General features: G+C 66.7%; 55 protein-coding genes, 2 tRNA genes and 1 pseudogene (1 of these 58 cut by a window edge). 26 read left to right on the forward strand and 32 right to left on the reverse strand.

Features of this window, described 5'->3' with window-relative positions:
- Positions 1-662: 662 nt before the first annotated feature.
- Positions 663-1,259 (forward strand): hypothetical protein, encoded by a 597-nt coding sequence (locus EV656_RS14180; protein WP_132605254.1) that lies wholly within the window; start codon positions 663-665, stop codon positions 1,257-1,259.
- A gap of 74 nt (positions 1,260-1,333) precedes the next feature.
- Here EV656_RS14180 and EV656_RS14185 read toward each other — a convergent pair whose 3' ends face one another.
- The 3 genes from EV656_RS14185 to EV656_RS14195 form a co-directional block, all read right to left on the reverse strand.
- Entirely contained in the window at positions 1,334-2,725 is a 1,392-nt protein-coding gene (locus EV656_RS14185) for a tyrosine-type recombinase/integrase (RefSeq protein ID WP_132605256.1), read from the reverse strand.
- An 86-nt stretch (positions 2,726-2,811) separates the two neighbouring features.
- Positions 2,812-2,886 (reverse strand) — tRNA-Asn (locus EV656_RS14190).
- 71 nt (positions 2,887-2,957) lie between these two features.
- The gene (locus EV656_RS14195; protein WP_132605258.1) at positions 2,958-3,848 is read right to left on the reverse strand and encodes an MBL fold metallo-hydrolase; all 891 of its coding nucleotides are present in this window, start codon (positions 3,846-3,848) and stop codon (positions 2,958-2,960) included.
- A gap of 67 nt (positions 3,849-3,915) precedes the next feature.
- Between EV656_RS14195 and EV656_RS14200 the strand changes: the two genes are divergently transcribed.
- Positions 3,916-5,214 (forward strand): ATP-binding protein, encoded by a 1,299-nt coding sequence (locus tag EV656_RS14200; RefSeq protein ID WP_242469058.1) that lies wholly within the window; start codon positions 3,916-3,918, stop codon positions 5,212-5,214.
- 3 nt (positions 5,215-5,217) lie between these two features.
- On the opposite strand, the gene rpoN is transcribed toward EV656_RS14200, so the two are convergent.
- The 11 genes from rpoN to nifE all read right to left on the reverse strand — a co-directional run bounded on the left by rpoN (position 5,218) and on the right by nifE (position 13,798).
- Complete coding sequence (rpoN, locus tag EV656_RS14205) at positions 5,218-6,519, reverse strand: RNA polymerase factor sigma-54 (RefSeq protein WP_132605262.1); 1,302 nt, start codon at positions 6,517-6,519, stop codon at positions 5,218-5,220.
- Between the two features lie 77 nt (positions 6,520-6,596).
- Complete coding sequence (gene nifW / locus EV656_RS14210; RefSeq protein ID WP_132605264.1) at positions 6,597-6,941, reverse strand: nitrogenase-stabilizing/protective protein NifW; 345 nt, start codon at positions 6,939-6,941, stop codon at positions 6,597-6,599.
- Positions 6,938-8,134, reverse strand: a complete 1,197-nt coding sequence (gene nifV / locus EV656_RS14215; RefSeq protein WP_132605266.1) for a homocitrate synthase — start codon at positions 8,132-8,134, stop codon at positions 6,938-6,940. The genes nifW and nifV overlap by 4 nt, the downstream gene beginning before the upstream one ends.
- A 10-nt stretch (positions 8,135-8,144) precedes the next feature.
- Entirely contained in the window at positions 8,145-8,846 is a 702-nt protein-coding gene (locus tag EV656_RS14220) for a NifU family protein (RefSeq protein WP_132605268.1), read from the reverse strand.
- Between the two features lie 10 nt (positions 8,847-8,856).
- A complete protein-coding gene (locus tag EV656_RS14225) occupies positions 8,857-9,177 on the reverse strand; it encodes a HesB/IscA family protein (protein WP_132605270.1) in 321 nt (106 codons plus the stop codon).
- A gap of 263 nt (positions 9,178-9,440) precedes the next feature.
- Positions 9,441-9,743, reverse strand: a complete 303-nt coding sequence (gene fdxB / locus EV656_RS14230) for a ferredoxin III, nif-specific (protein ID WP_132605272.1) — start codon at positions 9,741-9,743, stop codon at positions 9,441-9,443.
- Between the two features lie 3 nt (positions 9,744-9,746).
- Positions 9,747-9,956, reverse strand: coding sequence for a CCE_0567 family metalloprotein (locus tag EV656_RS14235; RefSeq protein WP_132605274.1), 210 nt, complete (start codon positions 9,954-9,956; stop codon positions 9,747-9,749).
- Positions 9,957-9,998: 42 nt separating this feature from the next.
- On the reverse strand, positions 9,999-10,472 hold the full coding sequence (locus EV656_RS14240) for a NifX-associated nitrogen fixation protein (RefSeq protein ID WP_132605276.1): 474 nt from the start codon (positions 10,470-10,472) through the stop codon (positions 9,999-10,001).
- Positions 10,469-10,951 (reverse strand): nitrogen fixation protein NifX, encoded by a 483-nt coding sequence (gene nifX, locus EV656_RS14245; RefSeq protein WP_132605278.1) that lies wholly within the window; start codon positions 10,949-10,951, stop codon positions 10,469-10,471. Before nifX ends, EV656_RS14240 begins: the two co-directional genes overlap by 4 nt.
- Positions 10,923-12,317 (reverse strand): nitrogenase iron-molybdenum cofactor biosynthesis protein NifN, encoded by a 1,395-nt coding sequence (nifN, locus tag EV656_RS14250; protein ID WP_132605280.1) that lies wholly within the window; start codon positions 12,315-12,317, stop codon positions 10,923-10,925. The genes nifX and nifN overlap by 29 nt, the downstream gene beginning before the upstream one ends.
- A gap of 5 nt (positions 12,318-12,322) precedes the next feature.
- Entirely contained in the window at positions 12,323-13,798 is a 1,476-nt protein-coding gene (gene nifE, locus EV656_RS14255) for a nitrogenase iron-molybdenum cofactor biosynthesis protein NifE (protein ID WP_132605282.1), read from the reverse strand.
- Between the two features lie 308 nt (positions 13,799-14,106).
- Here nifE and EV656_RS14260 point away from each other — a divergent pair, with 308 nt between their 5' ends.
- The 3 genes from EV656_RS14260 (at position 14,107) to EV656_RS14270 (ending at position 15,341) form a co-directional block, all read left to right on the forward strand.
- Positions 14,107-14,541: a DsrE family protein gene (locus EV656_RS14260; protein ID WP_132605284.1), complete on the forward strand. Its 435-nt coding sequence runs from the start codon at positions 14,107-14,109 to the stop codon at positions 14,539-14,541.
- An 82-nt stretch (positions 14,542-14,623) separates the two neighbouring features.
- Positions 14,624-14,800: a CTP synthetase gene (locus EV656_RS14265; RefSeq protein WP_132605286.1), complete on the forward strand. Its 177-nt coding sequence runs from the start codon at positions 14,624-14,626 to the stop codon at positions 14,798-14,800.
- A 52-nt stretch (positions 14,801-14,852) separates the two neighbouring features.
- On the forward strand, positions 14,853-15,341 hold the full coding sequence (locus EV656_RS14270; protein ID WP_165919019.1) for a cytochrome b: 489 nt from the start codon (positions 14,853-14,855) through the stop codon (positions 15,339-15,341).
- Here EV656_RS14270 and EV656_RS14275 read toward each other — a convergent pair.
- The gene (locus tag EV656_RS14275; protein WP_132605290.1) at positions 15,338-16,105 is read right to left on the reverse strand and encodes an alpha/beta fold hydrolase; all 768 of its coding nucleotides are present in this window, start codon (positions 16,103-16,105) and stop codon (positions 15,338-15,340) included. The two genes, EV656_RS14270 and EV656_RS14275, sit on opposite strands and share 4 nt — an antisense overlap.
- Positions 16,106-16,220: 115 nt before the next feature.
- On the opposite strand from EV656_RS14275, the gene EV656_RS14280 reads away from it, so the two are divergent.
- Complete coding sequence (locus EV656_RS14280) at positions 16,221-17,237, forward strand: hypothetical protein (RefSeq protein WP_132605292.1); 1,017 nt, start codon at positions 16,221-16,223, stop codon at positions 17,235-17,237.
- Between the two features lie 116 nt (positions 17,238-17,353).
- On the opposite strand, the gene glyA is transcribed toward EV656_RS14280, so the two are convergent.
- Entirely contained in the window at positions 17,354-18,646 is a 1,293-nt protein-coding gene (gene glyA, locus EV656_RS14285; RefSeq protein WP_132605294.1) for a serine hydroxymethyltransferase, read from the reverse strand.
- 163 nt (positions 18,647-18,809) lie between these two features.
- On the opposite strand from glyA, the gene EV656_RS14290 reads away from it, so the two are divergent.
- Positions 18,810-19,577 carry an NAD kinase gene (locus tag EV656_RS14290; RefSeq protein WP_132605296.1) on the forward strand — a complete coding sequence of 256 codons (768 nt, stop codon included), beginning with the start codon at positions 18,810-18,812 and terminating at the stop codon, positions 19,575-19,577.
- A 154-nt stretch (positions 19,578-19,731) separates the two neighbouring features.
- Here the strand turns inward: EV656_RS14290 and EV656_RS14295 are convergent.
- Positions 19,732-20,694 (reverse strand): annotated as a pseudogene (locus EV656_RS14295) (sigma-54 interaction domain-containing protein); the annotation flags it as partial.
- 240 nt (positions 20,695-20,934) lie between these two features.
- A complete protein-coding gene (gene prpE / locus EV656_RS14300) occupies positions 20,935-22,830 on the reverse strand; it encodes a propionate-CoA ligase PrpE (RefSeq protein ID WP_132605300.1) in 1,896 nt (631 codons plus the stop codon).
- A 175-nt stretch (positions 22,831-23,005) separates the two neighbouring features.
- Here prpE and EV656_RS14305 point away from each other — a divergent pair, with 175 nt between their 5' ends.
- The 5 genes from EV656_RS14305 (at position 23,006) to EV656_RS14325 (ending at position 27,490) form a co-directional block, all read left to right on the forward strand.
- The gene (locus EV656_RS14305; RefSeq protein ID WP_132605302.1) at positions 23,006-23,398 is read left to right on the forward strand and encodes a cytidine deaminase; all 393 of its coding nucleotides are present in this window, start codon (positions 23,006-23,008) and stop codon (positions 23,396-23,398) included.
- A 1-nt stretch (position 23,399) separates the two neighbouring features.
- On the forward strand, positions 23,400-24,710 hold the full coding sequence (locus EV656_RS14310) for a thymidine phosphorylase (RefSeq protein ID WP_132605304.1): 1,311 nt from the start codon (positions 23,400-23,402) through the stop codon (positions 24,708-24,710).
- Complete coding sequence (locus tag EV656_RS14315; protein ID WP_132605306.1) at positions 24,707-25,918, forward strand: phosphopentomutase; 1,212 nt, start codon at positions 24,707-24,709, stop codon at positions 25,916-25,918. The genes EV656_RS14310 and EV656_RS14315 overlap by 4 nt, the downstream gene beginning before the upstream one ends.
- Before the next feature lie 36 nt (positions 25,919-25,954).
- A complete protein-coding gene (upp, locus tag EV656_RS14320; RefSeq protein ID WP_132605308.1) occupies positions 25,955-26,587 on the forward strand; it encodes a uracil phosphoribosyltransferase in 633 nt (210 codons plus the stop codon).
- A gap of 66 nt (positions 26,588-26,653) precedes the next feature.
- Positions 26,654-27,490 carry a hypothetical protein gene (locus EV656_RS14325; RefSeq protein ID WP_132605310.1) on the forward strand — a complete coding sequence of 279 codons (837 nt, stop codon included), beginning with the start codon at positions 26,654-26,656 and terminating at the stop codon, positions 27,488-27,490.
- A gap of 111 nt (positions 27,491-27,601) precedes the next feature.
- Here the strand turns inward: EV656_RS14325 and EV656_RS14330 are convergent, their stop codons facing one another.
- Positions 27,602-28,621, reverse strand: coding sequence for a hypothetical protein (locus EV656_RS14330; protein ID WP_132605312.1), 1,020 nt, complete (start codon positions 28,619-28,621; stop codon positions 27,602-27,604).
- Positions 28,622-28,694: 73 nt separating this feature from the next.
- Positions 28,695-30,320: a long-chain-fatty-acid--CoA ligase gene (locus EV656_RS14335; RefSeq protein ID WP_132605314.1), complete on the reverse strand. Its 1,626-nt coding sequence runs from the start codon at positions 30,318-30,320 to the stop codon at positions 28,695-28,697.
- Positions 30,321-30,726: 406 nt separating this feature from the next.
- Between EV656_RS14335 and EV656_RS14340 the strand changes: the two genes are divergently transcribed.
- A complete protein-coding gene (locus EV656_RS14340) occupies positions 30,727-31,398 on the forward strand; it encodes a Hint domain-containing protein (RefSeq protein ID WP_132605316.1) in 672 nt (223 codons plus the stop codon).
- On the opposite strand, the gene EV656_RS14345 is transcribed toward EV656_RS14340, so the two are convergent.
- The 8 genes from EV656_RS14345 to EV656_RS14380 all read right to left on the reverse strand — a co-directional run bounded on the left by EV656_RS14345 (position 31,395) and on the right by EV656_RS14380 (position 38,986).
- Positions 31,395-33,584 carry a 3-hydroxyacyl-CoA dehydrogenase NAD-binding domain-containing protein gene (locus EV656_RS14345; RefSeq protein WP_132605318.1) on the reverse strand — a complete coding sequence of 730 codons (2,190 nt, stop codon included), beginning with the start codon at positions 33,582-33,584 and terminating at the stop codon, positions 31,395-31,397. The genes EV656_RS14340 and EV656_RS14345 overlap by 4 nt on opposite strands.
- Complete coding sequence (locus EV656_RS14350; RefSeq protein WP_132605320.1) at positions 33,577-33,849, reverse strand: hypothetical protein; 273 nt, start codon at positions 33,847-33,849, stop codon at positions 33,577-33,579. The genes EV656_RS14345 and EV656_RS14350 overlap by 8 nt, the downstream gene beginning before the upstream one ends.
- A 2-nt stretch (positions 33,850-33,851) precedes the next feature.
- Positions 33,852-35,063, reverse strand: coding sequence for an acetyl-CoA C-acetyltransferase (locus EV656_RS14355; RefSeq protein ID WP_132605322.1), 1,212 nt, complete (start codon positions 35,061-35,063; stop codon positions 33,852-33,854).
- Positions 35,064-35,084: 21 nt separating this feature from the next.
- Positions 35,085-35,720, reverse strand: coding sequence for a glutathione S-transferase family protein (locus EV656_RS14360; protein ID WP_132605324.1), 636 nt, complete (start codon positions 35,718-35,720; stop codon positions 35,085-35,087).
- Between the two features lie 310 nt (positions 35,721-36,030).
- Positions 36,031-36,243 carry a hypothetical protein gene (locus EV656_RS14365; RefSeq protein WP_132605326.1) on the reverse strand — a complete coding sequence of 71 codons (213 nt, stop codon included), beginning with the start codon at positions 36,241-36,243 and terminating at the stop codon, positions 36,031-36,033.
- A 21-nt stretch (positions 36,244-36,264) separates the two neighbouring features.
- Complete coding sequence (locus EV656_RS14370; protein ID WP_132605328.1) at positions 36,265-38,043, reverse strand: acyl-CoA dehydrogenase C-terminal domain-containing protein; 1,779 nt, start codon at positions 38,041-38,043, stop codon at positions 36,265-36,267.
- 48 nt (positions 38,044-38,091) lie between these two features.
- Entirely contained in the window at positions 38,092-38,490 is a 399-nt protein-coding gene (locus EV656_RS14375; RefSeq protein WP_132605330.1) for a MerR family transcriptional regulator, read from the reverse strand.
- Positions 38,491-38,617: 127 nt separating this feature from the next.
- Entirely contained in the window at positions 38,618-38,986 is a 369-nt protein-coding gene (locus EV656_RS14380; protein WP_132605367.1) for a MerR family transcriptional regulator, read from the reverse strand.
- Positions 38,987-39,157: 171 nt separating this feature from the next.
- On the opposite strand from EV656_RS14380, the gene EV656_RS14385 reads away from it, so the two are divergent.
- The 3 genes from EV656_RS14385 to EV656_RS14395 are packed head-to-tail and all read left to right on the forward strand — an operon-like array spanning position 39,158 to position 41,428.
- Positions 39,158-39,595 carry a PaaI family thioesterase gene (locus EV656_RS14385; RefSeq protein WP_132605332.1) on the forward strand — a complete coding sequence of 146 codons (438 nt, stop codon included), beginning with the start codon at positions 39,158-39,160 and terminating at the stop codon, positions 39,593-39,595.
- Positions 39,592-40,101: a PaaI family thioesterase gene (locus EV656_RS14390; RefSeq protein WP_132605334.1), complete on the forward strand. Its 510-nt coding sequence runs from the start codon at positions 39,592-39,594 to the stop codon at positions 40,099-40,101. Before EV656_RS14385 ends, EV656_RS14390 begins: the two co-directional genes overlap by 4 nt.
- Complete coding sequence (locus EV656_RS14395; RefSeq protein ID WP_132605336.1) at positions 40,094-41,428, forward strand: MATE family efflux transporter; 1,335 nt, start codon at positions 40,094-40,096, stop codon at positions 41,426-41,428. The genes EV656_RS14390 and EV656_RS14395 overlap by 8 nt, the downstream gene beginning before the upstream one ends.
- On the opposite strand, the gene arsC is transcribed toward EV656_RS14395, so the two are convergent.
- The 3 genes from arsC to EV656_RS14410 are packed head-to-tail and all read right to left on the reverse strand — an operon-like array spanning position 41,425 to position 43,162.
- Positions 41,425-41,772 (reverse strand): arsenate reductase (glutaredoxin), encoded by a 348-nt coding sequence (gene arsC, locus EV656_RS14400; RefSeq protein WP_132605338.1) that lies wholly within the window; start codon positions 41,770-41,772, stop codon positions 41,425-41,427. The two genes, EV656_RS14395 and arsC, sit on opposite strands and share 4 nt — an antisense overlap.
- Positions 41,769-42,827, reverse strand: a complete 1,059-nt coding sequence (locus tag EV656_RS14405; protein WP_132605340.1) for a quinone-dependent dihydroorotate dehydrogenase — start codon at positions 42,825-42,827, stop codon at positions 41,769-41,771. The genes arsC and EV656_RS14405 overlap by 4 nt, the downstream gene beginning before the upstream one ends.
- Positions 42,824-43,162 carry a DUF952 domain-containing protein gene (locus EV656_RS14410; RefSeq protein WP_132605369.1) on the reverse strand — a complete coding sequence of 113 codons (339 nt, stop codon included), beginning with the start codon at positions 43,160-43,162 and terminating at the stop codon, positions 42,824-42,826. Before EV656_RS14410 ends, EV656_RS14405 begins: the two co-directional genes overlap by 4 nt.
- A 116-nt stretch (positions 43,163-43,278) precedes the next feature.
- Between EV656_RS14410 and EV656_RS14415 the strand changes: the two genes are divergently transcribed.
- The 7 genes from EV656_RS14415 (at position 43,279) to EV656_RS14445 (ending at position 50,158) form a co-directional block, all read left to right on the forward strand.
- Positions 43,279-44,322 (forward strand): succinylglutamate desuccinylase/aspartoacylase family protein, encoded by a 1,044-nt coding sequence (locus EV656_RS14415; protein ID WP_132605371.1) that lies wholly within the window; start codon positions 43,279-43,281, stop codon positions 44,320-44,322.
- 32 nt (positions 44,323-44,354) lie between these two features.
- The gene (locus EV656_RS14420; protein ID WP_132605342.1) at positions 44,355-45,020 is read left to right on the forward strand and encodes an SOS response-associated peptidase; all 666 of its coding nucleotides are present in this window, start codon (positions 44,355-44,357) and stop codon (positions 45,018-45,020) included.
- Complete coding sequence (locus tag EV656_RS16940) at positions 45,017-45,493, forward strand: H-NS histone family protein (protein WP_306666784.1); 477 nt, start codon at positions 45,017-45,019, stop codon at positions 45,491-45,493. Before EV656_RS14420 ends, EV656_RS16940 begins: the two co-directional genes overlap by 4 nt.
- Before the next feature lie 165 nt (positions 45,494-45,658).
- Positions 45,659-45,732, forward strand: a tRNA-Gly gene (locus EV656_RS14430).
- A 91-nt stretch (positions 45,733-45,823) separates the two neighbouring features.
- Positions 45,824-47,623, forward strand: a complete 1,800-nt coding sequence (locus tag EV656_RS14435) for an ABC transporter transmembrane domain-containing protein (protein WP_165919020.1) — start codon at positions 45,824-45,826, stop codon at positions 47,621-47,623.
- Between the two features lie 72 nt (positions 47,624-47,695).
- Positions 47,696-48,124 carry a peptidoglycan-binding protein LysM gene (gene lysM / locus EV656_RS14440; protein ID WP_132605344.1) on the forward strand — a complete coding sequence of 143 codons (429 nt, stop codon included), beginning with the start codon at positions 47,696-47,698 and terminating at the stop codon, positions 48,122-48,124.
- Positions 48,125-48,256: 132 nt separating this feature from the next.
- A complete protein-coding gene (locus tag EV656_RS14445; RefSeq protein WP_132605345.1) occupies positions 48,257-50,158 on the forward strand; it encodes an acyl-CoA synthetase in 1,902 nt (633 codons plus the stop codon).
- Here the strand turns inward: EV656_RS14445 and EV656_RS14450 are convergent.
- Entirely contained in the window at positions 50,130-51,443 is a 1,314-nt protein-coding gene (locus tag EV656_RS14450; RefSeq protein ID WP_132605347.1) for a YihY family inner membrane protein, read from the reverse strand. The two genes, EV656_RS14445 and EV656_RS14450, sit on opposite strands and share 29 nt — an antisense overlap.
- Before the next feature lie 110 nt (positions 51,444-51,553).
- Between EV656_RS14450 and glpK the strand changes: the two genes are divergently transcribed.
- The 3 genes from glpK to htpX all read left to right on the forward strand — a co-directional run.
- On the forward strand, positions 51,554-53,038 hold the full coding sequence (glpK, locus tag EV656_RS14455; RefSeq protein WP_132605349.1) for a glycerol kinase GlpK: 1,485 nt from the start codon (positions 51,554-51,556) through the stop codon (positions 53,036-53,038).
- 1 nt (position 53,039) lies between these two features.
- The gene (locus EV656_RS14460; RefSeq protein ID WP_132605351.1) at positions 53,040-54,170 is read left to right on the forward strand and encodes an iron-containing alcohol dehydrogenase; all 1,131 of its coding nucleotides are present in this window, start codon (positions 53,040-53,042) and stop codon (positions 54,168-54,170) included.
- A gap of 76 nt (positions 54,171-54,246) precedes the next feature.
- A protein-coding gene (gene htpX, locus EV656_RS14465; RefSeq protein ID WP_132605353.1) for a zinc metalloprotease HtpX crosses the window boundary here: on the forward strand, positions 54,247-54,646 show its 5' end (the start). It continues 506 nt past the right edge of the window; the window shows 400 of its 906 coding nt (coding positions 1-400); its start codon is at positions 54,247-54,249; its stop codon lies off the right edge, out of view.

Below are 54,646 nucleotides of genomic sequence, written 5' to 3' on the forward strand. Positions count from 1 at the left end.
GAAGCAGAGGAGGCATTCTACGCACGCTTGAAAGCCAACGAAAAAGCAGCCTAATCATTGAACCAGAAACTCTCCGGTAAACCCGGGGCGGTTCAATCGCCCGCTTCCTGATCCGCGCCCCCGAGGGCTGGACGGTCGAATACCGCAACGGGGACGCTCTGGACCTGAGACCGGAGAACCTCGATCTGGTCCGGGCAGGTGGCTGAACGGTAGCGGCTGAGCGCCTCAGAGCGACTCACTGAGCGCCAACATGGATTTCCGGGTGGGCAGGGTGCGCCGTGCGCCTTGCCTGCTCAGCGACTCTCTCCGGGCCTCTCCGGGGCTGTCGATTAGGGCCTAACCTTGGTGTGCGCTCCCCGGATGGTGTATTACATGGTGGATGGACGAGGTGCCCGGCTTGCTGCCCGAGCGGTCCCATGCGGTGCCCCCACCTCCGACGCTCTCCTAATCAAATCTCCCTCGCTGTTCTGGCGGGATGCTGGCTGGCTGCGATCTGCGGTCGTTGTCTTGGTCGTCTCCTCCCGTGGAGCCGCGGCCCCGGCACCCCTCCCGAGCCGCGAGGGCTCACCCTGCGTCACTCGACGCGACCGACCCCCGCCGCTGCTGAAAGCCAGTGGCTGGCAGGGCCGGACCATTTCACCCAAACGAGGAACCGACCAAGCATGTTGGACAATTCCACCCCGAGCCCCGCCGATGGGCTCACCGGGTTCAGACCCCTGACCCTTTCCGAGTTCGCCCGGCTGAAAGAGGCCGACGAAATCGCCACCGCGCACCTGCACTGGAAACAGGCCGACCACCTCAAGGCCAAGCGCCGCGCCCGCTGGCCGATCCCCTGCACCGACGAGGACGGCACCGATTGCTACCTTGTCCCGCTCAATGACCGGCACGAGGCGTTCGCCTTGGTGGAAGCCAAGGACTTCTGGAAGGTCTATGACAGCGGCATCCGTGGCATGTGGTCTATCAACAACCTGCCCAACGGCTTCTCCCTAGCCCAGGTCAACGTCCCCTCCCGTGACGAACAGGGCACCAAATACGGCACCATCAACCTCGCCCGGCTCATCCTCGGCCCGGCGCTGCACCGCATCGAACATCGCAACGGCAACGGCCTCGACCTGCGCCGGAAGAACCTTGCCCCCTCCGCGCCGCCTTCCCGGCGTAAGCGGCCCGCCACGATGCCCCCAGAGGTGGCCCGGATGACGGCACGGGTGCGGGACCGCATGGCCGCAGAGGTTCGCCTGTCCGTGGTCGCCCACGGCTGACCGCGAGCGGATGACACTGGCCGGGGTGGGTTACTCCATTGCTTCCCCCACCTCGCCCGCGTCTGCCGCCTTCTTCACCCCAACGCCCGCTCCATCGCCCGTGTCGTCACCCTCAGCTTGGCCGGGGTGCCACCATAGACCCGATCCCCGACCTCTCCGAGGGCGTGGCCTAGGATGATGTTCTGATCCAGCGAGGCGACCTCGGCCAGCCTCAGCCGATCCTTCATGTTGTGGCGCAGCGAGTGGACGGTGTGGCGCTTGTCGGTCGTGATCGCCCGCACATGCTTCATCAATGCCGCAGAGGCCGCGTCAGAGCCCCTAGCGCGGCCATAGCCGGGGAACAGCATGTTGCCCTCTCGGGGCAGCTTGAGGGCTTCCTTCGCGGCTTCCAGAGCGTCACCGACGAGCGGAACGTGTCGGATGGACGCCTGAGTTTTCAGGCGCCGGTTCTCATGCCATGCGACCTTGATATGCGGGAACTCGCCGGTGGTCTCCACGTCCTCGACCCTCAGCCCCGTGACCTCGGCAAGGCGGCACCCGGTGCCTTCCAAGAGCCGCCAGATCAAAGCCAGATCGGGCTTCGCGCTGTGACAGATGCGCTCCCGCACGGCCTTCAAGACCGCCGGGGGCAGGGGGTCGCGTTTCTCGCCCTCTCCGACGCTTCCACGGCCCTGAGCCTGTGGCACCGAAAGGTTGTTGAACGGGCTCTTGAAGGTGGCGGGCAGGTCCATTTCGGTGGCCGCGTGATTGATGATCGCCCTGAGCCCGTTCAGGTAGCGCGCAACGGACGAGGGGCTGATCCTCTCGCCGTTCGACTTCACCTGATCCAGCATGAAATCGCGCACCCTGCGGGCATCGTCGCGGGTCAATTCGGTGAGCACCGGATCACGGCCCAGCGCCTTGCAGGTCAGGTCGACCACCCGATTCACCTGCCCCTCAAAGCGGTGGAAGGTCTCCGGCGTCTCCTTGCCCCGGCGCTCTGCCAGATAGAGCTTCTTGGCGTCCTCAAGCGTGGGCTCTGGCCGCGCCGTCGCTATCCCGCCATTCCGAACAAGGTTGATGGTCAGCCGGTCAACGTCCGTCGCGCCGATCGGATCAAGTGTCTCAGGGTCTTGGCGGTAGCGGCTGACGATGCGGTCAATGATCGCCTCACGGGTGATCCAATCGGTTCCCTGCGGGGCCAACTCGGTGGCGCGGGCAAGGGCGACCTGATACGCCTCCCGCTCTGTTGCCTCGCCTCGGTCGGCTGCCTCGCCGTGCTCGACCTGTTGCAGCGCCTTGGCAATCTCCCGCTCCACTTCGGCGTGGAACCTCGGATAGGCGGCAAGGGCCTCCTTCTCGGAGTCGCCCAGCTTCTTCTTGAATTCGCGCTTGGTGATGACTTCTGAGACCGCTTTGGGCACCCTGCGGCGATACTGCCAGCGCCCCGATTTGGTCTGTTCGACGTGCTTCAAAACAAGCCCCATGTGTGCCCCGTGTGTGCCCAGATGTGCACCGGGCGGAGCGCCATGTCACTTAGTTTGTTGATATTTCGCCATTTTCACAAGGAAATTGGCTCCGGCGGTAGGATTCGAACCTACGACCAATTGATTAACAGTCAACTGCTCTACCACTGAGCTACGCCGGAACGTGGAGGCGCGTATAGCAAGGCCGCCGGGCCGCGTCCAGAGGGTTTTGCGGGAAATTTTCAGGGGCCGGTCACAGAGCTTTCCAGCGCGTGCTGGCGGCCATTTCTGCCATTGGTGCGGCGCGGTTTTCGTCTGCCAGTTCAATGAGGTGCGCCAGGACATTGCGCTGTGCCGCACCCAGCAGGGCGGGGGCAACATCGGTGTAGATCGCGTGGGTCAGCGCTGCGGGCGTGGTGGGGCCCTGGGCAAGCGCGGCCAGCACCTGTGCGCGGCGGGCGCGGCGGTGGGCGGTCAATTCGGCGATGCGTGCCGGGCCGTCGTCCACCGGGGCGCCGTGGCCGGGATACAGGGTCCGCTCTGCCCGGGCGGCCAGCCTGTCCAGCGACGCCATAAAGGCCGCCAGATCGCCATCGGGGGGCGAGACCATGGAACTGGCCCAGCCCATCACGTGATCGCCGCTGAACAGCGCGTCCCGCCAGGCAAAACACATGTGGTTGCCCATGTGGCCGGGGGTGTGCAGCGCGGTGATCTGCCAGTCCGCTCCGGTCACGACCGCGCCATCGGCAAGGGTCCGGTCGGGGGTGAAATCGGCATCCACCCCTTCGCCGCCGCCCAGCCCCGACAGCGCGGCCAGGTCTGGGCGCCGCCCGGCCGCGCTGTCGCCATAGGCCAGCACAGGCGCGCCGGTTTCCCGCGCCAGGGGCCGGGCCAGCGGCGAATGATCCACGTGGGAATGGGTGACCAGGATATGGCTGACCCGTTCCCCCGGACCCAGGGCGCCCAGGATCGCCGCCCTATGTGCCGGATCGTTCGGGCCGGGGTCGATCACCGCCACGGCCCCGTGCCCCACGATATAGGTGTTGGTCCCCCGGAACGTCATGGGCGAGGGATTGGGCGCCAGAACCCGGCGCAGGCCGGGGGCGATCTGCTCGGGGTGGCCGGGAACGGGGTCGAAATCCATCTTGCGGCTTCCTCTTGCAGGGTTGCGCGGCTAAGCCTGTAGCATGGCACGGAGCTGGATTAAACGAATGCTGCCGCGGGGGCTGTATGGCCGGGCCGCGCTGATCCTGTTGGTGCCGGTGGTAACCCTGCAACTGGTGGTGTCCGTCGTCTTTATCCAGCGCCATTTCGAGGATGTCACGCGGCAGATGATCCGCAGCATCTCTCCCGAATTGAACTATCTGCTGGACACGGTGCAGGCGGCGCCGGATGTGGACACGGCGCGGGGGGCGGCGGCGGATCTGGGGGCGGCGCTGGCCCTGCGCACGACCCTGCCGGGCCAGCCGCAACCGGCCCGGGGCGCGCGCCTGTTCTACGACCTGTCGGGCCTGGTGGTGGTGGACGCGCTGTATGATACCGTGCCCGCGGTCACCGGCATCGACCTGGCCCGGAACGAGCGCGAGGTTCGGCTGAGCATGGCCACCCGTCACGGCGTGCTGGAGGTGGTGTTCGACCGGCGGCGTGTCTCGGCCTCGAACCCGCACCAGTTGCTGGTGCTGATGGTGTTCACCGGGCTGCTGATGACGCTGATCGCGTATCTGTTCCTGCGCAACCAGTTGAAACCGATCCGCCGCCTGGCCGAGGCGGCCGAGGCCTTCGGCAAGGGCCGGGCGCTGCGCTACAAACCCTCTGGCGCGACCGAGGTGCGGGCCGCGGGCCGGGCCTTTCTGGACATGCGCGACCGGATCGAACGCCAGATCGAACAGCGCACCCTGATGCTGTCGGGGGTCAGCCACGACCTGCGCACGCCGCTGACCCGGCTGAAGCTGGAACTGTCGATGGCAGAGGATAGCCCCGAGACGCAGGCGATGCTGCGCGACCTGTCCGACATGGAGCGCATGATCGACACCTTCCTGGATTTCGCCCGGGCCGATGCGCTGGACGATCCCGAGCCCTGCGACCCGGCCGCACTGTTGCGGCGCGTGGCAGCGGGGGCGCGGGCATTGGGCGGGCAGGTCACGCTGGGGCCGCTGCCCGTGGACGAACAGGCCACCCTGCGCCCGCTGGCGGTGGAACGGGCGTTGCAAAACCTTGTGGGCAACGCCATGCGCCATGGCAATCAGGTGGCACTGGGGCTGGAACTGCGGCCACGGCAGCTGATCTTTACCGTCGAGGATGACGGGCCGGGCATTCCCGATGACCAGCGCGATGCCGCGATGCAGCCGTTTCAGCGGCTGGATACCGCACGCACGCTGGACAGCGGCAGCGGGGTCGGGCTGGGGCTGGCGATCGCTGCCGATATCGCGCGCGGCCATGGCGGCGCCTTGCGGCTGCGCAACAGTGCGGATCTGGGCGGTCTGCGGGCAGAACTGATCCTGGCGCGCTAAGGCTCAGGCCTCGGCCAGGGCGCGCTGGCGGCGGTCGTATGAGGATGGAATGCCCAGCATCTCGCGATATTTCGCGACGGTCCGGCGGGCCAGGGTCACGCCGCGCTTGTCGGCCTCGCGCACGATGGCGGCATCGCTTAGGGGTTTGCGGGCGTTTTCCTGGCGCACGATCTCGCCCACCACGGCGATGACGGCATCCTGCGACGGCCCTGTATCGCCGCTGCCGGGGGTAAAGGCCCGGCTGAAGAAGGCCCGCAGGGGCAGTGTGCCCCGGGGCGTTTCGATCAGGCGCCCGGCGACGGCGCGGCTGATCGTGCTGGGATGCAGGTTCATTTCCTCGGCCAGGTCCTGGGTTGTCAGGGGAGCAAGGTGGCCCTGACCCTTTTCCAGAAAGGTTTCCTGCCGGCGCACCAGCGCGGCGGCGGCCCGCAGCAGCGTGGACTGGCGCCGTTCGACCGTGCGGCGCAGCCAGCGCGCCCGCGACAGCGCCTGCGCGCCATAGCTGCGCGCCGCGGCATCGCCGCCGGGATCGGGGGCATCGCGCACGGTGATCGCGGGCAGGGTGGAATGGTTCAGTTCCACCACCCAAGCGCCATCCTTGCGGACCACGCGCAGGTCGGGGGGCAGGATCGGCGCTGGATCGGCGGCAAAGGCAAGCCCCGGCTTTGGGTCCAGCCCGCGGATCGCGCGCAGGGCGTTGCGCACATCGTCGGGCGTGCCATCGCACAGGTCGGCCAGTTCGTCGATGCGCCCGTCGGCGATCATCGGCAGGTTGTCCAGGATGACCGTCAGTTCCCATGTCAGCAGGCCGCGATCCTCGGCCTGCAGCTTCAGGCAATCGGCCAGGTCGCGGGCGAACAGCCCCGCCGGTTCGAACTGGCGCATCCGATCCAGCACGGCCTGCGCCACGGGCAGCGGTACACGCGCAGCGGCGGCGATGGCCTCGACCGGTTGGGACAGCCAGCCGGTGGGTTCCAGCGCCTCGGCAAAGGCGTCGGCGACCCGGCGTGCCGTAGGGCTGGAAAAGGCCAGCGCGATCTGGCGGGCGACATGGTCGTAAAGACTGGGCTTGCCGCTGGCCAGGGCGGCGACCGGATCCCAGTCCGCGCCGCGCGCCGCAACGGCCGAGGGTAATTCCGGCACCGGTTCGGGCAGCTTGACGTCCAGGCAGGGGTTGGACAGTGCCTCTTCGGCCAGGTGGGCGGACAGATCGAGATTGCTCATCTGAAGGATCTTCAGCGACGCCTGCATCCGGGCGGTCATGGCCAGACCCTGGGTCTGGCGTTGGGTGAGCATCATCTCCATCGGTTCAACCTAGCACGTTTCCCCGGGCGTGGCAGATGGGCGTTGGGGCTGCCGCCCTGTCCATCCGTGCCCCCCGGTCACGACCCCGCGGGCCGCGAGATCGGGCGCACCCCGGCCAGCGGCACCATGTTGCCGCGCGACTGGGTGTAGATCTTCAGCGCCTTTTGCTGGCGCGGGCTGGAATCCACGAAATCCGCATGGGCGCGTTTCAGGGCGCGGCGGGCCTCGGCGAATTTGCCGTCTTCGTCCAGCGCGTCCATGTCCACCTTGGACATGTAATCGCCCATCCGTTTCATGATGTGCAGGCGGGCGCGGTTCAGAACTTCGGGGTCGAAGGTCAGGTCGAGAAAGGCGAACATGTCCTCTGCAGAGGACAGGCCGCGCATCCGGTCCAGCACGCCGGGGCTGACGGTCTGGGTCATGGCAGGCTCCTTTCGGTGGGGGGGCAGGGGGCGGGCCGACGCGACAGCGCCTCGGCCCGGGCGGTCAGGATGGCCAGGTCGGCCGGGGTGGCGGGGCGTTTCGACCGGCTGGCCCAGTCGCGCAGCAGCGGCAGCACCGCCCGCGCGGTGGCGGGGTCTGCGGGCAGGCCCGCATCAGTCAGGGCGGCGGTCAGGGCGGCCAGGCCGGAATGCTTGCCCAGCACGATCTGACGCGCCCGGCCAAAGCGGGCGGGCGAAAGCACCGGCGCCTCATACGTGGCGGGGTCTTTCATCAGGCCATCCACATGGATGCCAGATTCGTGGGCGAACACGTTACGCCCGACGATCGGCCGGCCCAGGCACAGCTGCCGACCAGAGGCCGCAGCAACCAGTTCGGACAGGGTGCACAGGCTGTCCAGTGCAACACCGGTCGCACGGCCCTGTACGGCCAGCGCGGCAACGACCTGTTCCAGTGCGGCGTTGCCTGCCCGTTCGCCCAGACCGTTGACCGTGACCGACAGATGGGTCGCGCCCGCGCGGGCGGCGGCCAATGTGTTGGCGGTGGCAAGGCCCAGATCGTCATGGGCGTGGAATTCCAGCGGCAGCGCCCCCTGTGCCAGAGGCGCGACCAGCGCCATCGTGGCAAACGGATCCATCAGGCCCAGCGTATCGGCCAGCCGCAGGCGGATCGCACCGGCCTGTGCGGCCACGTGGGCGATCTGCCCCAGAAAGGCGGGATCGGCGCGCGAGGCATCCTCGGCCCCGACCGACACGGCAAAGCCCGCGGTGCTGGCCATGCGCACCAGCCGGTCCAGTTCGGCCAGGGCCCAGTCGCGATCGCGGCCCAGCTTGGCCGACAGGTGGCGGTCCGAGGCGGGCACCGTCAGGTGCAGGCGCGACAGGCCGGTCAGCGCGGCCATTTCCAGATCGCTTTCGCGCAGGCGGCACCAGGCCACACCGGCGGCGCGGGTCAGGCGTGCGCCCGCATCGCGCATCGCGGCAACCTCGGCCATGCCCATGGCGGGCACGCCCAGTTCGATCTCATCCACGCCGGCGGCATCCAGCGCGGTGGCGATGGCAATCTTTTCGGCGGCAGAAAAGGCGACGCCGGCGGCCTGCTCGCCATCGCGCAGGGTGGTGTCGCAGATGCGCGGTACGGGGGCAAAATCCCCGGGGGCGACGGGGGCGGTCACGGCGTCCCCCTCAGCGAACCGGGGCGGGCACGACCAGCACCGCGCGGCCCAGGGCCTCTGCCAGGCGTTTCTGCAACCCGCCCAGGGTCAGGCCCGCAAGCTGGCAGTCCGAGCAACTGCCCCGCAGCGCGACGCGCACCCGCGGGCCGACGATGTCCACCAGTTCGACATCGCCGCCATCGGCGCGGAATTGCGGGCGCATCTCGGTCAGCACGGCCTGGGCGGCCTCAACCTCTTCCTCGGGGCTCAGCGCGCGGGCGGGGCCGGACTTGGGGGTCGACGGTTTCAGCGGCGCGATGGCCAGCGGTTGCGCAATGCGTGCGCCCTTGGCCGCGCGAAAGGCAGGGGGTTGGGCGTAATCCTTCAGCGCGGCGGCCAGTGCCTCGGTTGCCACGCGGACTGCGCTGCGCTCTTCCTCGGGCAGGCCGCCCAGCAGGGTTTCCAGGTCATCGGCGGTGATGGCGCGGGCCTCGGCCAGGGTCTTGGCGCACAGTGCCTCGGTCAGGGCCGAGGCGGCGGCGATGTCGGGGCCGCTGCCGGTGCTTTCGAACCGGGCCTTGGCGATCACGCCGCCCTCTATGCGCAGCATCAGACGCAGCGCGTCGCCCGTGCGCACGGAACCGGCCTCGCCCAGGGCGTTGGCATCGGCCAGGGTGCCGCGGTTGCGGGGGTTCAGGAAATGGTCGGTGAGTGTCGGGGAATAGTCCAGCATTACATCCCCCTCAGCAGAAGGATTTGCCGCAGCCGCACCCGGCCGAGGCATTGGGGTTGTCGAAGACGAAGCCCGAGCCCTCCAGCCCGTTGACGAAATCGATGGTGGTGCCGACCAGATAACCCTGGCTGTCGGGGTCGATCAGGACGGTGACGCCCTCGGCCTCGACCACGGCGTCGGTTTCCTCACGCGACAGTTCCAGCGCCATGGCATATTGCAGGCCTGCGCAGCCCCCCGACTGCACCATCAGGCGCAGCCCGGCGATGGGCTGTCCGGCACCTTCGATCGCGGTGGCCATGGCGTCGCGTGCGGCTTCGGTAATCTGGATCATCGGTGTCTCCTGTCGGTTCGCGGTCCTCTGTCAGAAATAGAAGCATGAAGCATGCCAAGCCTGGGCGGCATTATTTTTCAAGGCGTTGATCCGCGTGGGCGGGACGGTGTCGCGATTGTCGCGCCGGGGTTTGGCGGGTTTGCGACAGAAAGCGCCCTGTCGGGCGCTGGCCTCCGGCGGGGGTATTGGGACCAAGAAGAAGGGGCGCGCAAGACGGCAGACGGCCCGCCGGGGGCGGGCCGTTTCCGTGCAGCGGGTGGCGCTCAGGCGGCTTCGGCGGGGGCGTGGGTCTGGCAGGCCGAGGGGCAGACGCGGGCGCAGGCGCCGCAACCGATGCAATCGTCGGCGTCGGCAACGACCATCACCTTGCGCTCGATGTCGTCTTCGTATTCCTCGTCATCGACATCGACGATCATGTCCTCGTCGGTGACGCCTTTCAGGGTCAGCACGTCGCGCGCGCAGACCTTGTAGCAGCGGCCGCAGCCGATGCATTTTTCCACGTCGATTTCCATCAGGAATTCAGGCGTGTATTCGGTCCCGCCGCGGGTGGTGGCTGTGATGGGCATGGCTCAGGCTTCCTCTGCGGCTTTCTTCGCGGCTTTCAGTTCCTTGCGCGCGGCGGTCAGTTCCTTGAAGACCTCGAAGGTCTCGGCGGCGACTTCGGGGATCTTTTCCCAGTCGGTGGGCAGTTCCTCGGCCAGATCGTGCAGGTTCATCTTGGCGTTGGTCGAGCGCATCGACAGTTTCTTGACGCGTTTTTCAAGCTCTTCCAGGCTCATGTTCGGTTCCTTGGCTTGTTGTGGTTTGGCTGTCGGAAGGTCTCAGGCCTGGGCGGCGTCGGGGAAGCGCGCGACCATGTCTGCGGCGTCTTGCGTGGCCTTTTCGCCCGCCTCGGCCAGCTTGTCATAGCTTTCAAAGCCGAAGCGGTGGATGTCGCGGACATGTTTGGACAGCACGACCAGCCGCCCGGACAGCAGAACGATACGGCCAAAGCCCTCGTGGTGGATCTTGGACATCTGCGCGGCGCGGGCCCCGCTGCGCTTTTCCAGCAGCAGGGCGACGGCGTCGTAGAATTTTTCCACGCGCCACAGCAGGTCGGGGTCCGGGTCGCCCATGATGGGCATTTCGCGGCGTTCCTCGGCGGTGACGATGTATTCTTCCAGCAACTCGGCGTCGGACTTGTCCTCCCAGCTGCCATAGCTGTCCTCGGCGCGGATCACCGCGATCAGCTGCTTGATGAAGTCGCTGGCGGGCAGTTCACCGCCGCGGGGCAGGGTGTCGGGCGCCACGCTCATTCGGTGATCTCCTCGGCGTAGTCCTCGGCGAAATCGGACTTGGGTTTGCCCAGCACCTTGCGCAGGAAGGGGGGCGGCGAGCCGGCCAGCATTTCCTGGGTCTGGGCGATCACGTCGGCGATGGGTTCGGGCTCGCGCCGTTTGATCGGGTGGATGCCGGCGCGCACCACCTTGGCCGCGGAAGGCCCGCCGATGGCCAGCACGAACAACAGCGCGCAGCCGCTCAGCGCCTCGACCTTGGGGGTGATGCGGTCATCGACCGAGTTGTGTTCGCCTTGCTGGTCGGTCACGTCGCCGAATTCCAGCACCTCCACCATGCGGGCCGTTTGCGGCGTCACCTCGTAGAGCGCGAATTTCTTCGCCGATCCGAAATGGGCGTCCAGATGCTCCATATCATTGGTGGCGATGGCGATTTTCAGGGGCGTTTCGCTGGTCATGGTTTCCTCCGGCTCAATGAGGCGCAGTCTGCGGGCGGTCATGCTCGAACTCCGGGCTGATGGGGGCGGCGCCGAAATCCTCGGGGCGCGCGGTGTGGGATTGGGCCAGCACGGCATTCGCGACCTCGAACAGGAAGGCGCGGGTGCCGCGATAGCCGACGCGGCAGGCATCCTGCGCGCCCAGACGGTCGTTGATGGGGAAGCCCACGCGGATCAGCGGCAGGCCGGTGGCGGCCGCGGCGTGGCGGGCATGGGCGTGGCTGATCAACAGGTCGGCGCCCGTCTTTCGCGCGCCGTCCTCCAGGTCGCCCAGATCGCCTAGGATCGCGGTGTCGCTGGGGATCGCCTCGACGATCGGGTTGGCGGGCGAGGTGATGACGGTGCACACCGCCTCGGCCCCCATTCCGGCCAGCGCCGATGTCAGCGCGTAGGCAAGATCGGCATCGGCGGCAATGGCGTAGCGCAGGCCGCCGGTCTGGAAATGGGCGTCCAGCATGGCATCCTGCAACCGGGCGCGGTCACGCTTGATCGCGGGGGGGGCATCTGCATAGCCTGCGACGTTCATCAGCGCGGAGACGAAATTGTCCACCGCCTGTAGTCCCGTCAGCGCGGGGAAGACCTGTACCGGCATGTGGCCCCGCTGCCCCAGCAGATCGGCCGCGCCGCGCATGCTTTCGCCGATGGCGAAGGTGACGGCGGATTTGGCCATCGCGGGGATGTCGTCAACGGGCGTGCCGCCCAGCGAACAGCCCGACCAGTCGTCGGCCAGATGCCCGTCCAGCGAGGAGGCGATATCCGGCAGGACGATGGGTTTCAGCCCGAAGGCCCGGATCAGGCGGACGATTTCCTCGACCTCGGCGGGGGTCAGGTAATTGGCGGGCAGCAGGTTCACCTGCCGCAGGTCGGGGTCGCGATGCAGGGGGTCGATTTCGGGGACCATCGTGTCGATGATCGCGGTTACGGCCTTGGCCCAGCCATCCTCCATCGCGCCGGCGAAATCGGGGGTAGAGGCATACACAACCTGCAGGTCGCCCAGATCGGGGCGCTTGGCCAGGATGTCGTCCAGTTCGCCCGGCACATCCTCGCCCCGGGTTTCGGTCAGCGCGGTCGAGGCGATGCCGATAAAGCGCGGGTTGGCGCGTTTCTTGAGGTTCGCCAGCGCCTCTTCGATCTGGTCGGCCCCGCCCAGGATGGTAGAGACCTCGTTCATCGCGGTGGTTTGCAGCGGGATCGCCTCGCGGAAATGGCGCACCATGTGGACCATGGCAAAGGCGGTGCAGCCCTGCGCGCCATGGAACAGCGGCACCGCGCGTTCGATGCCCAGATAGGCCATTGCGGCGCCAAGGGGCGCGCTGGTTTTCAGCGGGTTGGTGGAAACGGCGCGGCGCGGGCGGGTCAGGCGGGCCATGGGAGTCAATCCTCGAAATCGGTGGGGTCGTTGGCAAGCCCGCTGACCGGGCAGCGGTCCTTGATCCGGGGGCGGTGACCGGCAAAGGGGCGGTCTTCGTCCCAGGGGGCGGGGCGGCGGACATCGTCCCAGACGGGGTTGTTCGCGGAACGGTCGATGGCGCGGACCAGGTCGACCATGCCCATGTAACCGGCGTAGGCCTCGTGCTTTTCCTGGTTCACGTCGATCCAGGGCACCCGCGCCTTGAGGCCCACGAACTGGCTGCGCGCGCCCGACATCAGGATGTCGGCGCCGGATGCCTTCAGCGTGGCATACATGTCCTTGGGCGCCATGTTTTCGTACATGTGCGCCTCGGTGCCCATCACCTCGATCACGCGGGCCTTGTCGTTATCTGTGGCCTTGCGGACAGAGGTGCCGACCACCTCGACCCCCATTTCCTGCAGGGCTGACACGACCGACCAGCTTTTGTGGCCGCCGGTGTAAAGCAGGACGCGCTTGCCCTGCACGCGCGGGCGGTAGGTTTCCAACTCGGCCCGGACCTTGGCCTCTTCTTCCTCGATCAACGCTTCGCAGCAGTCGATCAGGTCGGCCCCGGCGCCGCGCTCGACCAGCATGCGGCACATGGTGCGCAGGGCCTCTGACGTGTCCGAGATGCCGTAGAAGGACCCCTCGAAATAGGGGATGCCGTATTTTTCCTGCATCTTGCGGGCCAGGCCCTGCAGGGCGTGCGAACAGACCAGCATGGACACGCGCGCGCGGTGCATCTGGGCCACCTGCTTGTACCGCGCGTCGGCGGACAGCGAACCCAGGATTCGGATGCCCAGCCGGTCCAGCAGCGGTTTGACCTGCCACAACTCGCCGCACAGGTTGTAATCGCCCATGATGTTGATGTCGTAATCGGTGGTCCGCTCGGGTTCTTGTGTGCCGATCACGTGGCGGAACATCATTTCGCCGCCCAGCTTGCAGCCCAGGTTCTTGGACCCCGCGAACCCGGGCACGTCCACCGGGATGGCGGGCGTGCCGAAGGCCTCGGTCGCGGCCTTGCAGACCGCGGCGATATCGTCGCCGATCATCGCGGTGACGCAGGTCGAGTAGACGAAGACGGCGGGGGGCGCGTGCTTTTCCACGATCTCGCGGATCGCGCGATACAGCTTCTTCTCGCCATGGCCCATGACGATGTCCAGTTCCGTCAGGTCCGTGGTAAAGCCGGTCTTGTATAGCATCGACCCCGAAGAGGCCGAGCCGCGGTTGTCCCAGGAGTTGCCGCCGCAGGCCAGCGGCGCATGTACCAGGTGGGCCACATCCACGATCGGTTGCAGGGTAATCATCGCCCCGTCAAAGGCGCAGCCGCCCGCCGCCGCACCTGGCGTCAGCGGCTTGGCGCAGCCCTTTTTCCGATCCGCGGCGGATTTGGCGCGGTTGGTGGCGCAGGCTGGCTCGTTGAAGGCCTCTTGCACGGTTTGCTTCAGGGCGTCGGACATCTGGGCTGGCTCCGCATTGTTGCAAAAGAAGAAGCAGGGATCGTGCCATCTGCCCCATCCCCCGCAGGAAGCGGTGCGATTTCAGGGCTGTAGCCGATTGCCGCCTGTGGGCGGCTGGCGCGGGGGTAGGGCGGAATGGCGGGTTTTGTCGGGTGTGCGACACTCGCGATCCGCCCGCCCTGTGTCCCGCCACCGGGGGCGGTCACAATCGCGTCAGGGTCGGGCGATCCCCGCATTCGCCATATAGTGTATTTGGAATATATGTTTTACTGCGCCCACATATCGTCACCAATTCAAGGGGAGGTCCCATGTTCAAGACCCTCAAGATCGCCACCGTCGCCCTGGCGCTGGCCGCCACGCCCGCCCTGGCCAAGGATGTGAAGGATCTGGCGACCGTCGTTACCGACGCCAACCCGCAGACCCAGTTGATGAGCATGGTCCTGACCAACCAGGCGCTGGATCGTGGCGTGAACACGCAGATCCTGCTGTGCGGCCCTGCCGCTGACATCGCGCTGAAAGAGGCCCCCGAATCGGCCACCGCGCCGCAACCGCCCAAGGGCGCCAGCCCGCAGGCGCTGCTGATGGCCGCCATCAAGAAGGGCGCCAAGGCCGAGGTCTGCGCGATCTACCTGCCCGGCAAGGGGCTGGCGGCCGACGCGCTGATCGACGGTGTCACTGTGGCCCAGCCGCCGGCCATGGCCCGTGACCTGCTGCAAAGCGGCACCCGCGTCTGGTCGTTCTGACGCATTTGCGCCAAATCAAGGCAGGACCGCGGGGTGGGTGGTTTCGTTTCATTCGTTATGAAATCACCCGAGGGAGGCCCAGATGCTTCGCCTAGCCGCAGTCCTGTTCACCCTGATCTCCGCTACCCTGATGGGTGTGGGTATCGTCGCCGTCCTCGTTGCGGGTTATGGCACGACAACACCGATTCTGGCCGCGGCCGCGGTCGGGCTGGTGGTGTCCGTGCCTGTCTCCGTCATGGTGGCGCGCGCCATCTACTGACCGTCGATCGTCCGGCGGTCAGGTGTCATTACTGATCGTCGGAGGACCAGTCATGTCGGTCACGGGTTATTCGCGGATGCAGATCCGCCTGCATTGGGCGGTGGTCGTCCTTGTCGCGCTGCAATTCCTGTTCAGCGGGGGCATCGCCTCTGCCTTCGGGGATTTCCTCGAAACCGGGGAAAAGGCGTTTTCCATCTTCGTCGCGGGCCACGTCGTGGTCGGCCTTGCTATTCTGATCCTTGCGGTCTGGCGGATCGTGCTGCGGATGCTGCACGGCGTGCCGGCGCCCGATGCGTCGCATTCGCCCGCGCAGATCATGGTCGCGCGGGTCATGTATGGGCTGTTCTACCTGCTGATGGTGCTGCTGCCGGTGTCGGGTATGGTGGCCTGGTCGCAGGGGTCCGAAATCGCGGGCAATGTCCACTCGGTGCTGCGGGCGGTCATGCTGCTCTTGATCGTGCTGCATATCGCGGCCGCGCTGGCCGGGCAGTACATCAAAAAAGACGGCACCATGACCCGGATGATGAAGCCGGTCGACTAAGCTAGAAAGGCGCGCACCGCCGCCTCGAACTCGCGCGGTTTCTCGGCGTGCAGCCAATGGCCCGCGCCGGGAATTTTGGCCAGGCGGGCGGCGGGGAACAGCGCCTTGATCTTTTCGCGGTGCTCGGGTCGGACATAGTCCGACGCACCGCCGGACAGGAACAGCGCGGGGCCGGTGAACGGCCCCGTTTCCGTTTCCGGCCAGCCCAGGATATGCGCCATCTCGGCGTCCAGCGCATTCAGGTTCAGCCGCCAGCGGGGCGGATCGGCCTTCAGATCCAGCGATTGCAGCAGGAAGGCGCGCACCGCGCGGTCGTCGATATGTTCGGCAAGCGCTTGGTCGGCCTCGCTGCGCCGGGTGATCCCGTGCAGATCCAGCGCCCGCATCGCCGCGATCAGGTGCGCCTGGGTATGGCCATAGGCCACCGGCGCGATATCGGCCACGATCAGCCGGTTCACCAGGTCGGGCCGGGTCAGCGCCAGCATCATCGCCGCCTTGCCCCCCATGGAATGGCCCAGCACATCGGCCCGCCCGCCATTCGCCGCGATGACCTGCGCCAGGTCGTCGGCCAAGTCCGCATAGCGGTTCTGATCCGCGCGAAAGCTGTGCCCGTGATTGCGCATGTCCACGCTCAGGACATGCCGGTCGTCGGACAGCCGTTTGGCGATCGCGCCCCAGTTCCGGGCCGATCCGAACAGCCCGTGCACGATCAACAGCGGCGGGCGCGCGGGATCGGGCGTGCCATTGGAATAGGTCGTCAACATGGGAGGGACATAGACCGGTGGGACGGGTGAGACCAGAGGGGGGCAGGGGCCCAGTTGGGCGATCTCGATTGCCTTGGGGCGGTGGTGTCTGCTTTGCGGACGAAGCGGACCCGGCATGATCGATGCTATGCAGTGTGGTATAGCTTGGGAAGAGCAACATATAGAGAGCAATCTGGCGATGCGTCCTGACGAATACTGGAAGAATTTCAATCTTGGCACTGAGCTAGATATTGCCGGTAGATTCCTGTTCAATGGGCTGCAAGCATTTCACGAAATGAGAAACTTCGCGGCCGAAGAAGATGCCTTTGAGTTCCTCTATGGTGTCGCTGTGGGGATCGAGCGATTGCTAAAAATTGCGGTTATCATGACCGAACACGATGAGGTCACGGATCAAAGCGAGTTTGAACAGGGGCTCATTACTCACAGCCACCAAGAGTTAGTCAAGCGCCTTAAAGAAAGCCATGATATCAATCTCGCTAGCGTACACAATGAATTCATCGGAATTCTTTCTAGCTTCTACAAATCTCACCGTTATGGCCGCTACAACTTGGCATCGGTGTATGCTCCAGCGCGCGGGCGGGACGACCTCGTTGCCTTTTTACAAAAGCATCTGAGTATCAAGATCGACATTGAAGGCATGTTCACGATCACGCCCAATGAGCGCCGCCACAAGAAGTTCATTGGTAAGGTGATCTCAAAAATCGTACTTCCGATTTTCAAAGTCGTTAGAAGCGAGGCGGGCAGACTCAATCTCTATACATATGAGATCGAATACGGGTCCAAAGCTTCAAAAATATTTATTCGAGAAAGTTTCGATTTCGAAGATGAGGATATCTTGCAGGTCGAGTTGATCGCTTACTTCTCTTCGAGAGAGGCATCTGGCCCTAACATTAGATTCATACGTGATCTCATTAAGCCGCTACCATTCGATCCGGCATTGGAAGCCGACTACCTCGCAGCGTTGAGATCGGATCGCCAGAAGCAGGGCGTGCTCGACGAGTTGGAGGTGCACTACGAGGATGTCGAAGATTTCAGAGAAAGGCGCGAGATGCTGGAGGTGGCGACTTCTGACCACTTGAGTTACGGCGACGTTGAAGAGGACAGCGAGGGCGACCTAGATCAATGGCCTTGAGAATGTCCTAGAAGGGCTCTGACCTGCCATCCATCCGCCCCACCGAGCCATGGATCGGCGGGGCCTGTCGTTGGGGAGGGTAGCCCGGGGCGGCCTTGGCCGCCCCCCTTGTTTGCTCAGAGTCCCGGATACAGCGGGAAGCGCGCGCAAAGTGCCTGAACCTCGCCGCGCACCTTTTCCTCGACCGCGGCGTTGCCCTCTTCGCCATTGGCGGCCAGCCCGTCCACGACCTCGGTGATCCACTTGCCGATCTGGGTGAACTCGGCCTCGCCAAAGCCGCGGGTCGTCCCGGCGGGCGACCCCAGCCGAATGCCGCTGGTGATCGTCGGCTTTTCGGTGTCGAAGGGGATGCCGTTCTTGTTGCAGGTGATATGGGCGCGTCCCAGGGCCTTTTCGGTGGCGTTGCCTTTCACGCCCTTGGGCCGCAGGTCCACCAGCAGGACATGGCTGTCCGTGCCGCCGGTGACCAGGCTCAGCCCGCCCTCAACCAGCGCCGCGCCCATGGCCTGCGCGTTCTTGATGACCTGTTCCTGGTAGGTCTTGAACGACGGGTCCAGCGCCTCGCCAAAGGCCACGGCCTTGCCGGCGATCACATGCATCAGCGGCCCGCCCTGAATGCCGGGGAAGATGGCCGAGTTGAATTTCTTGGCCAGCGCTTCGTCATTGGTCAGGATCATGCCGCCGCGCGGGCCGCGCAGGGTCTTGTGCGTGGTGGTGGTGGCGACATGCGCATGCGGGAAGGGCGAGGGATACAGCCCCGCCGCCACCAGACCCGCGAAATGGGCCATGTCCACCATCAGGTAGGCACCGACCATGTCGGCGATCTCGCGGAAACGGGCAAAATCCAGAATGCGCGGAATGGCAGAGCCGCCCGCGATGATCATCTTGGGCTGGTGTTCCTTGGCCAGTGCCTCGATCTGGTCGTAATCGACCTCCAGATCGCTTTCGCGCACGCCGTATTGCACGGCGTTGAACCACTTGCCCGACTGGTTCGGGCGTGCGCCGTGGGTCAGGTGGCCGCCTGCGTCCAGGCTCATGCCCAGGATGGTGTCGCCCGGTTGCAGCAGCGCGGTGAACACGCCCTGGTTGGCCTGGCTGCCGGAATTGGGCTGGACGTTGGCGAAGCCCACGCCGAACAGCTTGCACGCCCGCTCGATCGCCAGGTTTTCCGCGATGTCCACATACTGGCAGCCGCCGTAATAGCGTTTGCCCGGATACCCTTCGGCATATTTGTTTGTCATCACCGAGCCCTGCGCCGCCATCACGGCGCGGCTGACGATGTTCTCGGACGCGATCAACTCGATCTCGTCGCGCTGGCGGCCCAGTTCCAGCCCGATGGCGTGGGCAATCTCGGGGTCGCGGGCGGCGAGCGCCCCTGTGAAGAAGCCGGTATCGGCGGTGTCGGTCATCCTGCAATCTCCTGCTGGGGCCTGTGCGGCGATGGAGGGGGTTCTAACGAAACTGGCAGGCGGGCAAAAGCCCCTTGGCACCCCGCCCGGCACCGCGTCGCGCCCTTGTGTTTCCGATCCGCGCAGGCGAAGAGGGAAGGGGAAACGCGACGGGGGACGGCCGATGACCGCAGCAGGCAAGCTAGCCTTCCTGGCCAGCAACTCCACAGACGCGCAGGACGCGTTGCAACGGCTGACCGACCGCTATGGCCAGGTGCCCCCCGAACAGGCCGATGTGATCGTCGCGCTGGGCGGCGACGGGTTCATGCTGCAAACGCTGCACGCTACCCAGGCGCTGCCTGCCCCGGTCTACGGGATGAATTGCGGCACCGTCGGTTTCCTGATGAACGAATACCGCCCCAAGGGCCTGACCGCGCGCCTGGAGGCCGCCGAAAAGGCGATCCTGAACCCCCTGCGCATGCGCGCCACCCGCCCCGACGGCACAGTGGCCGAGGCGCTGGCCATCAACGAGGTCAGCCTGCTGCGCGCCGGTCCCCAGGCGGCCAAGCTGCGCATCAGCGTGGACGGCAAGATCCGGCTGGAGGAACTGGTCTGCGACGGCGCGCTGGTGGCCACGCCCGCGGGCTCCACCGCCTACAACTACTCTGCCCATGGCCCGATCCTGCCCATCGGCTCTGACGTGCTGGCGCTGACGGCGGTTGCCCCCTTTCGACCCCGGCGCTGGCGCGGCGCGCTGCTGCCGAAATCCGCGCGGGTGCGTATCGACGTGCTGCAACCGGAAAAACGCCCCGTCATGGCCGAGGGCGACAGCCGCGGTGCCGGTATCGTGGTGGCGGTGGAAATCGCCTCGGACCCGTCGGTTGCCCACCGCATCCTGTTCGATCCCGGCCACGGGCTGGAAGAACGGCTGATCCGCGAGCAGTTCCTGTAACACCCCGCGCCCCCCGCCCATCCTGCTTTGGCCAAGAAGAAAACGCGCCCCTTCTTCTTGGTCCAAATACCCCGGGGGGAGTCCGCAGGACGGGGGGCAGCGCCCCCCTGTGCCCTTGGCCGGATGTCCCGCGCCCGGACGATGCGCGCGGCGTTCAGCTGGCCGCGGCCTGGCGCGCCCAGGATTCGCGCTTGCGGTAAAGCGTCGAGGGCGAGACATCCAGCACCCGCGCGGCACGCGGGACAGAGCCGCCCTCGCGCGCGATGGTTTCCTCGATCACGATTTGCTCGATCTCGGCCAGCGGGCGGCCGATTAGGTCGTCCATCACGCAGGTATCGCTGTCGTTCGGGGCGGATGCGGGCTGGCGTGTGGCGCTGCAATGCAGCCCCAGCGGCAGCATTTCGCGGGTGACCAGCGGCCCCTCGTTCAGCACGACCGCGTGGCGTAGCACGTTCAGCAATTGCCGCACATTGCCGGGCCAGGGCAGGCGGCGGAACAGCGCTTCGACATCGGCGGACAACCCGGTGAAGTGTCGCCCCTCCTCGTCCGAGAACCGGACAAGGGCGTGGCGGGCGATCTCTATCACATCATCGCCGCGGTCGCGTAGCGGGGGCAGGTGGATCGGCACGACATGCAGCCGGTAGAACAGATCCTCGCGCAGGCGGCCTTGGCGCACCTCTTCTTCGGGGTCGCGATTCGTGGCGCAGACGATGCGCACGTCCACCTTGCGCGGCCGCGACGCGCCCACCGGCTGGATCGTCGAGGTCTGGAGGAAGCGCAGCAGCTTGGTCTGCAGGGCAAGGTCCATCTCGCAGATCTCGTCCAGGAACAGCGTGCCGCCATCGGCCATGGCCGCGGCCCCCGGCTTGTCGGCGACGGCGCCGGTAAACGCGCCCTTGAGATGGCCGAAGACCTCGGATTCCAGCAGATCGCGCGGAATCGCCGCACAGTTGAGTGGCACAAAGGGTCCGTGTGCCCGGTCCGAAGCGGCGTGAATGGACTGGGCGCAGATTTCCTTGCCCGTGCCGCTTTCCCCGGTGATGAAGACCGTCGCCATCGACGGGGCCGCCATCGCAATGCGGTCAAGGACCTGCGCCATTCGGGACGAGGATCCTATGCAGTCGGGGGCCTCTGCCTTGGGGGGTGCCGGGACGGGCCGACGCCGGGCCTGGGGGATCGAGGTCTGGAACATGGCTGCACTCGCACTGGTTGCAAGACCAGTCTTACTCTGCATGCCATTTCCGACCAACCTGTCTAAAAGTGCAGGTCTGGGTTGCATTCGGGTGGCCGGATACCCTTTCTCGGCAGCGGCGCGGGCCGAAGCCCGCGCCGCCCTCAGTCGCGTGCGGGGCGGGGCTCAGCCCGCCTTGGGATAGCCCAGGCCCTTCAGCGCTTCGGCGATCTCGTCCAGGATGGCGGGGTCGTCGATGGTGGCGGGCATCTTGAACTCTTCGCCATCGGCGATCTTGACCATGGTGCCGCGCAGGATCTTGCCGGACCGGGTCTTGGGCAGGCGATCCACCACGCAGGCCAGCTTGAACGCGGCGACCGGGCCAATCTGGTCGCGCACCAGGCTGACGCATTCCTTGACGACCTCGGCATGGTCGCGGTCAACGCCCGTCGTCAGGCACAGAAAGCCCATCGGCAGCTGCCCCTTCAGGTCGTCCGACACGCCGATCACCGCGCATTCGGCCACGTCGGGATGGCTGGCCAGAACCTCTTCCATCGCGCCGGTGGACAGGCGGTGGCCGGCCACGTTGATGACGTCATCGGTCCGCGCCATGATGTAAAGATAGCCGTCCTCGTCCTTGTAACCCGCATCGCCGGTTTCATAGTAGCCGGGGAAGTGGTTCAGGTAGGACTTGTGAAAACGGTCCTCGGCGTTCCACAGGGTGGGCAGCGTGCCCGGCGGCAGCGGCAGCTTGATCGCGATGGCGCCCAGGGTGTTCGGCCCGACCTCGTGTCCGCCCTCGTCCAGGATATGCACGTCGTAGCCCGGCATCGGCACCGAGGGGCTACCGACCTTGACCGGCAGTTCCTCGATCCCCAGCGGGTTGCCCGCGATGGCCCAGCCAGTTTCGGTCTGCCACCAGTGGTCGATCACCGGCACGCCCAGCTGGTCCTGCGCCCAGTGGATGGTGTCGGGGTCGGCCCGTTCACCGGCCAGGTACAGCGCCTTGAGGCAGGACAGGTCGTATTTCTTGACGAACTCGCCCTTGGGATCCTCGCGCTTGATCGCGCGAAAGGCGGTGGGCGCGGTGAAGAAGCTCTTGACCTTGTGCTCCGAGATGATCCGCCAGAAGGTGCCCGCATCGGGCGTGCCGATCGGCTTGCCCTCAAAGACGATCGTCGTGTTCCCGCTGATGAGCGGGGCATAGCAGATATAGCTGTGGCCCACGACCCAGCCCACGTCAGAGGCTGCCCAGAACACATCGCCCGGATCGACGTTGTAAAGATTCTTCATCGTCCAGTTCAGCGCCACCAGGTGCCCGCCGGTGGGGCGCACAACGCCCTTGGGCTGGCCGGTGGTGCCAGAGGTGTACAGGATATAGGCGGGGTGGTTGCCCTCTACCGGGACGCATTCGGCCGGCTCCACGCCGTATTGGAAGCCGTGCCAGTTATAGTCGCGCCCCTCTTCCAGGTGGGCGACCTCATATTCGCGCTGAAAGATCACGCAGAAATCGGGCTGGTGGGTGGATTGTTCCAGCGCCCCGTCCAGCAGCGGCTTGTAATGCACGATCCGGCCCGGCTCGATCCCGCAGCTGGCCGCGATGATGCATTTCGGTTTCGCGTCGTCGATACGGACAGCCAGTTCGTGCGCGGCGAACCCGCCGAACACGACCGAGTGGATCGCACCCAGACGCGCGCAGGCCAGCATCGCCTCCAGCGCCTCGGGGATCATCGGCATGTAGATGATGACCCGGTCGCCCTTTTCCACACCCTTGGCGCGCAGCGCCCCGGCCAGCTGCGCGACACGGTTGCGCAGCATGACGTAAGAGATCGACTTGCGAGTGCCGGTGATCGGGCTGTCATAGATGATTGCGACCTGGTCGCCCCGGCCGTTTTCGACGTGCCGGTCCACTGCGTTCCAGCAGGTGTTGACCATGCCGTCGGAAAACCACTCGTACATCGGGGCGTTTTCGCCGAACAGCGCCTTGGAGGGCTTCTTGTCCCAGTCGATCGCCTCGGCGGCATCCATCCAGAACCCTTCGGGGTCCGACTTCCAGCCTTCATAGACCTCGGAATACGTCATGCGGTCTGTCCCTCCTTCAGTGTTTGGTAATTCTGTTACGCAGCGAGGCGCTGGGACGCAAGATCGAAACCCGGACGTTACGTCGCTGTTCGCGTGAATTTCGGGGCGGAACGCGCGGCTGGTGCCTTGCATCCGCGGGGCGGTCGCCGCAGATTGTCGGGCAAAGGAGTATCCGATGCCGCTTTTGTCCGCCGCGCGCGCGGTGCGCGAGAACGCCCACGCCCCCTATTCGCGCTTCAAGGTGGGGGCGGCGATCCGGGGCGCAGACGGGCAGATCTACACCGGCTGCAACGTTGAAAATATCGCCTCGCCCGAGGGAACCTGCGCCGAGGCGGGGGCCATCGCGGCGATGGTGGCGGCGGGCTGCACCCGGATCGAAGAGGTCGCGGTGATCGCTGACGGACCCGCCCCGATCACGCCTTGCGGCGGTTGCCGCCAGAAACTGGCCGAATTCGCCGCCCCCGAGGTGCGCGTCACGATGGCCACGCTGTCAGGCGAACGGCGCGAAACCACGGTCGGCGCGCTATTGCCGGGGGCTTTCTCTGCGGCGCACATGCCCGGCCGCTGAGATGGACGCGCGCACCATCCTGACCCGTCTGCGCGATGGCCAGCCGCTGAGCGAGGCGCAGCTTGCCTGGTTCGCCACTGGCCTGGCCAGCGGGACGGTCACCGATGCACAGGCCGGGGCCTTTGCCATGGCGGCGCTGCTGAACGGGCTGACCACGCCCGAACGGGTGGGCCTGACCCGGGCAATGCGCGACAGCGGCAAGACGCTGAGCTGGAACCTGCCCGGCCCCGTGCTGGACAAACATTCCACCGGGGGGATCGGCGATTGCGTCAGCCTGGTGCTGGCGCCTGCGCTGGCGGCCTGCGGGGCCTATGTGCCGATGATTGCCGGGCGGGGGCTGGGCCATACCGGCGGCACGCTGGACAAGCTGGAATCGATCCCCGGCTACCGTGCCGAGGTGCCCGTTTCGGCGCTGAAATCCATCACCGGGCAGATCGGCTGTGCCATCGTGGGGGCCTCTGCCGATATCGCACCGGCGGACAAGCGGCTTTATGCCGTACGCGACGTGACCGGCACGGTCGAAAGCATCGACCTGATCGTGGCCTCTATCCTGTCCAAGAAACTGGCCGCCGGGCTGGAGGGGCTGGTGCTGGATGTCAAGGTGGGTTCCGGCGCCTTCATGAAGGATATGCAGGCGGCCGAGGCCCTGGCCCGCGCGTTGGTGGAAACCGCGCAGGGGGCGGGCTGCATGACCACGGCGCTGATTACCGACATGTCCCAACCGCTGGTCGCCGCCGCCGGCAACGCGCTGGAGGTGATCGAGGTCATGGAAACCCTGACCGGCATCGGTGTCACGCCTGCCCTGTGGGACATCACATGCGCCCTAGGGGGCGAGGTTCTGGCCCTGGGCGGGTTGGCGGCCGACGCGGCGGACGGGGCGGGGCGGATCGCGCGGGTGCTGGACAATGGCGAGGCTGCGCTGAAGTTCGGCGAGATGGTGGCCGAGATGGGCGGGCCCGCGGATTTCATCGAACGCTGGCCCGACCGGCTGCCCGCTGCGCCCGTGGTGCATGAATTGCGCGCACCCCGCGCGGGCTGGGTGCAGGCCATCGACGCCCATGCAATTGGCCTGGCCGTGGTGGGGCTGGGCGGCGGCCGGCGGCGCGAACGGGATCGTATCAATCCCTCGGTCGGGCTGTCGGAAATCGCGGCGCTTGGCGATGAGGTCGGCCAGGGCGAGGTGCTGGCCCTGATCCACGCCACCAGCGAAACCGACGCCGAGGCCACCGCCGCCGCGCTGGCCGATGCCTTTACCATCGCAGAGGCTGCGGCCGATATCCCGCCGCTGGTGCATCAAAGGATCCTGTCATGACCCGCGCCTTTCTGGTGGTGATGGATTCGGTGGGGATCGGCGGGGCGCCGGACGCGGATCGTTTCTTCAATGACGGTGCCCCGGATACTGGCGCCAACACGCTGGCCCATATCGCGCAGGCCTGCGCCAGAGGCCGGGCAGAGCAGGGGCGCAGCGGCCCCCTGCACCTGCCCAACCTGGATGCGTTGGGGCTGGGCGCGGCGCTGCGGCTGGCCAGCGGGGCGCAGGCGCCGGGATTGGGTGCGGTTCCGCAGGGCCTGTGGGGCGCGGCGAGCGAGGTATCGCCGGGCAAGGATACGCCCTCGGGCCATTGGGAACTGGCGGGCGTGCCGGTGCCCTGGGACTGGCACTATTTTCCGCGCCAGGTGCCCGCCTTTCCCGCCGATCTGCTGGATGAACTTTGCCGCCTGGCGGGGACAGAGGGCACGCTGGGCAATTGCCATGCCTCGGGCACGGAAATCCTGGCGCGGCTGGGGGCAGAGCATCTGCGCACCGGCTGGCCCATCTGCTATACCTCTGCCGACAGCGTGTTACAGATCGCCGCGCACGAGGGGGTGTTCGGGCTGGATCGTCTGCTGAAGCTTTGCGCCGATCTTGCGCCGACATTGCATGCCATGCGGGTGTGCCGGGTGATCGCGCGGCCCTTTGTGGGCGATGCGGAAGCCGGGTTCACCCGCACCGCCAACCGCCATGACTATGCCATCGCCCCGCCCGCGCCGACGCTGTGCGACTGGGTGCAGGGGGCCGGGCGCCGGGTGCAGGCCATCGGCAAGATCGGCGACATTTTTTCGATGCACGGTATCGACGAGGTGCGCACCGGCCCCGACGCGGTGCTGATGGACCACCTCGCCGACCTGATGGAAGAGGCGCCCGATGGCAGCCTGACCTTTGCCAATTTCGTGGAGTTCGACAGCCTTTGGGGGCACCGCCGGAATGTTGCGGGTTATGCGCGCGCGCTGGAATGGTTCGATGCGCAATTGCCGCGCATCCTGGGGCGGATGCGGCCGGGCGATCTGATCCTGTTGACCGCGGATCACGGCAACGACCCCACCTGGGCCGGGACCGACCACACCCGCGAGCGGGTGCCGGTGCTGGGTGCGGGGCTGGGGGCGCGCGGGATCGGGCTGTGCGCCTATACGGATGTGGCCGCCAGCGTCGCCGCGCATCTGGGCGTGCCCGCGAAGGGGCCGGGAAACAGCTTTCTGTAAGATGCGCCGACTTGTTGAACCGACCGGAGACCGCCGATGACAGAGCACCTGACCGTCGTGTCGCACCCCCTTGTCCAGGACAAGCTGAGCCGGATGCGCGACAAGGACACGCCCACCGCCGAGTTTCGCAGCCTGCTGCGCGAGGCCGGGCAGCTGCTGGCCTATGAGGCCACGCGCGACCTGCCGATGACCACGCGGCGGATCGAAACGCCGCTGTGCGAGATGGACGCGCCCGTGCTGGCCTGCGGCGCGCCGGTGCTGGTGTCGATCCTGCGGGCGGGTAACGGGTTGCTGGACCCGGTGATGGATCTGCTGCCCGATGCGCCGGTGGGTTTTGTCGGGCTTTACCGCGACGAAGAGACCCTTGAACCCGTGCAATACTATTTCAAAGTGCCCGCAGAGATCGCCGAGCGGCCGGTGATCGTCGTGGACCCGATGCTGGCGACCGGCAATTCCTCTGCCGCGGCGGTCGCGTTGCTGAAACGGGCCGGGGCGCGCGATCTGCGTTTGATGTGTCTGGTCGCGGCGCCCGAAGGCGTGACCTGCATGAAGCGGGCCCATCCCGACGTTCCCATCGTGACCGCCGCTGTGGACGAGTGCCTGAACGAGCACGGATATATCGTTCCGGGTCTAGGGGATGCGGGCGACCGGACCTTCGGTACAAAATAGAGCAATTGTTTCTTTACTCGTACATCCCCATCAGGCATGATTCGCCCATAATCTGTGGGGGATGTCATGGGGTTCGTTCGTTCGGCCATCGCTTTGGCGCTGGCTGTTGGGGTAACCGTTTCCGCGGCGCATGCGCAGGCGCTCCGCAAGGATGACGGGCCGGCGGAATACCCGCCCGCCAGTTTTCAGGGTCGGCAATTCGTCGACAGCCAGGGCTGTGTCTATATCCGTGCCGGTTATGCCGGGCAGGTGTCTTGGGTTCCGCGGGTCGGCCGGGATCGCAAGGTGTTGTGCGGGTTCAGCCCGACCTTTGCCAAGGCCGCAACCCGCCCCGCCCCGGCGCAAGTGCGCCAACCGCAAGCGCCTGTCCGTGTCGCGCGGCCCGCGCCCACGGCCCAGGCCCCCCGCGCGGTGCAGCCGTCCCAGCCAGAGGCGCCGGTACGCGTCGTGCGCCGCACCACCACCGCCCCGCAGGCCGCGCCCAAACCCACCGCGCCCAAGCGCGTGGTGCGCACGGCCCCCGCCGTCAAACCGCGCCAACCGGCCTGCCCGGGCGCATCGGCGCTCAGCGCGCGTTATATCAACGACGGCTCGAAATATCCCGTCCGCTGCGGCCCGCAAGAGATCGACCCGACCGCGGGGTCGGTGACGGTCCGTCCCGGCAGCCGCGCGGGGAGTTCTCCGGCCACCGTTCCGCTGCGCCCCGCGCCGCTGACCGTGCCCGAGGGGTATGAACGCGTCTGGGAGGATGGCCGCCTGAACCCCCATCGCGGCCGTCGCACCGCACGTGGCGAATTGCAGATGGCCCAGATCTGGACCGACGAGGTGCCGCGCCGCCTGATCCAGGTGCCCATGAGCGACCCGCGCGTGATCCATGTCTCAACGCAGGGCAAGTCTCGATAATTCTTCAGGATAACAAGCAAGTAACACGTCGAGCAACAACACGTAGGAAGCGCCCCGTTCGCGGACGGGGCGCTTTCCATTTGCGTGCTAACGCTTGGGGCGGCTTGCGGATCAGGGGCCGCAGATGCCCTGCAGGCGGATCCAGTCGCCGTCGGACAGCACTTGGGGGACGTTTCGCCCGCGCATCGGGTCGGCCTCGATCAGCGGCAGGACACTCTCCCCCGAGGCGTCCAGCGCATAGGCATAGGGCACCGAGGACAATTGCGCCGCCGCGAACCGGGCCAGCAGTGCCGCATCCTGCGGCAGTGGTCTTGGCGTTGCATTCAGAACCGTCTTGGCGTGGGCCTCCAGCGCGGCGTCGGGCAGGCGTCCGCTGGTCAGCAACCGCAGTGTCGCCAGCGGCCCTGCCGTGCGCAGCAATTCCGCCAGGGGATCGTTCCGCGCGGCCCGCGCCGATTCCGCCAGGATGAAACCGGCCGCTACCGCCGGGTCTTCGTGGTCCTCGACCAACGCGCGGTTCAGCAGGATCAGCCCGCCGGGCAGGTGCGCCGCCCGCCCCGTGCCCCCGGACAGCACAACGACCTGCGCGCCTGTCTCGGGCAGCACCCGCGCGGTCAGGCGTTCCAGCGCGGCCACGCCATCGCGCGCATGGCAGGCGGGGCCGTTGATCCGGGTGATCCGGGCCAGCACGTCCCGGCCGATCTCGGCGCGCACGCTGACGGGCACCACCGTTACCGCGTGGCGCGCCAGCGCGCCGGGCAGCCAGAACAGGGCCAGGGCGGCAAACCCGGCGGTGAACAGGCCCAGCAGGACCAGGCGCAACCGTCCGGCGCGGGGGCGTTCGCGGGCGATGGCGGCGCGGACGGCCTCGATCGCCTCGATCATCACGGGTTCGTCCACTTCCAGCGTTTCGTCGCCGTCCGGGTCGGGGGTGTAAAGCGCGGGCATCCGGCCGGGATTGATCCGCGCGATGGCCGCCAGCGACCAATGCGTCAGCACCCGTTCCGCCGTGTCGGAAATCACCAAAGAGGCATCCCCAAAGGACAGGATCACGTCGCGCCGCTGGGCCTGGGCGGTTTCGCGCCACAGGCCTGGGCTTTCCAGCCGTTCATATCGCGTAAGTGCCGTCATTGCGGCCTGTGGTCCTGCTCTGCCTGGTGGTGCCGGTGGGGCAGGATAGCCCAGCCCCCCGGCGGTGCCAATCTTACAGCTTGCGGGCGATGTCGCGCAGCTGGAACTTCTGGATCTTGCCGGTCGAGGTTTTCGGCAATTCCTGGAAGATCACCTTTTTCGGGGTCTTGAACCCGGCCAGCCGCTCGCGGGCAAAGGCGATCAGCGCGTCCTCGTCCACGCTGTGCCCGTCCTTCAACTCGACAAAGGCGCAGGGCACCTCTCCCCATTTCTCGTCCGGCTTGGCCACCACGGCACACAGCAGCACGTCGGGGTGGTGCATCAGCACGCCCTCGACCTCGACCGAGCTGACGTTTTCACCGCCCGAGATGATGATGTCCTTGGCCCGGTCGGCGATCTGCAGATACGTGTCGGGGTGCTGCACCGCCAGGTCGCCGGAATGGAAGTAGCCATCCTGAAACGCCTCGCGCGTGGCGCGCGGGTTCTTCAGATAGCCCTTCATCACGCCGTTGCCGCGGAACACGATTTGGCCCTGGGTGGTGCCGTCCATCGGTACGGGGGCGTTCTGGTCGTCCCAGACCTGAACGGGTTCCATAAAGGGCATGGCCACGCCCTGACGTGCCTTTTGCGCGGCGCGGTCGTCGCCGGTCAGGGGCTCCCACTTTTCGTGCCAGGTGCATTCGGTGGCCGGCCCATAGGTTTCCGTCAGCCCGTAGACATGGGTGATGTTGAAGCCCATCGGCTCGATCTTGGCCAGTGTCGCGGGGGCGGGCGGGGCGCCTGCGGTGAACACCTCGACCACGTGGTCGAACGGGCGCTTTTCGTCGTCCTTGGCGTTGACGATCATGTTCAGCACGATGGGCGCGCCGCCGAAATGGGTCACGCCCTCATCCGCGATGGCGTCGAAGATCGCCTTGGCGCTGATGTCACGGCAGCAGACCAGCGTGCCGCCCACCGCCGGCATCATCCAGGTGTGACACCAGCCGTTGCAGTGGAACAGCGGCACGATGGTCAGGTATTTCGGATGCAGCGTGATGCGCCAACTCAGCACCTGGCCCATGGCGTTCAGATAGGCGCCGCGGTGGTGATAGACCACGCCCTTGGGGCGGCCCGTGGTGCCCGATGTGTAGTTCAGCGAGATGCTTTCCCATTCGTCCTGGGGCAGGATCCAGTCGAAATCGGGGTCGGCGGCGGCCAGGATATCCTCGTATTCCGGGTAGTCGCCGAAATCATGCACGCCCGCGGCGTCGTCGCCGACCTCGATCACCTTGGGTGGCTCGTTTTCCATGTCCTCGATTGCTGTGGCCAGCAACGGGATGAACTGCGGGTCGCACAAGACGACCTTGGCCCCGGCATGATCCAGGATATAGCTGACCGTGTTTGCATCCAGCCGGATGTTGATGGTGTTCAGAACCGCGCCGCAGGCGGGTACGCCGAAATGCGCCTCGGCATGGGCGGGGACGTTGGGCAACAGCGTGGCGACCACATCGCCCGGTTTCACCCCCATTGCGGCCAGGGCCGAGGCCAGCCGCGTGACGCGGTCATGATACTGGGCATAGGTGTAGCGGCGATCCCCATAGACCACCGCGTCGCGGTCGGGAAACACCTGCACCGCGCGTTTCAGATAGGACAGCGGCGTCAGCGGCACGTAATTCGCCGCGCATTTTTCCAGACCCGTTTCGTCGGCCAGCCAGCCCATATGTAGTCCTCCCTTGATGTTCGTCTTTCGGGGCGGAGTGTGGCGCCGCGGGGGCGCTTTGAAAAGGGGGCAGAGGCGGGCGCGCGCCGGTTGCAACGGGGCCGGTGAAGGGCGGTGCGGTCCGCCCTGGGGCGGGTTGCCTTGCATCCCCCCGCAAGGGATGTCGCGTGGGTGTCACCGCCATCGGGCAAGGGCTGAATTGTCGTCAGGTGCGGCCCAGTCCCCCGGTCCGGCGGGAAACTGATGCTAATCGTTCGCCTTTGACACGAATGCGTCCCAATCTGGTCAAGGTGGCGTCCTCTTAACCTTTCGATAGTGAACCGTTCGCGGGTGACTCGCGCCTTGTGCCGGGTTTGCACGCCCGGCGGGCAGTGGTTCGGGGTCACGGACATAAACGGGGTATGCAATGCTGACTGGTCTGAAATCTGCGTTCGCCGATGCGATCGGGCCCGTGCCAGATGCCAGGCAGTGCGGGCAGGCGGGGGCGGACTATCCGTGCCGGTGCTGCGCGTCGGGCCTGATAGCGGGGACGCGCGTTGCCACGGACAGGGGGTGGCAGGCGGTACAGGATCTGGTGCCCGGGCAGCCGGTGCTGACCTTCGACCGCGACTTTCAACCGCTGCGGACCCTGCGCAGAGAGTATCACTGGTCGCCGGTGGCGCGGTCCGCGCGCGCGTTCTGGCCGCTCAGCGTGCCGGTGGGGGCCCTGGGCAACGCCATGCCCCTGACCCTGTTTCCGGAACAGAATGTCCTGCTGGAATCCGACCTGGCCGAGGCGCGCTATGGCGATCCCTTCGTCCTGGTGCCCGCGCGCCTGTTGGATGGGCTGCGCGGTATCTTTCGCGCGCCCCCCGCGAATGACCCGACCGAGGTCATAACGCTGCAATTCGACCGTGACGAAAGCGTTTTCGTCAATGGCGGTGCCCTGGCGTTCTGCTTTGCCCTGGCCGAGGGGGAGATGATGCCCCTGGATGCCCTGTGCGACTGTGGGGCTCAGGGGGCGGGATACATCGTTCCCGCCCCCGATGAGATGCCGGACCTCCTCGCCGCGCTGTCAGAGGCCTGGACCCCGGTCTAGGCCGCCTGCGCGTCGGGCGCGAAACGCCCGTAGAAGGTATCGCCCGCCTCGGCCATCTCGCGCAGCAGGGCGGGTGCGGCGAAGCGGTCGCCATGACGCGCCGCCAGGTCGTCGCACAGCTCTACCGCCTTGGCCGCGCCGATCATGTCCAGCCACGACAGCGGCCCGCCCGACCAGGGCGCAAAGCCCCAGCCCAGGATGGCGCCCACGTCCCCCTCGCGGATGTCCATCAGAACGCCGTCCTCCAGCGCGCGGACGGCCTCCAGCACCTGGGCGAACAGCAGGCGGTGCTGCACCTCGCTCAGTTCCGGCTGATCTTCGGCCTGCGGGTATTTCGCCGCCAGCCCGTCCCACAGCCCGGTGCGCTTGCCGCCCTCGTCATAGGCGTAGAACCCGGCCTTGGCCTTGCGGCCCAGGCGGCCCTCATCGGCCAGCCAAAAGATGACCTCGTCCACCGCCGCGTCGGGATAGGCGTCGCCCATCGCCGCGCGGGTCGCCTTGGCGATCTTGACGCCCAGGTCGATCGAGGTTTCGTCCACCAGTTGCAGCGGCCCTAGCGGCATGCCCACCAGTTTCGCGGCATTCTCGATCAGGACGGGGTTCACGCCCTCGCCGACCATGCGGATGCCCTCGTTCAGGTAGGGGATGATGCAGCGGTTGGCGTAGAAGAAGCGCGCGTCGTTCACCACGATGGGCGTCTTGCGGATCTGGCGCACGAAATCCAGCGCCTTGGCCACGGCCCGGTCGCTGGTTTCCCGGCCCTTGATGATTTCCACCAGCAGCATCTTTTCGACCGGGCTGAAGAAGTGGATGCCGATGAAATCGGCGGGCCGGTCGGCGGCGCGCGCCAGGTCGGTGATCGGCAGGGTCGAGGTGTTGGTCGCGATGATGCAATCCTCGCCCACGACCGCCTGCACCTTTTGGGTCACTTCGGCCTTGATGCCGGGATCCTCGAACACTGCCTCGATCACCAGGTCACACCCCTCTAGCGCGGCGTAATCGGTGGTGGCGGTTATGCGGGACAGCACCTCCTCTTTCTTTGCCTCGGTCGCCTTGCCGCGCTTGATGCCCTTGTCCATGTAGTTGGCGGTATAGGCGCGGCCCCTATCGGCGGCCTCTTGTTGCTGGTCGATCAGAACGACCTGCATCCCCGCCTGGGCAGACACCAGCGCGATGCCGGCGCCCATCATGCCCGCACCCAGGATGCCCAGTTTCTGCACCCTCTGGTCGGGCACATCCGCAGGGCGCACCGCGCCCTTTTCCAGCGCCTCCTTGTTGATGAACAGCGACCGGATCATCGCCGCAGAGGACGGGTTCAGCAGGACATGGGTGAACCAGCGCGCCTCGATCCGGATGGCGGCGTCAAAGGGCACCAGCGCCCCCTCGTAGACCGCGCTCAGCAGCGCCTTGGCCGCCGGATACACGCCCTTGGTCTTGCCGTTGACCATGGCCGACGCCCCGACAAAGGTCATGAAGCCCGCAGGGTGATAGGGGGCGCCGCCGGGCATCTTGTAGCCCTTTTCATCCCACGGCTTTACGATCTTGGGCCCCGACAGCACCCATTCCTTCGCCGCGGCGACAGGGTCGTCGGCCACCTCGTCGATGATCCCGGCCGACTTGGCCTTTTTCGGATCGACGAGTTTTCCCTCCAGCAGGTATTGCGAGGCGCCCATCGCCCCCAGTTTCCGCACCAGTCGCGTCGTGCCGCCGCCGCCGGGGAAGATGCCGACCATGATTTCCGGCAGGCCGATCTTGGCCTTGGCGTTGTCCGCGGCAAAAATGCGGTGACAGGCCAGCGGCAATTCCAGCCCGATGCCCAGGGCCGTGCCGGGCAGGGCGGCGGCGATGGGCTTGCCGCCCTTGTTCTTGTCGTCCATGCCCGCGCGCTCGATCTTGCGCAGGATGGCGTGCATGGACATCACGCCGTCGAACAGGCCGCGCGCGGGGTCGTCCCCGGCCTCGTCCCGCATCTTGGCGATCACGTTCAGGTCCATCCCCCCGGCAAAGTCCTTCTTGCCGCTGGTGATGACCACGCCCTTGACCGCATCATCGGCCAATGCGGTGTCGATATGGGCGTCCAGTTCCTGAAAACCGGCCAGCGACATGACATTCATGCTGCGCCCGGGCACGTCCCAGGTGATGATCGCGACGCCGTCCGCGTCGGTCGCATAGTGAAACTCACTCATTAGGGAACTCCAAAACTTTAATGCGTTCGGGCGAAATGATGTCGGGTGCCCCTCCAGTCTCGATGTTCTTCATACGTGGATGCCAGCCTTTGTTGATAAGATCGATTGCTTCTTCAATCGTATCCACGAGTTTGAAGTTTCCGCCTTTCTTGCGTTCCTTTGCTGTAACGTCGCCCCGGTGGAGTTGGTATTTCCCTTTGGATGCCATGGGATAAAGACGATGGAGCGCTTTCGAGCGGCTCGGTACTCCGATAACTATCTTCATTTTCAAACCCTTTCGATGATGGTGGCGGCGCCCATGCCGGAGGCAACGCAAAGCGTGGCCAGCCCGGTTTCCTTGTCCGAAAGCTCCAACTCGTCCAGCAGGGTGCCCAGTATGATCGCGCCGGTGGCCCCCAGCGGGTGGCCCAGGGCGATGGCACCGCCGTTCTTGTTCACAACGGCCGGGTCCACGTCAAAGGCCTGCATGAACCGCAGCACGACGGCGGCAAAGGCCTCGTTCACCTCGAACAGGTCGATGTCGGAAATCTGCATGCCTGCATCGCGCAGAACCTTTTCCGTCGCGGGCACGGGGCCGGTCAGCATGATGGTCGGGTCTGTGCCAATCTTGCAGGTCTGACGGATACGCGCGCGGGGTTTCAGACCCAGTGCATCGCCAAACGCCTTGTTTCCGACCAGCACGCCCGCCGCCCCGTCGACAATGCCGGAGGAGTTGCCCGCATGGTGCACATGTTCGATCCGTTCAAGATGCGGGTATTTCAGCATCGCCACCTGGTCAAAGCCGGGCATGACCTCGCCCATCTCCTTGAAGGACGGCTTCAGCGCGCCGAGGCTGTCCATGTCCGTGCCGGGCCGCATGTATTCGTCGCGCTCCAGAATGGTCAGCCCGTTCACATCGCGCACCGGCACGACGGACTTGTCGAACCGACCCTCTGCCCAGGATTGCGCGGCGCGGCGCTGGCTTTCGACGGCCAGTGCATCCACATCCGCGCGGCTGAACCCGTATTCGGTGGCGATGATGTCGGCCGAAATGCCCTGCGGCACGAAATAGGACTTCATCGCCAGGCTGGGGTCCACGGCGATGGCGGCGCCGTCACTGCCCATCGCGACACGGCCCATCATTTCCACGCCGCCGGCGATATAGGCCCGGCCTGCGCCCGCGCGCACCTGGTTGGCGGCCAGGTTCACGGCCTCCAGCCCGCTGGCGCAAAAGCGGTTGATCGACAGGCCCGGCACGCGTTCATCCAGGCCTGAGGCCAGCACCGCGCTGCGCGCCAGGCAGCCGCCCTGCTCGCCCACCTGGGTGGCGTTGCCCCAGATCACGTCCTCCAGCTCGTCGCCGGTCAGGCCGTTGCGCGCGACCAGCCCGTCCAGCACCAGCGCCGACAGGCGCAGGGCCGTCACCTCGTGCAGGCTGCCATCCTTGCGGCCCTTGCCGCGCGGCGTTCGGATCGCGTCGTAGATATAGGCGTCGGTCATGGGTACCTCTCGCGGTTGGTGTCAGGCCCGGTCGGCGGGACTGCCGGGCATCAGGTCATAGGGATGTTTCCAGCCGGGCAGGGCCGCGATGCGGTCCAGCCAGGCGGCAATGGCGGGCCAGTCCGCCCGGTCAAAGCCGAAGGGTTCCGGGTAGTACAGATACCCGCAGCAGGCTAAATCGGCGGTGGTCGGGCCATCGCCCACCAGCCAGTCGCGCCCCTGCAAGACGCGCTCCAGCGTGGCCAGTGCGGCCTGCACCCGGCCCGACAGCCAGCCGATGGCCTCGGCCGGGCGCTTATCCTCGGGCAGGAAGTTCATCAGGAAACGCAGCGCGCCCGCCTGGCCCGACATCTTGTGATTGTCCCAGAACATCCAGCGCAGCACCTCGCGCGCCTCGGCGGCGTTGCGCCCGCCGAACCTGCCGGTCTGCTCCGTCACCCACATCTGGATCACGCCCGACTGGCTGAGCGTCTGGGTATCCGTGACCAGCACGGGCACCTCGCCCATCGGGTTCAGCGCCAGGAATTCGGGGCTGCGGGCGCCGCCGTTGAAGAAATCGACGAAGACGGGTTCCCACGCTACGCCCGCCAGTTCCATCGTCAGCGCCGCCTTGTAGGCGTTGCCGCTTTCGCCGAAGCAGTACAGCTTGTTGGTCATTTCGCGCGCCCTCCCTTGCGCCCGTGTCGCGTTTACCCGGCGGGGCGCCTGATGGCCGCGTTCCGCCGTGGGTATTTTTCCCAAGAAGAAGAGGCGACGCAGTAACCCGGCATTAAGCTTAACACGCCAGTCTTGGCCTTGCGGTACAGGCTGGGGAGCCGATGGCCGCCCAAGGAGAAGGCCCTCTGCCCGGCGCCTCTCCCCCGGCGACAGTTCGGGGTGCCGTTCGGGTGGAGGGCTGATCTGCCCCCTTCTTCTTGGTCAAAATACCCATGGCATGACGCAATCGGCCGGGCGCACCGTCTGAGGATCATCGCTTCCGTGCCTCCAGCTCGGAATTGAACAGGCGCAGCCGGTGGGTCAGGTTGTCGTGGTCCGTCACGCTGTCGAAATTCTCGAAGATGAAGGACAGCGCCTCGCCCTCGTCCAGGCCGGCCTCTTGCGCAAAGCGGCGCAGGCGGCGGTAGCCGTCTTCGGTCATGGCCGCGTTGAAGCGGCGGGTCAGGCGAAAGCGTTTCGGCATCTTTCCCTCCGGTCGCGCAGGTCAGAACGCGGCGGTGTCCAGCGCCATCACGCTGTCGCCGCCGCTGCGGATGCGGGCCAGGTGCAGGGCGGTGGCGGGCAGTTGGCGGGCCATGTAGTATCGCCCGGTCGCCAGCTTGGTTTCATGGAAGGCGGGGTTGTCCGTGCCCGCCGCAAGGGCGGCGCGCGAGGCGCGGGCCATCTTTGCCCACATCAGACCCAGGCAGACATGGCCGAACAGGTGCAGGAAGTCGTAGCTGCCGGCCAGCGCGTTGGCGGGGTTCTTCATGCCCTCGGCCATGAAATACATCGCGGCCTCTTGTAAATCCTTGGACGCCGCTTTCAGCGGGTCCAGGAAATCGGCCTTCAGTTCTTCGTCCGCCTCGTTTTCCTTGATGAAGCCTTTCACCAGGTCGAAGAACGCCATGACCGCCTGTCCACCGTTCTGGCCCAGCTTGCGGCCGACCAGGTCCAGCGACTGGATGCCGTTGGTGCCCTCGTAGATCATGGTGATGCGCGCATCGCGCACGAACTGTTCGGCGCCCGCGTCGCGGGTAAAGCCGGTGCCGCCATAGGTCTGTTGTGCCAGCACCGTGGTTTCAAACCCCTTGTCGGTCAGGAAGCCCTTGATGACCGGGGTCAGCAGGGAAATCATCGCCTCGGCCTGCGCGTCCTCCGCGCGGTGGGCGCGGTCGATCATTTCCGCCCCCCAGAAGGCAAAGGCGCGCGCCCCTTCGACAAAGCTTTTCTGGTGCATCAGGTTTCGCCGCACGTCGGGGTGTACCATGATCGAATCCGCCGGGCCGTCGGGATTGGCGGGCCCGGTCACCGCGCGGCCCTGCAGCCGTTCCTGTGCCCAGGCGACCGCATTCTGGTAGGCCACCACGCCCTGGGCATAACCTTGCAGGCCCACGCCGATCCGCGCCTCGTTCATCATGGTGAACATCGCGCGCATGCCCTTGTGTGCCTCGCCCACGAGGAAGCCGGTGGCGCCCTCATAGCTCATGACGCAGGTGGCGTTGCCGTGGATGCCCATCTTGTGTTCCAGGCCCACGCATTTCAGCGCGTTGCGCTGCCCGGGATTGCCATCCGCATCGGGCAGGAATTTCGGCACGATGAACAGCGAGATACCCTTTACCCCGTCCGGCCCGCCGGGGATCTTGGCCAGGACCAGGTGCACGATGTTGTCCGTCAGGTTGTGTTCGCCAGCGGAAATCCAGATCTTGGTGCCGGTGATGGCGTAGCTGCCATCGGCCTGGGGCTCGGCCTTGGTGCGGATCAGGCCCAGGTCGGTGCCGCAATGGGGTTCGGTCAGGTTCATCGTGCCCGACCAGGTGCCCGCGATCATCTTGGGCAGGTAGGTTTCCTTTTGCTCGTCCGAGCCGTGGACATGGATCGCCGACATCGCGCCGTGGGTCAGGCCCTGATACATGTTGAAGGCCATGTTGGCGGATACGAACATCTCGCCCACCGCGGTATTCAGCAGATAGGGCATGCCCTGCCCGCCATAGGCGGGGTCCGCGTCCAGCCCGATCCAGCCGCCCTCGCACATCTGGTCATAGGCGGATTTGAAGCCCTCGGGCGTGCGCACCGCGTCGTTTTCCAGGGTGCAGCCCTGACGATCGCCCACGGTATTCAGCGGCGCCAGCACCTCGGCCGAGATCTTGCCGGCCTCTTCCAGCACCGCGGCGGTGAAGTCGCGTTCCAGCTCGTCGTAGCCGGGGATGTCGGATTGGCTGACCTGCATCACCTCGTGCAGCAGGTATTGCATGTCCTCGGTCGGCGGCGTGTAGATCGGCATGGCAGTCCTCCCCTGACTGTCGTCCTGACGTGGTCCGTTGGTTTCGGTCTATTCGGCGGCGCGGGCGCGGGCGAATTCGGCCAGCTTCGCCTCGCCCCAGGCCAGATCCTCTTTCAATTCGGCGATGGCCTCGTTCAGTTCGGCGCGGCGGCGTTCCATGTCGGCCAGACGTTCCAGCGCCAGGTCGTAGGTGCGGCGCAGCTGCGTTTCCTGCCCGTCGCCGCGGTCGTAGAGGTCCAGCAACTGGCGCACCTCCTCCAGGCTGAAGCCGAAGCGCTTGCCGCGCAGGATCAGTTTTAGCCGGGCGCGGTCTCGGCGCGAATACAGGCGTTTCTGGCCTTCGCGGCGCGGCGACAGCAGTTCCTTGTCCTCGTAGAAGCGCAAGGTGCGCGGCGTCACGTCAAAGCGGTCGCACATCTCGCGGATGGTCAGGTCTGTGTCGCCCATGGCTGGTCCCGGTCTATCCCTTGCACACCCGAACTGCGTGTTTAGGTCGCAGGATACAACCCAAGATGACGTTTACGTAAACGGAACGCTGCGTCACTGGGATCGGTGACGCGACGGCGCGGGGATTTCAGAACCGGCCGGCGGCCACGTCGTCGCGCAGGGCCTGCAATTCGGCGATGGAGGTGTCCAGCTGTGCGCGCTGATCCTTCAGCGCGGCAAGCTGGCGGTCGGCCATGTCCAGCAGCGCGGCCATCTGCGCATCGGTGCCCTTCTGATCGTAGAGCAGCAGCCACTGGCGGATTTCCTCCAGGCTGAAGCCAAAGCGCCGCCCGCGCAGGATCAGGGTCATGCGGGCGACCTCGCGCGGGGTATACCAGCGGGTGCGCCCCTCTTTCTCGGGGCTCAGCAGCTCGATATACTCGTAATAGCGCAGGGTGCGCGGCGTCACGTCGAACTTCGCGCACATCTCCTTGAAGCTGAGTCGTTCCTCTGACATCGCCTCGGTCCCGGCTGACATGCTATCCCTCTTTCTAGCTATTCAATTTGTCTGCCGCTGGCAAATCGCTTCGATGTGTGCGGCGGCATTCGGCGCAAGGCCGGGTTGCGACGGTTCACCCTTGCGGCAAAGTCGGCAAGGGCCAATAAACGGGTCGAAAGGACGGCGAGCATGGATCAGGACAAGGCTGGGATCGCCCGGCAATTCATTCAGGCGATCCCGCATTCGCGGGCGCTGAACATGCGCGTGGAATTGCTGGGCGCGGGCATGGCCGAGATTTCGATGCCCTATGACGAACGCCTGATCGGCGATCCCAAAAGCGGGGTGATTTCCGGCGGGGCGGTGTCCGCGCTGATGGATACCTGTGGTGGCGCCGCGGTCATGAGCCACCCCGCCGCGCCCGCCAGCACCGCCACGCTGGATTTGCGCATCGATTACATGCGCGCGGCCACGCCGGGCCAGCGCATCACCGCGCGGGCCGAATGCTATCACGTCACCCGCTCGGTCGCCTTCGTGCGGGCCACCGCGATGGATGAGGACCATGAAAACCCGGTGGCCACGGCCACCGGCGCCTTTACCCTGGAACGGCCCAAGGGGGGCACGACATGACCCGCCGCCCCCCCGAACCCGTTCAGGTCATCAAGCAGCGCCGCGATGCCGCGCTGTCGGCCTTGGTCCATGGCGTGCCCTACCTGCAATTCCTGGGGGTCGAGTTCGAGCGCCGCGGCGACGAGCTGACCGCGATCCTGACCTATGACGACAAGCTGATCGGCAACCCGATGCTGCCCGCCCTGCATGGCGGCGTGACCGCCGCGTTTCTGGAGGCCACGGCCATCATCGGCCTGTCCTGGTCGCTGATCTGGGACGATCTGGAAACCGGGGCGCTGGACCCGCGCAGCCTGACCCCCGATGCGCTGCCGCGCCTGCCCAAGACGATCGATTTCACTGTGGATTACCTGCGCGCGGGTCTGCCGCGCGATGCCTATGCCCGGGCGCGGGTCAACCGATCCGGGCGGCGCTATGCATCGGTGCATGTCGAGGGCTGGCAGGACAACCGCGCGCGCCTGTTTGCGCAGGCGACGGGCCATTTCCTGATGCCGTCGCGCGATGACTGATATCGCGGCCCACCGGGCTGCACCCGAATTGACGCATCGCAGGGTTCTGACGATTGCCCTGCCCATCGTGCTGTCGAATGCCACCGTGCCGATCCTTGGTGCGGTGGATACGGGCGTGGTCGGCCAGATGGGGCAGGCCGCCCCCATCGGTGCCGTGGGGATCGGGGCGATCATCCTGTCGGCGGTCTACTGGATCTTCGGCTTTCTGCGGATGGGCACAACGGGGCTGACTGCGCAGGCCTGGGGCGCGCGCGATCACGCCGAGGTCGATGCGATGCTGTCGCGCGGGCTGATGATCGGTACGGCGGCGGGACTTGTGATGATCCTGCTGCAGGCGCCGCTGTTCGCGGGGGCCTTTATGGTGTCGCCCGCCAGCGCCGAGGTTGAGGCATTGGCCCGCCAATACATGGCGATCCGGATATGGTCCGCGCCTGCGGCCATCGCGATCTACGGCATCACCGGCTGGCTGATCGCGCAGGAACGCACCCGTGCGGTGCTGGTCATCCAGCTATGGATGAACGGGCTGAACATCGCGCTGGACCTGCTGTTCGTGCTGGGCTTCGACTGGGGGGTGCGGGGCGTTGCGGTGGCCACCTTCCTGGCGGAATGGTCGGGGGCCGGGCTGGGCCTGTGGCTGTGCCGGGGCGCGTTCCGGGGCACTGCGTGGCGCGACTGGCCGCGCGTCTTTGACCGGGCGCGGCTGCGGCACATGGCGGGGGTGAATACCGACATCCTGATCCGGTCGCTGCTGTTGCAGGGGATCTTCGTGTCCTTCCTGTTCCTGGGGGCAGATTTCGGTGACGTGCCGCTGGCGGCCAACCAGATCCTGCTGCAATTTCTGGAAATCACCGCCTACGCGCTGGACGGGTTCGCCTTCGCGGCAGAGGCACTGGTGGGCCAGGCATTGGGGGCAAGGTTGCGCGCGGATCTGCGCCGCGCGGCGCTGATGACCAGTGCCTGGGGGTTGCTGATCTGCATCGCCATGGCGCTGGCCTTTGCCATGTTCGGCGGTGCGATCATCGACACGATGACCACCGCCCAGCCGGTGCGCGATGCCGCGCGCGCGTACTTGCCCTACATGGTCGCCGCCCCGCTGGTGGGGCTGGCCGCGTGGATGCTGGACGGCATCTTTATCGGGGCGACGCGGACCAAGGACATGCGCAACATGATGCTGTTGTCGGCGGCGGTCTACGCCGCTGCGGCCGCCGCCCTGGTACCGGCCTACGGCAATCACGGGCTGTGGATCGCGTTCCTGGTGTCCTTCGTGGTGCGGGGCATCACGCTGGGCCTGCGCTATCCCGCGCTGGAGGCGCAGGCAGAGCGTTAGAGGATTTCCAGCACCCGTTCGGGCGGGCGGGCCAGAACGGCGCGACCGTTGGCAAAGACGATGGCCCGTTCGATCAGTTTCGGGTGGTCGGCCATCGCAGCCAGCAACCGGTCCTCGTCGTCGTCCTTTGACAGGCCCAGTTCGCGGAACAGCTTTTCCTTGGGGCGCATCATGTCGATGGCGCGCAGGCCCAGCGTGTCGCGCGCCGCGGTCAGTTCGGCCAGGCTGGGCGCGTCGTCCAGATAGCGGCGGACGGTCGGGGAAATCCCGCGCCCCTCGATCAGCGCCAGCGCCGCGCGCGATTTGGAACAGCGCGGGTTGTGCCAGATCACGACGCCGGTCATGTCCATTCGTCCCGGCCGGTGCCAACGGCCTGGGCCACGTTGGCGAACCCGTCGCGTTCCAGCAGCGCGTCCAGCCCCTCGACGATCTCACGCACCAGGCTGAGCCCGCCATAGACCAGCGCGGTATACAACTGCACGGCGCTGGCACCTGCGCGGATCTTGGCATAGGCCTGTTCGGCGGACCCGACACCGCCCACGCCGATGATCGGCAACCGACCCTCGGTCAGGCGCGACAGCCGGGCCAGAACGCGGGTGGATCGGTCGAAGAGCGGCGCGCCCGACAACCCGCCGGTTTCCATCTGATGCGGGCTGTGCAGCCCGGTGCGCGCCAGCGTGGTGTTCGTGGCGATCAGACCGGAAATGCCGCTGTCCAGCGCCACCTCGGCCACATCGGCCTGTTCCGCCTCGCTCAGGTCCGGGGCGATCTTCAGGAAGACGGGGATCGGGCGGTCCAGCCCGGCGCGTGCGGCCATCACACCGGCCAGCAGCGCCGACAGTGCCGCCTTGCCCTGCAGATCGCGCAGCTTTTCGGTGTTGGGCGAGGACACGTTGACCGTGGCGAAATCCACATGCGCCCCGCAATGGGCCAGCACGGCGGCGTAATCGGCGGCGCGGTCCTCGCTGGTCTTGTTGGCGCCCAGGTTCAGGCCGATTACGGCGCCTGCGGGCCGCACGGCCAGCCGCGCGCCGATGGCCACCATCCCGTCGTTGTTGAAGCCGAAGCGATTGATCGCGGCGCGATCCTCTGTCAGGCGGAACAGGCGCGGGCGCGGGTTGCCCGGCTGGGACAGGGGCGTTGCGGCGCCCACCTCGATAAAGCCGAAGCCCGCGCGCGACAGTGGTTCCAGCGCCACGGCGTTCTTGTCATAGCCTGCGGCCAGCCCCACCGGGTTGGGCAGGGCCAGCCCCGCCAGGTCGGTTTCCAGGCACGGGCTGCTCAGCCGTCCGGGCAGGGGCACCAGCCCGGTTTTCAGCGCCGCCAGCGACAGGTTGTGCGCCCGCTCGGGGTCCATTCGGTGAAAGGCGGCCAGTCCCAGCCGTTCCAGCATCGTCATACCACGCCCTCGGGAAAGATGTGTCCGGTGGCCCCCAGCGGCAGGGACTTGTCCCACACCACGTCGGCCATCCGCATGTCACGGTACAGATGGGGAAACAGCGCGCCGCCGCGCGAGGGTTCCCATTTCAGCGCATCGCCCAGGGTGTCGGCCTGTAGCGCGACCAGCACCAGGTCGCTTTCGCCGACGAAGTGCTTTTCCGCGGTGCCGGTCACCTGTTCCGCAGTGGACAGGTGGATAAAGCCATCAGCCAGGTCCACCGGCGCACCCGACGTGCGCCCCGCGGCGCGGAAGGCATCCCATTCGGGGCGGCGGAATATCTTGTAGATCAGCATGGGGCTGACATGCCCGCTGGCGCCCGCCCGGTCAAGCGCGGCGCGCCTGTCGCGCTTGCCAGAGCGGCCCGGCTGGCCTATCGCACCCTCATGTGCAGCCAACACCCAACTTTCCCGTGACGCCGCGCGCGGGCTTTGTGCTGGGCGGTGAAACCATCGCCCCGGGCACCCGGCGCACCGTGGACCTGCCGGTTTCGGTGCTGTCCGATCACACGCCGGTCACCATGTCGGCCCATGTCGTCCATGGGCGCAGGCCCGGGCCGGTGGTCTTTGTCAGTGCGGGCGTCCACGGGGACGAGGTAATCGGCGTTGAAATCGTGCGCCGCCTGCTGGGCCTGCCGGTTCTGGCCACCCTGCGCGGCACGCTGATCGCGGTGCCTATCGTCAACGCCTTCGGCTTTCTGAACCTGTCGCGCTACCTGCCCGACCGGCGCGACCTGAACCGCTGCTTTCCAGGCTCGGCCGAGGGATCGATGGCCGCGCGGCTGGCGCATCTGCTGATGGAAGAGGTCGTGTCGCGTGCCGATCTGGGGATCGACCTGCATTCGGCTGCCGTGCACCGCACCAACCTGCCCCAGGTCCGCGTGGCGCCGGGCGAGGATGCGCCGATGCGCCTGGCCGAGATCTTTGCCGCGCCGGTGATCCTGCGCTCGGAATTACGCGAGGGATCGCTGCGGCAGGCGGCGGCGGCACGCGGTGTCGGCATGCTGTTGTACGAGGCGGGTGAGGGTCTGCGATTCGACGAAACCGCCGTGCGGGCCGGGGTGTCGGGCATCCTGCGGGTGCTGCACGACCGGGGCATGATCCCCGCGCGCGGCGTGCCGCGGGCGCGGCGGGCCTCGCTGGTGTGCCGGGCCTCGCGTTGGTTGCGCGCGCCGCAGGGCGGGTTGTTGCGCACCTTTCGGTCAGAGGGCGACGTGGTCGCCCCGGGTGAGTTGCTGGCCATCGTGTCCGACCCCTTCGGCGAGGTGGACGCCCCCATAACCGCGCCAGAGGCCGGTATCGTGGTGGGCCGCGCCGTGCTGCCCGTCGTGAACGAGGGCAATGCCGTTTTCCATCTGGCCTCCATCGCCTCGACCGACCATGCCGAGGATCGGATCGACGCGTGGAACGCAGAACTGGAGGCCGAAAAGCTGTTTGATGAGGACGAGATCCTCTAGCGCCGCGCGGGGCAGGGGCCTAGGCTGGCCGCATGTGTGGACGTTTCGCGTTGGCCCTGCTTGCCGATGAGGTGGCCCGTCAGTTTCAGGCGGCCCCAGTCAACGACCTGCCGGACCTGCCCGATTACAACATCTGCCCGACCACCCAGGTTCTGACCGTCACCGCCGCCGGCGGGGATCGCCAGTTGCGGCCCATGCGTTGGGGCTTCGTCCCGCATTGGTACAAGACCGCGACCGACGGCCCGTTGCTGATAAACGCTCGCGCCGAAACCATTGCGTCCAAGCCCGCCTTTGGCCAGGCCGCGCGGCAGCGGCGCTGTATCGTCCCGGCCAGCGGCTTCTACGAATGGCAAAAGGATGCCGAGGGCACCCGCCTGCCGTGGTATGTGCACCGCAGCGATCGCATGCCGATGGCCATGGCCGCGATCTGGCAGGACTGGGGCCCCGAGGGTGCGCGCCAGTCCACCTGTGCCATCGTCACCACCCAGGCCAACGCGGGGCTTGCCCATATCCACCACCGGATGCCCGTGATCCTAGAACCGGCGGACTGGCCGCTGTGGCTGGGCGAGGCGGGGCACGGCGCGGCGCGGCTGATGCGCCCCGCAGGTGCGGGCGTGGTGCATTGTCACCGGGTCGGGCGCGCGGTGAATTCAAACCGCGCCAGCGGGCCGGATTTGACACAGCCGATAGAGGATTGATCCGATCCCTGGGCCATGGCTGGGCCACAAATGCGTTTCGGGCGATGAACGGCAAAACCGGCGGATGCGTTGAAAAATGCGTTAGCTTCTGTTTTTCCGAAAAAGAGTTCTTTTCCTTTCCAGAATTGCATTATAGTCAGAGCGCGCACAGGAGGATTTGGAAAATGCCCGAACTGGAAAACATGTCGCTGAGCGAATTGAAGGCGTTGCGCAAGGATGTCGATGCCGCCATCGCCTCGTTCGAGGAGCGCAAGAAAGCCGAAGCCCGCGCCGCCCTTGAAGAAAAAGCGCGCGAGATGGGCTTTTCCCTGGATGAAATCGTCAAGGCCAAAGGCCGCCGCGCCAAGGTGCCCGCGAAATACCGCAACCCCGCCGAGCCCTCGCAAACCTGGAGTGGCCGGGGCCGCCGCCCGAAATGGCTGGAAGAGGCGCTGAACGCTGGCAAGTCGCTTGAGGATTTCCTGATCGGCTGATCTATCGGCGCGCCTCTATTGCAGCCCCGCATTAATAGGGCTGCTTAAGGTTCTTTTTCTCCTTTTGGGGGAAACCCGATCCGGAAAATCTTTTCTTGGGTGAAAAGGGCGTGCAAAAGAATGGTCTTGACCGGCGCGCGCGGCTGGCCTACCTCCGGGGTCCACGCGGGTATAGCTTAATGGTAAAGCCCCTGCCTTCCAAGCAGGCTATGTCGGTTCGATTCCGTCTACCCGCTCCATCCCGACCCTTGGCGTACACGGCGGCGTGAGCAGGATACGCTCTGCGCTTGTTGTCTGTCCCGACCGGCCCTAAAACCTGTTGGGAAAGGAATGGCCATGTCGCCCGGAGCGCCCCCCCTGGAAGATCGCGAAAAATCCCGCCGCATTGGCGCCCTGCGCGCGTTATGGCCCTTCGTGCTGCCCTATCGCAAGCTGCTGGCCGCCGCGCTGACCGCGCTGGTGGTGACGGCGGGTGTGTCGCTGGTGCTGCCGATGGCGGTGCGCCGTGTGGTGGATGGGTTCGAGACCGAGCAGGTCACCCAACTGGATGGCTATTTCGCCGCCGCCCTGGGGATCGCCGCGCTGTTCGCCCTGGGCACGGCGCTGCGGTACTATCTGGTGACGCGGTTGGGCGAACGGGTGGTCGCGGATATCCGCAACACCGTCTTTGACCGCATGATCGGGATGAGTCCTGCGTTTTTCGAGCGCATCATGACCGGCGAGGTTCTGTCGCGGATCACGACGGACACGACGCTGATCCTCAGCGTGATCGGGTCGTCGGTGTCGGTGGCGCTGCGCAACGTGCTGATCCTGTTCGGGGGGCTGTTGCTGATGCTGGCCACCTCGCCCAAGCTGACGGGCCTGGTGCTGCTGCTGGTGCCCGCGGTCATTGCGCCGATCGTGGTGCTGGGGCGGCGGCTGCGGGCGCTCAGCCGGGAAAATCAGGACTGGATCGCCGCGTCCTCGGGTAATGCGTCAGAGGCGCTGCTGTCCGCCCAGACGGTGCAGGCCTTTACGCACGAGGGCGCCAGCCGCCAGCATTTCCACGAGGTAACCGAGAAAAGCTATGTCGCCGCGCGCCGCCGCATCGGCACCCGTGCGGTGATGACCTCGATCGTGATCTTCCTGATCTTCGCGGGCATTGTCGGCGTGCTGTGGATGGGCGCGCGCGATGTCCGCGCCGAGGTGATGAGCACCGGCGAACTGGTCCAGTTCCTGATCTACTCCGTCATGGTGGCCGGTGCTGTCGGCGCCATGACAGAGGTTTGGGGCGAATTGCAGCGCGCCGCCGGGGCGACCGAACGGCTGGTCGAGTTGCTGCACGCCCATGACGCGGTACAGGATCCGCCCAGCCCCCGCCCGCTGTCCGCGCCGGTGCGCGGCGACATCCAGTTCCGGGATGTGCGGTTTGCCTATCCCTCGCGCCCGGAAACGCCGGCGCTGAACGGCGTCAGCCTGCATGTGAGGCCTGGGGAAACCGTCGCGCTGGTCGGTCCCTCGGGGGCGGGCAAATCGACCATCGTCCAGCTTTTGCTGCGTTTTTACGATCCGCAGTCGGGCGCCATTCTGCTGGACGGGGTGGATCTGCGCGACATGACGCGCAACACCTTCCGCCACCACATTTCGCTGGTGCCGCAGGATCCGGTGATCTTTGCCGAAACGGCGCGTGAAAACATCCGCTTCGGCCGCCCCGAGGCCACCGACGCCGAGGTCGAGGCCGCCGCCCGCGCCGCCGCCGCGCATGATTTCCTGTCCGCCCTGCCGGATGGCTATGACACCTTTGTCGGGGAACGTGGCATCATGTTGTCGGGCGGCCAGAAACAGCGCATTGCCATTGCCCGCGCCATCCTGCGCGACGCGCCCGTCCTGCTGCTGGATGAAGCGACATCGGCGCTGGATGCCGAATCCGAGCGTGCGGTACAGCACGCCGTGGACGAGATGGCCGCCAGCCGGACCACCCTGATCGTCGCCCACCGCCTGGCCACCGTGAAAAAGGCCGACCGCATCGTGGTCTTTGACCAGGGCCGGATCGTGGCCGAGGGCACGCATGAGGCACTGGTTGCCGAGGGCGGGCTGTACGCGCGGCTGGCCCGGCTGCAATTCACCGACGGTATCGTCGACGCGGCCTGAGCTGTCGCGCCTTTGTCTTCGAGAATCGGTTACGCTTTGCGGGCCTGTATTGGTTTGCTCGGAGGATGAGAGATGGGCCTGTGGAAATTCATGAAAGGCGCCGGCAAGCGGCTGTCCGGCCGCGCCGAGGCCGCCGAGGCGCCCAGCGAGGACGAGCTGAAGAAGGAAATCGCCGATCTGGGTCTTGAGGCCGAGGGCCTGGAGATTGCCGTTGAGGGCGACAAGGTCACCGTCAGCGGCGCGGCCGCCAGCCAGGAAGCCAAGGAAAAGGTCATCCTCGCCGTGGGCAATATCGCGGGCGTGGCCCAGGTCGAGGACGCGGCCGGCGGCACCGAGCCGGTGTTCCACACGGTCGAAGCGGGCGACTCCCTTTGGGCCATTGCGGAAAAAACCCTGGGCAACGGTGCGCGCTATACCGAGATCTTCGAGGCCAACCGCCCCATGCTGAGCGACCCCGACAAGATCTATCCCGACCAGGTCCTGCGCATTCCGCAGGGCTGATTCCGCCGCGGCAGCCCCCGTTCTGACGCAGCGTAGCGGGGGCGCCGCGACTTGCGGCGCGCGTCATTTCCTCGCATCCTGATTGCACGATCAGGGACGGCCCGAAGAAACGGGCCGCAGGGAGGAGAGACAATGGCCGCCTATGCCACCCGCGCCGATCGCGACGCGATCGAGGCTGAATCCGTATGGCATGCGCGCGATGTGCCGCGCAGCATGTATGATTTCCTGACCGCCGCGCGCGATTCCAACCCGGACGGGCCGGCGGTGTCGTTTCAACTGATGTCGGACCCGGGCGCGTCTGCCGAAACGCTCAGTTGGGCCGAATTGCACGAACAGGTTACCCGCGCGGCCAACCTGTTCCGCCGCCTGGGCGTTCGGGAAAATGACGTGGTAGCCTATGTGCTGCCCAACGCGACGGAAACGGTGGTGACCCTGCTGGGCGGCGCGGTGGCGGGCATCGTAAACCCGATCAACCCCCTGCTGGAACCCGAACAGATCGCTGCCATCCTGCGCGAGACCGGGGCCAAGGTGGTGGTCACGCTGAAATCCTTTCCCAAGACCGATGTCGCGCAAAAGGTGGCAGAGGCCGTGCGCCACGCCCCCAAGGTGGACACGGTGCTTGAGGTCGACCTGTTGCGCTATCTGGGCGGGGCCAAGCGGCTGATCGTGCCGCTGATCCGCCCGGCTAATCCCGACCGCAAGCATGCGCACGCGGATTACATCTGCTTCCGCAAGGCGCTGATGAAAGAGCGCGGCGACGCGCTGGATTTCCCCGACAGCCATGAGGACCGGATCGCCGCCTATTTCCACACCGGCGGCACCACCGGCATGCCCAAGGTGGCCCAGCACAAGGTGTCGGGCATGATCTACAATGGCTGGCTGGGCGCACGTCTTTTGTTCCGTCCGGACGACACGGTGATCTGTCCGCTGCCGATGTTCCATGTCTTTGCCGCCTATCCGGTGATGATGTCGGTCATCGCCTCGGGGGCGCATGTGGTGCTGCCAACGCCTGCGGGCTATCGCGGCGACGGCGTGTTCGACAATTTCTGGAAGCTGGTGGAACGTTGGGGCGTGACCTTTGTCATCACCGTGCCCACGGCCATCGCCGCGCTGATGCAGCGCAAGGTGGATGCGGACGTGTCCAGCCTGAAATACGCGTTTTCGGGGTCTGCGCCCCTGCCGGTGGAATTGTATAACCGCTTCGAAAAGGCGACCGGGATTACCATCTGCGAGGGCTACGGCCTGACCGAGGCCACCTGTCTGGTGTCGATCAACCCGCCCGACGGGCTGAAGAAGATCGGCTCGGTCGGGTTGCCCTTCCCCCATACCGAGGTGCGCATCCTGCATTTCGACAATGACGGGAATTTCGTGCGCGAATGCGAGACCGACGAGGTGGGCGAAATCTGCGTCTCAAACCCCGGCGTGTTCGAGGGATCGACCTACACCGAGGCGGAAAAGAACCGAAACCTGTTCGCCGAGGGCCGGTTCCTGCGCACGGGCGATCTGGGGCGGCTGGATGCGGACGGGTATCTGTTCATCACCGGGCGGGCCAAGGATCTGATTATCCGCGGCGGCCACAATATCGACCCCGCCGAGATCGAGGAGGCCCTGTCGGGCCATCACGACGTGGCCTTTGTCGGGGCCATCGGTCAGCCCGACAGTTTTGCTGGCGAATTGCCCTGCGCCTATGTGGAACTGGTGGACAGCGCCAACACCACGCCATTGGAATTGCTGGAATATGCCAAGGTGCATATCCACGAACGCGCCGCCATCCCCAAACATATCGAGATCCTGGACGAACTGCCCAAGACCGCCGTGGGCAAGGTGTTCAAACCCGACCTGCGCAAGCGCGCCATCGCGCGGGTCTATGACGCGGCCCTGGCCGAGGCCGGACATGCCGTCCGCGTGGCCGAGGTGGTCGAGGATCGCAAGCGCGGCCTGGTCGCCCGGCTGATACGCGAGGGCGAGGTCGACGACGAGGCCGTGTTGCACCTGCTGGGCAACTTTACCCGGCCTTGGGAATGGGCGGACTGACCGCGCGGGCCGTTTCGTCGTTCCGCCTCTCGGGGGCTGGCAGCAGATCGGCGATGGGCTGGTTCAGGATTTCGGCCTCGGCCCCGGCCAGCCGATCCAGCAACGCGGCCAGCCCCCCGGCCTGCGGTGCCCCCGCGCCCGCCGTCTGGCCCAGCGACAGGTTCAGATCCTGGGCCAGTTGCCTGATCTGTGTGCGGTGCAGATCGCGGGTCAGGCCGATCCCGCCCGCCTCGGTCGCCACGACGTAGCCCTTGGCCAGCAGGGTTTCCAGAACCGCCTCTCCGGTGCCCAGGGGGGCGATGTCGGCCAGCGCCTCGGCGTTGCTGACGCCGTCGTTGCGGGCCAGTTGGCCCAGCATGCCCATCGCGATGTCCAGCCGCCGCGCCGGCGTGGCCGGGCCTGCATCGGCCGCGCCCCGGCTATGCCACCAGTCCGGAAAGGCCGCGGCGAACAGCGCGCCGAAGATGATGACGCTCCATGACAGATAGAGCCAGACCAGAAAGATCGGGATCGCCGCCAGCGCGCCATAGATCGTGGCATAGGTGGACCCGCTGGTCAGGAAGGCGTTGAAGCCGATGCGCAGCACCTCAAAGCTCAGCCCGCTGATCGCCCCGCCCAGGGTCGCGTGGCGCAGCCGCACCGGGCGGGCGGGCACCAGCTTGAACAGCAGCGTCAGAAAGGCGATCTGTCCCAGGATCGCCAGCCCGCGCCGCGCCAGTGTGGCCGTCAGGCCCTGCGGCTCGGGCACCGGGCCGTCGCCCGCCCAACGGGCCGCAGCCCCCATCAGGTCCGAGGTCAGCGTGAAACTGGCCGCCAGCAGCAGCGGCCCCGCCGTCAGGATCGCCCAGAAGATCAGCAAGCGCAGCACCGGCGGGCGGGCCCGATCCACCCGCCAGATGCGGTTCAGCGTCGTTTCGATCGTGGACAGCAGCAACACCGCCGTCACCGCCAGGCCAACCACGCCAAAGGTGGTCAGGTTGCGCGCGTTCGCGGCGAAGGTGGCGATATGGGTTGACAGTTCCGCCCCGGCCTCGGGCACCAGGATACCCAGCAGGAAGGTTTCGATGCGCGTGGCCACCGACTCGAACGCCGGAAAGCCGGACAGGATCGCCAGCATGATGACCATCAGCGGCACCAGCGCCAGCAGCGTGGAATAGGTCAGCGCACCGGCGGCCAGGGTCAGCCCGTCGCTGCGGAACCGGCGCAGCGCGAAACGGATGAAATGGCCCAGGTCCGCAACCGCGCGGAGGGCGGGCCAGTCGGTGAATCTGGTCTTGCCGCTCATGCCTTGGGCTATAGCAGATCGGGGCGCGACCGTCGCCCCCGGGGCGCGGGCTTTGGCCTGTGGGTCTTTCGCGTTAGGGTGGCGCCGACCGGCAACTGACAGAGGCCCGCATGACCCATATCCTTGCCATCGACCAGGGAACGACCTCCAGCCGCGCGATCCTGTTCGATCGCGACATGACGGTGGTCTCCGCCGCGCAAGAGGAATTCCCCCAGCATTACCCCGCCAGCGGCTGGGTGGAACACGACCCCGCCGACCTGTGGGCGACGACCGCCGCCACATGCCGCGCCGCGATCGAGCGTGCAGGCCTGCATGCCGCCGATGTGGCGGCCATCGGCATCACCAACCAGCGCGAAACCACGCTGATCTGGGACCGCAAGACAGGCCGTCCGATCCATAACGCCATCGTCTGGCAGGACCGGCGCACCGCCGACACCTGCCGCACCCTGCGCAAGGCGGGGCACGAGGCGGCGGTGACCCAAATCACCGGCCTGCTGCTGGACCCCTATTTTTCCGGAACCAAGGTGAAATGGCTGCTGGACAATGTCGACGGCGCGCGGGCGCGGGCCGAGGCGGGGGAACTGGCCTTTGGCACGGTGGACAGCTGGCTGATCTGGAACCTGACCGGCGGGCAGGTGCATGTGACCGACGCCACCAACGCCGCGCGCACGATGCTGTTCGACATTCACCGCGGGGAATGGTCGGACCAGATGTGCGCCATGCTGGACATCCCCATGTCCCTGTTGCCCGAGGTGCGTGATTGCGCCGCCGATTTCGGCACCACGCGGGCCGACCTGTTCGGGCGGGAAATCCCGATCCTGGGCATTGCGGGCGACCAACAGGCCGCAACCATCGGGCAGGCCTGTTTCGCGCCGGGCATGCTGAAATCCACCTATGGGACGGGGTGCTTTGCGCTGTTAAACACCGGGGCCGATCCGGTGGCCTCGGACAACCGTTTGCTGACAACCATCGCCTATCAGTTGGACGGGCAGCGCACCTATGCGCTGGAGGGGTCGATTTTCGTCGCCGGGGCCGTGGTGCAATGGCTGCGCGATGGGCTGCGGATCATCCGCGCGGCCAATGAAACCCAAGCCCTGGCCGAAACCGCCGACGCGGGTCAGGACGTGGTGCTAGTGCCTGCCTTTACCGGGCTGGGCGCGCCCTATTGGAATGCCGAGTGTCGCGGCGCGGTCTTCGGGCTGACGCGCAATTCCGGCCCGGCGGAATTCGCCCGCGCGGCGCTGGAAAGCGTGGGCTACCAGACCCGCGACCTGCTGGAGGCGATGCAGGCCGATTGGGGTGCCGCGGGCGATACCGCGCTGCGCGTCGATGGGGGGCTGAGTGCGTCTGACTGGGCGATGCAGTTCCTGGCGGATATCACCGGGGCGCCGGTGGACCGCCCGAAGGTGCTGGAAACCACCGCGATGGGGGCCGCCTGGCTGGCCGGTCAGCGCGCAGGGATCTACCCGGGGATGCAGGAATTTGCGCAGGGCTGGGCGCTGGAACGCAGTTTCGCCCCCGCGATGGACAGTGATCAGCGCGAGGCCCGTTATGCCCGCTGGAAACGCGCCGTCGCCGCGACCATGGCCTTCTGAGATGGGGCCATTCGCCTTTCGCACCGCGGGCCGCATCCTGTTCGGCCGGGGAATGGCGGCGCAGGCCGCCGGTGAAATCGCAGCGCTTGGAACCCGCGTGCTGTTGGTGCGGGGCGGGCATGGCTTTGCCGATGTGCTGGCGGGTGACCTGACGGCGGCGGGCTGCGCGGTGCTGCAAATCCGTGGCCGGGGCGAACCGGACCTGCCCACGCTGGAGGATGCATTGGCGCAGGCCCACGCCTTTGGCCCCACGGTCGTCGTGGCCGTGGGCGGCGGGTCCGTCATCGACCTGGGCAAGGCGCTGGCCGCGCTGGTGCCCGCGCCCGGCCCGGTGCTGGACCACCTAGAGGTCGTGGGAAAGGGCCTGCCGCTGGTGGCCGCGCCGCTGCCCTTCGTCGCGCTGCCCACCACTGCGGGCACCGGGGCCGAGGTGACGAAAAACGCCGTGATCGGCGTGCCGGATCACGCCCGCAAGGTCAGCCTGCGCGACGATAGAATGCTGCCTGACCTGGCGCTGGTGGACCCGGCCCTGACCGACGATTGCCCGCGCGCGGTCACGCTGGCCTCTGGCCTGGATGCGGTGACACAGGTGATCGAACCCTATCTTTCGGCCAAGGCCAACCCGATGACCGACGCGCTGTGCGCCGCCGCGATCCCGCGCGGGCTGGCCGCACTGGCCCGGTTGATGCAGGCCGAGGATGCGGGCGCGCGCGACGACATGGCCTTGGTCAGCATGTGCGGGGGCATTGCGCTGGCCAATGCGGGGCTGGGCGCGGTGCACGGGCTGGCCGGTGTGATCGGCGGCCGGTACGGCGCGGCGCATGGGGCGATCTGCGGGCGGCTGCTGGTGCCGGTGTTGCGGACCAATGCGGCGGCGATGCGGGCGGCGGGTATGGATATGGCGCGCATGGCGCAGGTGCAGGGCTGGATCGGGGCGGTGTTTGGGGCCGATGATCCGCTGGCCCGGTTCCAGGGCTGGATCGACGTACAGGGCCTGCCGCGCATGGCCGATATGGCGCCGGGGCTGGCTGCGGCAGAGGTTGCGCAGGCCTCGGCCGCCTCATCCTCGATGAAGGGGAACCCGGTACCGCTGGACGCGGAAACCCTGGTTCAACTGCTGGAGAGCGCCTGACCCGTCTCCGTTGCACCCCGCCGCAAGGCCCCCCATATCCCTGCCGAACCGTTCAACCGAAAACATGGAGAGGCGAATGGGATACACGCGCACGGCGCTGTTGATGGCGGCGATGACCGGCCTGTTCATGGGGCTGGGCTATCTGTTGGGGGGCACGGGCGGCAGCCTGATCGCGCTGGTGATCGCGGCGGGCATGAACGTGCTGACCTGGTGGAATTCCGACAAGATGGTTCTGCGGATGCACAACGCCCGCCCCGTCGGGCCGGGGCAGGCCGCCGGGCTGCACCGGATGGTGGCAGAACTGGCGCAGAATGCCGGGCTGCCGATGCCCGCCGTCTATGTCATCGACGAGGATCAGCCCAATGCCTTTGCCACCGGGCGCAGCCCGGACAACGCAGCGGTGGCGGTAACGACCGGCCTGATGCGCACCCTGAACGAACAGGAACTGGCCGGGGTGATCGCCCACGAACTGGCCC

It is taken from the genome of Rhodovulum adriaticum (genome assembly GCF_004345735.1).
GTDB lineage: Bacteria > Pseudomonadota > Alphaproteobacteria > Rhodobacterales > Rhodobacteraceae > Rhodovulum > Rhodovulum adriaticum.

Bases quoted from the DNA above. Each gene is read 5' to 3' on its own strand.
- prpE (WP_132605300.1), bottom strand. From the start codon at position 22,830: ATGACGTATTCCGAGGTCTATGAAGGCTGGAAGTCGGACCCCGAAGGG.
- EV656_RS14395 (WP_132605336.1), top strand. From the start codon at position 40,094: ATGACTGATATCGCGGCCCACCGGGCTGCACCCGAATTGACGCATCGC.
- EV656_RS14310 (WP_132605304.1), top strand. From the start codon at position 23,400: ATGGACGCGCGCACCATCCTGACCCGTCTGCGCGATGGCCAGCCGCTG.
- EV656_RS14450 (WP_132605347.1), bottom strand. From the start codon at position 51,443: ATGAGCGGCAAGACCAGATTCACCGACTGGCCCGCCCTCCGCGCGGTT.
- EV656_RS14350 (WP_132605320.1), bottom strand. From the start codon at position 33,849: ATGAAGATAGTTATCGGAGTACCGAGCCGCTCGAAAGCGCTCCATCGT.
- EV656_RS14275 (WP_132605290.1), bottom strand. From the start codon at position 16,105: ATGTTGACGACCTATTCCAATGGCACGCCCGATCCCGCGCGCCCGCCG.
- EV656_RS14315 (WP_132605306.1), top strand. From the start codon at position 24,707: ATGACCCGCGCCTTTCTGGTGGTGATGGATTCGGTGGGGATCGGCGGG.
- rpoN (WP_132605262.1), bottom strand. From the start codon at position 6,519: ATGGAGATGATGCTCACCCAACGCCAGACCCAGGGTCTGGCCATGACC.
- EV656_RS14280 (WP_132605292.1), top strand. From the start codon at position 16,221: ATGATCGATGCTATGCAGTGTGGTATAGCTTGGGAAGAGCAACATATA.
- EV656_RS14185 (WP_132605256.1), bottom strand. From the start codon at position 2,725: ATGGGGCTTGTTTTGAAGCACGTCGAACAGACCAAATCGGGGCGCTGG.
- EV656_RS14260 (WP_132605284.1), top strand. From the start codon at position 14,107: ATGTTCAAGACCCTCAAGATCGCCACCGTCGCCCTGGCGCTGGCCGCC.
- lysM (WP_132605344.1), top strand. From the start codon at position 47,696: ATGGGCCTGTGGAAATTCATGAAAGGCGCCGGCAAGCGGCTGTCCGGC.
- EV656_RS14375 (WP_132605330.1), bottom strand. From the start codon at position 38,490: ATGGGCGACACAGACCTGACCATCCGCGAGATGTGCGACCGCTTTGAC.
- EV656_RS14220 (WP_132605268.1), bottom strand. From the start codon at position 8,846: ATGCTGGACTATTCCCCGACACTCACCGACCATTTCCTGAACCCCCGC.
- EV656_RS14370 (WP_132605328.1), bottom strand. From the start codon at position 38,043: ATGCCGATCTACACGCCGCCGACCGAGGACATGCAATACCTGCTGCAC.
- fdxB (WP_132605272.1), bottom strand. From the start codon at position 9,743: ATGCCCATCACAGCCACCACCCGCGGCGGGACCGAATACACGCCTGAA.
- EV656_RS14225 (WP_132605270.1), bottom strand. From the start codon at position 9,177: ATGATCCAGATTACCGAAGCCGCACGCGACGCCATGGCCACCGCGATC.
- EV656_RS14385 (WP_132605332.1), top strand. From the start codon at position 39,158: ATGGATCAGGACAAGGCTGGGATCGCCCGGCAATTCATTCAGGCGATC.
- EV656_RS14240 (WP_132605276.1), bottom strand. From the start codon at position 10,472: ATGAGCGTGGCGCCCGACACCCTGCCCCGCGGCGGTGAACTGCCCGCC.
- EV656_RS14195 (WP_132605258.1), bottom strand. From the start codon at position 3,848: ATGGATTTCGACCCCGTTCCCGGCCACCCCGAGCAGATCGCCCCCGGC.
- EV656_RS14200 (WP_242469058.1), top strand. From the start codon at position 3,916: ATGCTGCCGCGGGGGCTGTATGGCCGGGCCGCGCTGATCCTGTTGGTG.
- EV656_RS14390 (WP_132605334.1), top strand. From the start codon at position 39,592: ATGACCCGCCGCCCCCCCGAACCCGTTCAGGTCATCAAGCAGCGCCGC.
- EV656_RS14405 (WP_132605340.1), bottom strand. From the start codon at position 42,827: ATGACGATGCTGGAACGGCTGGGACTGGCCGCCTTTCACCGAATGGAC.
- EV656_RS14330 (WP_132605312.1), bottom strand. From the start codon at position 28,621: ATGACGGCACTTACGCGATATGAACGGCTGGAAAGCCCAGGCCTGTGG.
- EV656_RS14340 (WP_132605316.1), top strand. From the start codon at position 30,727: ATGCTGACTGGTCTGAAATCTGCGTTCGCCGATGCGATCGGGCCCGTG.
- upp (WP_132605308.1), top strand. From the start codon at position 25,955: ATGACAGAGCACCTGACCGTCGTGTCGCACCCCCTTGTCCAGGACAAG.
- nifX (WP_132605278.1), bottom strand. From the start codon at position 10,951: ATGACCGCCCGCAGACTGCGCCTCATTGAGCCGGAGGAAACCATGACC.
- EV656_RS14410 (WP_132605369.1), bottom strand. From the start codon at position 43,162: ATGCTGATCTACAAGATATTCCGCCGCCCCGAATGGGATGCCTTCCGC.
- EV656_RS14355 (WP_132605322.1), bottom strand. From the start codon at position 35,063: ATGACCGACGCCTATATCTACGACGCGATCCGAACGCCGCGCGGCAAG.
- EV656_RS14325 (WP_132605310.1), top strand. From the start codon at position 26,654: ATGGGGTTCGTTCGTTCGGCCATCGCTTTGGCGCTGGCTGTTGGGGTA.
- EV656_RS14380 (WP_132605367.1), bottom strand. From the start codon at position 38,986: ATGTCAGAGGAACGACTCAGCTTCAAGGAGATGTGCGCGAAGTTCGAC.
- nifE (WP_132605282.1), bottom strand. From the start codon at position 13,798: ATGTCCGACGCCCTGAAGCAAACCGTGCAAGAGGCCTTCAACGAGCCA.
- EV656_RS14335 (WP_132605314.1), bottom strand. From the start codon at position 30,320: ATGGGCTGGCTGGCCGACGAAACGGGTCTGGAAAAATGCGCGGCGAAT.
- EV656_RS14345 (WP_132605318.1), bottom strand. From the start codon at position 33,584: ATGAGTGAGTTTCACTATGCGACCGACGCGGACGGCGTCGCGATCATC.
- EV656_RS14435 (WP_165919020.1), top strand. From the start codon at position 45,824: ATGGCCATGTCGCCCGGAGCGCCCCCCCTGGAAGATCGCGAAAAATCC.
- glpK (WP_132605349.1), top strand. From the start codon at position 51,554: ATGACCCATATCCTTGCCATCGACCAGGGAACGACCTCCAGCCGCGCG.
- arsC (WP_132605338.1), bottom strand. From the start codon at position 41,772: ATGACCGGCGTCGTGATCTGGCACAACCCGCGCTGTTCCAAATCGCGC.
- nifW (WP_132605264.1), bottom strand. From the start codon at position 6,941: ATGACCCAGACCGTCAGCCCCGGCGTGCTGGACCGGATGCGCGGCCTG.
- EV656_RS14235 (WP_132605274.1), bottom strand. From the start codon at position 9,956: ATGAGCCTGGAAGAGCTTGAAAAACGCGTCAAGAAACTGTCGATGCGC.
- EV656_RS14265 (WP_132605286.1), top strand. From the start codon at position 14,624: ATGCTTCGCCTAGCCGCAGTCCTGTTCACCCTGATCTCCGCTACCCTG.
- glyA (WP_132605294.1), bottom strand. From the start codon at position 18,646: ATGACCGACACCGCCGATACCGGCTTCTTCACAGGGGCGCTCGCCGCC.
- EV656_RS14420 (WP_132605342.1), top strand. From the start codon at position 44,355: ATGTGTGGACGTTTCGCGTTGGCCCTGCTTGCCGATGAGGTGGCCCGT.
- EV656_RS14360 (WP_132605324.1), bottom strand. From the start codon at position 35,720: ATGACCAACAAGCTGTACTGCTTCGGCGAAAGCGGCAACGCCTACAAG.
- EV656_RS14290 (WP_132605296.1), top strand. From the start codon at position 18,810: ATGACCGCAGCAGGCAAGCTAGCCTTCCTGGCCAGCAACTCCACAGAC.
- nifN (WP_132605280.1), bottom strand. From the start codon at position 12,317: ATGGCCCGCCTGACCCGCCCGCGCCGCGCCGTTTCCACCAACCCGCTG.
- EV656_RS14180 (WP_132605254.1), top strand. From the start codon at position 663: ATGTTGGACAATTCCACCCCGAGCCCCGCCGATGGGCTCACCGGGTTC.
- EV656_RS14445 (WP_132605345.1), top strand. From the start codon at position 48,257: ATGGCCGCCTATGCCACCCGCGCCGATCGCGACGCGATCGAGGCTGAA.
- EV656_RS14460 (WP_132605351.1), top strand. From the start codon at position 53,040: ATGGGGCCATTCGCCTTTCGCACCGCGGGCCGCATCCTGTTCGGCCGG.
- EV656_RS14270 (WP_165919019.1), top strand. From the start codon at position 14,853: ATGTCGGTCACGGGTTATTCGCGGATGCAGATCCGCCTGCATTGGGCG.
- EV656_RS14305 (WP_132605302.1), top strand. From the start codon at position 23,006: ATGCCGCTTTTGTCCGCCGCGCGCGCGGTGCGCGAGAACGCCCACGCC.
- EV656_RS14365 (WP_132605326.1), bottom strand. From the start codon at position 36,243: ATGCCGAAACGCTTTCGCCTGACCCGCCGCTTCAACGCGGCCATGACC.